At 69.7% G+C, this 54,966-nt stretch carries 54 protein-coding genes and 1 tRNA gene (1 of these 55 only partly in view); 3 read left to right on the forward strand and 52 right to left on the reverse strand.

Annotated elements, in window-relative coordinates:
* The 11 genes from ACIY1X_RS03535 to ACIY1X_RS03585 form a co-directional block, all read right to left on the reverse strand.
* The coding region (locus tag ACIY1X_RS03535; protein WP_399678040.1) for a branched-chain amino acid ABC transporter permease at nt 1-905 on the reverse strand (905 nt) is incomplete at its 3' end.
* A gap of 16 nt (nt 906-921) precedes the next feature.
* The gene (locus ACIY1X_RS03540) at nt 922-1,797 is read right to left on the reverse strand and encodes a branched-chain amino acid ABC transporter permease (protein WP_399678041.1); all 876 of its coding nucleotides are present in this window, start codon (nt 1,795-1,797) and stop codon (nt 922-924) included.
* A gap of 57 nt (nt 1,798-1,854) precedes the next feature.
* The gene (locus ACIY1X_RS03545; protein ID WP_038208636.1) at nt 1,855-3,051 is read right to left on the reverse strand and encodes an ABC transporter substrate-binding protein; all 1,197 of its coding nucleotides are present in this window, start codon (nt 3,049-3,051) and stop codon (nt 1,855-1,857) included.
* 40 nt (nt 3,052-3,091) lie between these two features.
* Nucleotides 3,092-4,288, reverse strand: coding sequence for an ABC transporter substrate-binding protein (locus tag ACIY1X_RS03550; RefSeq protein WP_038208639.1), 1,197 nt, complete (start codon nt 4,286-4,288; stop codon nt 3,092-3,094).
* 76 nt (nt 4,289-4,364) lie between these two features.
* Entirely contained in the window at nt 4,365-5,075 is a 711-nt protein-coding gene (locus tag ACIY1X_RS03555; protein WP_038208642.1) for an ABC transporter ATP-binding protein, read from the reverse strand.
* Between the two features lies 1 nt (nt 5,076).
* A complete protein-coding gene (locus tag ACIY1X_RS03560; protein WP_038208645.1) occupies nt 5,077-5,847 on the reverse strand; it encodes an ABC transporter ATP-binding protein in 771 nt (256 codons plus the stop codon).
* Nucleotides 5,844-6,065 carry a hypothetical protein gene (locus ACIY1X_RS03565; RefSeq protein WP_399678044.1) on the reverse strand — a complete coding sequence of 74 codons (222 nt, stop codon included), beginning with the start codon at nt 6,063-6,065 and terminating at the stop codon, nt 5,844-5,846. The genes ACIY1X_RS03560 and ACIY1X_RS03565 overlap by 4 nt, the downstream gene beginning before the upstream one ends.
* 17 nt (nt 6,066-6,082) lie before the next feature.
* The gene (locus ACIY1X_RS03570) at nt 6,083-7,645 is read right to left on the reverse strand and encodes a DHA2 family efflux MFS transporter permease subunit (protein WP_399678046.1); all 1,563 of its coding nucleotides are present in this window, start codon (nt 7,643-7,645) and stop codon (nt 6,083-6,085) included.
* 13 nt (nt 7,646-7,658) lie between these two features.
* Entirely contained in the window at nt 7,659-8,981 is a 1,323-nt protein-coding gene (locus ACIY1X_RS03575) for an efflux RND transporter periplasmic adaptor subunit (RefSeq protein WP_399678048.1), read from the reverse strand.
* 38 nt (nt 8,982-9,019) lie between these two features.
* Nucleotides 9,020-10,504 carry an efflux transporter outer membrane subunit gene (locus tag ACIY1X_RS03580; RefSeq protein ID WP_399678050.1) on the reverse strand — a complete coding sequence of 495 codons (1,485 nt, stop codon included), beginning with the start codon at nt 10,502-10,504 and terminating at the stop codon, nt 9,020-9,022.
* A complete protein-coding gene (locus ACIY1X_RS03585; RefSeq protein WP_399678052.1) occupies nt 10,485-11,036 on the reverse strand; it encodes a MarR family winged helix-turn-helix transcriptional regulator in 552 nt (183 codons plus the stop codon). Before ACIY1X_RS03585 ends, ACIY1X_RS03580 begins: the two co-directional genes overlap by 20 nt.
* Before the next feature lie 80 nt (nt 11,037-11,116).
* On the opposite strand from ACIY1X_RS03585, the gene ACIY1X_RS03590 reads away from it, so the two are divergent.
* The gene (locus ACIY1X_RS03590) at nt 11,117-12,892 is read left to right on the forward strand and encodes an ABC transporter transmembrane domain-containing protein (RefSeq protein WP_399678053.1); all 1,776 of its coding nucleotides are present in this window, start codon (nt 11,117-11,119) and stop codon (nt 12,890-12,892) included.
* Nucleotides 12,893-12,913: 21 nt separating this feature from the next.
* Here ACIY1X_RS03590 and ACIY1X_RS03595 read toward each other — a convergent pair whose 3' ends face one another.
* The 25 genes from ACIY1X_RS03595 to ACIY1X_RS03715 form a co-directional block, all read right to left on the reverse strand.
* Entirely contained in the window at nt 12,914-13,360 is a 447-nt protein-coding gene (locus ACIY1X_RS03595; protein ID WP_399678055.1) for a DUF1178 family protein, read from the reverse strand.
* Nucleotides 13,357-13,962 carry an NUDIX domain-containing protein gene (locus tag ACIY1X_RS03600; RefSeq protein WP_399678056.1) on the reverse strand — a complete coding sequence of 202 codons (606 nt, stop codon included), beginning with the start codon at nt 13,960-13,962 and terminating at the stop codon, nt 13,357-13,359. The genes ACIY1X_RS03595 and ACIY1X_RS03600 overlap by 4 nt, the downstream gene beginning before the upstream one ends.
* A 4-nt stretch (nt 13,963-13,966) precedes the next feature.
* Nucleotides 13,967-14,281 carry a DUF2818 family protein gene (locus tag ACIY1X_RS03605; protein ID WP_399678118.1) on the reverse strand — a complete coding sequence of 105 codons (315 nt, stop codon included), beginning with the start codon at nt 14,279-14,281 and terminating at the stop codon, nt 13,967-13,969.
* Nucleotides 14,282-14,321: 40 nt separating this feature from the next.
* Complete coding sequence (gene nuoN, locus ACIY1X_RS03610) at nt 14,322-15,809, reverse strand: NADH-quinone oxidoreductase subunit NuoN (protein ID WP_399678058.1); 1,488 nt, start codon at nt 15,807-15,809, stop codon at nt 14,322-14,324.
* A 31-nt stretch (nt 15,810-15,840) separates the two neighbouring features.
* Nucleotides 15,841-17,316, reverse strand: coding sequence for an NADH-quinone oxidoreductase subunit M (locus ACIY1X_RS03615; RefSeq protein ID WP_399678060.1), 1,476 nt, complete (start codon nt 17,314-17,316; stop codon nt 15,841-15,843).
* Between the two features lie 25 nt (nt 17,317-17,341).
* The gene (nuoL, locus tag ACIY1X_RS03620; RefSeq protein WP_399678062.1) at nt 17,342-19,354 is read right to left on the reverse strand and encodes an NADH-quinone oxidoreductase subunit L; all 2,013 of its coding nucleotides are present in this window, start codon (nt 19,352-19,354) and stop codon (nt 17,342-17,344) included.
* 10 nt (nt 19,355-19,364) lie between these two features.
* Nucleotides 19,365-19,673: an NADH-quinone oxidoreductase subunit NuoK gene (gene nuoK / locus ACIY1X_RS03625; RefSeq protein WP_038208680.1), complete on the reverse strand. Its 309-nt coding sequence runs from the start codon at nt 19,671-19,673 to the stop codon at nt 19,365-19,367.
* On the reverse strand, nt 19,670-20,323 hold the full coding sequence (locus ACIY1X_RS03630; protein WP_399678064.1) for an NADH-quinone oxidoreductase subunit J: 654 nt from the start codon (nt 20,321-20,323) through the stop codon (nt 19,670-19,672). The genes nuoK and ACIY1X_RS03630 overlap by 4 nt, the downstream gene beginning before the upstream one ends.
* 32 nt (nt 20,324-20,355) lie before the next feature.
* Nucleotides 20,356-20,868, reverse strand: a complete 513-nt coding sequence (nuoI, locus tag ACIY1X_RS03635) for an NADH-quinone oxidoreductase subunit NuoI (RefSeq protein ID WP_038208686.1) — start codon at nt 20,866-20,868, stop codon at nt 20,356-20,358.
* A 14-nt stretch (nt 20,869-20,882) separates the two neighbouring features.
* On the reverse strand, nt 20,883-21,959 hold the full coding sequence (nuoH, locus tag ACIY1X_RS03640; RefSeq protein WP_399678066.1) for an NADH-quinone oxidoreductase subunit NuoH: 1,077 nt from the start codon (nt 21,957-21,959) through the stop codon (nt 20,883-20,885).
* The gene (gene nuoG, locus ACIY1X_RS03645) at nt 21,956-24,130 is read right to left on the reverse strand and encodes an NADH-quinone oxidoreductase subunit NuoG (RefSeq protein ID WP_399678068.1); all 2,175 of its coding nucleotides are present in this window, start codon (nt 24,128-24,130) and stop codon (nt 21,956-21,958) included. Before nuoG ends, nuoH begins: the two co-directional genes overlap by 4 nt.
* Nucleotides 24,131-24,142: 12 nt before the next feature.
* On the reverse strand, nt 24,143-25,486 hold the full coding sequence (gene nuoF, locus ACIY1X_RS03650; RefSeq protein ID WP_399678070.1) for an NADH-quinone oxidoreductase subunit NuoF: 1,344 nt from the start codon (nt 25,484-25,486) through the stop codon (nt 24,143-24,145).
* Nucleotides 25,486-26,031, reverse strand: a complete 546-nt coding sequence (locus ACIY1X_RS03655; protein ID WP_399678072.1) for an NADH-quinone oxidoreductase subunit NuoE — start codon at nt 26,029-26,031, stop codon at nt 25,486-25,488. Before ACIY1X_RS03655 ends, nuoF begins: the two co-directional genes overlap by 1 nt.
* Nucleotides 26,028-27,281, reverse strand: coding sequence for an NADH-quinone oxidoreductase subunit D (locus tag ACIY1X_RS03660; protein WP_399678074.1), 1,254 nt, complete (start codon nt 27,279-27,281; stop codon nt 26,028-26,030). The genes ACIY1X_RS03655 and ACIY1X_RS03660 overlap by 4 nt, the downstream gene beginning before the upstream one ends.
* Nucleotides 27,282-27,310: 29 nt before the next feature.
* Nucleotides 27,311-27,919: an NADH-quinone oxidoreductase subunit C gene (locus ACIY1X_RS03665; RefSeq protein ID WP_399678075.1), complete on the reverse strand. Its 609-nt coding sequence runs from the start codon at nt 27,917-27,919 to the stop codon at nt 27,311-27,313.
* A 23-nt stretch (nt 27,920-27,942) separates the two neighbouring features.
* Complete coding sequence (locus tag ACIY1X_RS03670) at nt 27,943-28,425, reverse strand: NADH-quinone oxidoreductase subunit B family protein (protein ID WP_038208703.1); 483 nt, start codon at nt 28,423-28,425, stop codon at nt 27,943-27,945.
* 36 nt (nt 28,426-28,461) lie between these two features.
* Nucleotides 28,462-28,821 (reverse strand): NADH-quinone oxidoreductase subunit A, encoded by a 360-nt coding sequence (locus tag ACIY1X_RS03675; RefSeq protein WP_038208706.1) that lies wholly within the window; start codon nt 28,819-28,821, stop codon nt 28,462-28,464.
* A gap of 62 nt (nt 28,822-28,883) precedes the next feature.
* A tRNA-Leu gene (locus tag ACIY1X_RS03680) sits at nt 28,884-28,968 on the reverse strand.
* Between the two features lie 136 nt (nt 28,969-29,104).
* Entirely contained in the window at nt 29,105-29,482 is a 378-nt protein-coding gene (gene secG, locus ACIY1X_RS03685; RefSeq protein ID WP_399678077.1) for a preprotein translocase subunit SecG, read from the reverse strand.
* A gap of 30 nt (nt 29,483-29,512) precedes the next feature.
* Nucleotides 29,513-30,268, reverse strand: a complete 756-nt coding sequence (gene tpiA / locus ACIY1X_RS03690; RefSeq protein WP_399678079.1) for a triose-phosphate isomerase — start codon at nt 30,266-30,268, stop codon at nt 29,513-29,515.
* Nucleotides 30,269-30,285: 17 nt separating this feature from the next.
* Nucleotides 30,286-31,272 (reverse strand): NAD(P)H-quinone oxidoreductase, encoded by a 987-nt coding sequence (locus ACIY1X_RS03695; protein WP_399678080.1) that lies wholly within the window; start codon nt 31,270-31,272, stop codon nt 30,286-30,288.
* Nucleotides 31,273-31,332: 60 nt separating this feature from the next.
* Nucleotides 31,333-33,657 (reverse strand): polyribonucleotide nucleotidyltransferase, encoded by a 2,325-nt coding sequence (gene pnp, locus ACIY1X_RS03700; RefSeq protein WP_399678082.1) that lies wholly within the window; start codon nt 33,655-33,657, stop codon nt 31,333-31,335.
* 197 nt (nt 33,658-33,854) lie between these two features.
* Entirely contained in the window at nt 33,855-34,121 is a 267-nt protein-coding gene (gene rpsO / locus ACIY1X_RS03705; protein WP_038208720.1) for a 30S ribosomal protein S15, read from the reverse strand.
* A gap of 90 nt (nt 34,122-34,211) precedes the next feature.
* A complete protein-coding gene (locus tag ACIY1X_RS03710) occupies nt 34,212-35,378 on the reverse strand; it encodes a pyridoxal phosphate-dependent aminotransferase (RefSeq protein WP_399678083.1) in 1,167 nt (388 codons plus the stop codon).
* Nucleotides 35,379-35,407: 29 nt separating this feature from the next.
* A complete protein-coding gene (locus ACIY1X_RS03715; RefSeq protein ID WP_399678085.1) occupies nt 35,408-36,703 on the reverse strand; it encodes a branched-chain amino acid ABC transporter substrate-binding protein in 1,296 nt (431 codons plus the stop codon).
* A 120-nt stretch (nt 36,704-36,823) separates the two neighbouring features.
* Here ACIY1X_RS03715 and ACIY1X_RS03720 point away from each other — a divergent pair, with 120 nt between their 5' ends.
* Nucleotides 36,824-37,201 carry an Hsp20/alpha crystallin family protein gene (locus ACIY1X_RS03720; protein WP_399678087.1) on the forward strand — a complete coding sequence of 126 codons (378 nt, stop codon included), beginning with the start codon at nt 36,824-36,826 and terminating at the stop codon, nt 37,199-37,201.
* Nucleotides 37,202-37,498: 297 nt separating this feature from the next.
* The gene (locus tag ACIY1X_RS03725) at nt 37,499-38,188 is read left to right on the forward strand and encodes an alpha/beta hydrolase-fold protein (protein ID WP_399678089.1); all 690 of its coding nucleotides are present in this window, start codon (nt 37,499-37,501) and stop codon (nt 38,186-38,188) included.
* Here ACIY1X_RS03725 and tsaD read toward each other — a convergent pair.
* The 16 genes from tsaD to hisD all read right to left on the reverse strand — a co-directional run.
* Nucleotides 38,145-39,185, reverse strand: coding sequence for a tRNA (adenosine(37)-N6)-threonylcarbamoyltransferase complex transferase subunit TsaD (tsaD, locus tag ACIY1X_RS03730; protein WP_399678091.1), 1,041 nt, complete (start codon nt 39,183-39,185; stop codon nt 38,145-38,147). The two genes, ACIY1X_RS03725 and tsaD, sit on opposite strands and share 44 nt — an antisense overlap.
* Nucleotides 39,186-39,232: 47 nt before the next feature.
* Nucleotides 39,233-40,120 carry a glycosyltransferase family 2 protein gene (locus ACIY1X_RS03735; protein ID WP_399678093.1) on the reverse strand — a complete coding sequence of 296 codons (888 nt, stop codon included), beginning with the start codon at nt 40,118-40,120 and terminating at the stop codon, nt 39,233-39,235.
* A 99-nt stretch (nt 40,121-40,219) separates the two neighbouring features.
* Nucleotides 40,220-41,398, reverse strand: a complete 1,179-nt coding sequence (locus ACIY1X_RS03740; protein ID WP_399678095.1) for a glycosyltransferase family 4 protein — start codon at nt 41,396-41,398, stop codon at nt 40,220-40,222.
* Nucleotides 41,399-41,450: 52 nt separating this feature from the next.
* Nucleotides 41,451-42,983 carry an oligosaccharide flippase family protein gene (locus ACIY1X_RS03745; protein ID WP_399678096.1) on the reverse strand — a complete coding sequence of 511 codons (1,533 nt, stop codon included), beginning with the start codon at nt 42,981-42,983 and terminating at the stop codon, nt 41,451-41,453.
* Nucleotides 42,973-44,421 carry a hypothetical protein gene (locus tag ACIY1X_RS03750; RefSeq protein WP_399678097.1) on the reverse strand — a complete coding sequence of 483 codons (1,449 nt, stop codon included), beginning with the start codon at nt 44,419-44,421 and terminating at the stop codon, nt 42,973-42,975. The genes ACIY1X_RS03745 and ACIY1X_RS03750 overlap by 11 nt, the downstream gene beginning before the upstream one ends.
* Nucleotides 44,412-45,626 (reverse strand): glycosyltransferase, encoded by a 1,215-nt coding sequence (locus ACIY1X_RS03755; RefSeq protein ID WP_399678098.1) that lies wholly within the window; start codon nt 45,624-45,626, stop codon nt 44,412-44,414. The genes ACIY1X_RS03750 and ACIY1X_RS03755 overlap by 10 nt, the downstream gene beginning before the upstream one ends.
* Nucleotides 45,616-47,037 (reverse strand): undecaprenyl-phosphate glucose phosphotransferase, encoded by a 1,422-nt coding sequence (locus ACIY1X_RS03760; RefSeq protein ID WP_399678100.1) that lies wholly within the window; start codon nt 47,035-47,037, stop codon nt 45,616-45,618. Before ACIY1X_RS03760 ends, ACIY1X_RS03755 begins: the two co-directional genes overlap by 11 nt.
* 292 nt (nt 47,038-47,329) lie before the next feature.
* Nucleotides 47,330-48,109: an imidazole glycerol phosphate synthase subunit HisF gene (gene hisF, locus ACIY1X_RS03765; protein WP_399678102.1), complete on the reverse strand. Its 780-nt coding sequence runs from the start codon at nt 48,107-48,109 to the stop codon at nt 47,330-47,332.
* A gap of 31 nt (nt 48,110-48,140) precedes the next feature.
* Nucleotides 48,141-48,968, reverse strand: a complete 828-nt coding sequence (locus ACIY1X_RS03770; RefSeq protein WP_038208750.1) for a D-hexose-6-phosphate mutarotase — start codon at nt 48,966-48,968, stop codon at nt 48,141-48,143.
* Nucleotides 48,969-49,062: 94 nt separating this feature from the next.
* Nucleotides 49,063-49,806 carry a 1-(5-phosphoribosyl)-5-[(5-phosphoribosylamino)methylideneamino]imidazole-4-carboxamide isomerase gene (gene hisA, locus ACIY1X_RS03775; protein WP_038208752.1) on the reverse strand — a complete coding sequence of 248 codons (744 nt, stop codon included), beginning with the start codon at nt 49,804-49,806 and terminating at the stop codon, nt 49,063-49,065.
* A gap of 129 nt (nt 49,807-49,935) precedes the next feature.
* Nucleotides 49,936-50,583 carry an imidazole glycerol phosphate synthase subunit HisH gene (gene hisH, locus ACIY1X_RS03780; protein ID WP_399678104.1) on the reverse strand — a complete coding sequence of 216 codons (648 nt, stop codon included), beginning with the start codon at nt 50,581-50,583 and terminating at the stop codon, nt 49,936-49,938.
* 34 nt (nt 50,584-50,617) lie between these two features.
* Nucleotides 50,618-51,259 (reverse strand): imidazoleglycerol-phosphate dehydratase HisB, encoded by a 642-nt coding sequence (gene hisB, locus ACIY1X_RS03785; protein ID WP_399678106.1) that lies wholly within the window; start codon nt 51,257-51,259, stop codon nt 50,618-50,620.
* Nucleotides 51,256-52,368: a histidinol-phosphate transaminase gene (hisC, locus tag ACIY1X_RS03790; protein ID WP_399678108.1), complete on the reverse strand. Its 1,113-nt coding sequence runs from the start codon at nt 52,366-52,368 to the stop codon at nt 51,256-51,258. Before hisC ends, hisB begins: the two co-directional genes overlap by 4 nt.
* Before the next feature lie 12 nt (nt 52,369-52,380).
* Nucleotides 52,381-52,737 (reverse strand): hypothetical protein, encoded by a 357-nt coding sequence (locus tag ACIY1X_RS03795; protein ID WP_038208760.1) that lies wholly within the window; start codon nt 52,735-52,737, stop codon nt 52,381-52,383.
* The gene (locus tag ACIY1X_RS03800) at nt 52,734-53,576 is read right to left on the reverse strand and encodes a hypothetical protein (protein WP_399678110.1); all 843 of its coding nucleotides are present in this window, start codon (nt 53,574-53,576) and stop codon (nt 52,734-52,736) included. The genes ACIY1X_RS03795 and ACIY1X_RS03800 overlap by 4 nt, the downstream gene beginning before the upstream one ends.
* Before the next feature lie 55 nt (nt 53,577-53,631).
* Nucleotides 53,632-54,966, reverse strand: the 3' portion of a protein-coding gene (hisD, locus tag ACIY1X_RS03805) for a histidinol dehydrogenase (protein ID WP_399678112.1). Its footprint extends 57 nt past the window's final position; the window shows 1,335 of its 1,392 coding nt (coding positions 58-1,392); its start codon lies off the right edge, out of view; the stop codon is at nt 53,632-53,634.

The raw sequence follows: 54,966 nt of genomic DNA on the forward strand, positions 1-54,966 counted from the left end.
ACCACGAAGATCAGCCCGGTGACGATGGTGACCGACTCGCCCAGGGTGTTGAACCACTCCACGCGCGTGATGCTGGCCAGCAGGTGGCCCAGCTCGCCGATCTTGTTCTCCAGCGCCACCACCACCGCCGCGCCCACCAGCGGGCCCGACAGCGTGCCCAGACCGCCCAGCAGCGTCATCAGGATCACCGAGCCGGAGGAGGACCAGTGCACGTCCGTCAGCGTGGCGAAGCCCAGCACCAGCGTCTTGAGCGAGCCGGCCAGCCCCGACAGCGCGGCCGAGATGACGAAGGCCAGCAGCTTGAAGCGCCCCACGTCGTAGCCCAGCGAAACCGCGCGCGGCTCGTTCTCCTTGATGCCCTTGAGCACCTGCCCGAAGGGCGAGTGGATGGTGCGCACGATCAGCAGGAAGGCCGCCGCCACGATCACCAGCGCCACGTAGTACATGGTCAGGTCGTCCTTCAGGTCCAGCACGCCGAACAGCTTGCCGCGCGGCACCGCCTGCAGGCCGTCCTCGCCGCCGGTGAAGGGCGCCTGCAGCGCGATGAAGAACACCATCTGCGCCAGCGCCAGCGTGATCATGGCGAAGTAGATGCCCTGGCGCCGGATGGCCAGCACGCCGAACAGCCAGCCCAGCAGCGCGCCGGTGGCGGTGCCCAGGACGAGGCCGATCTCGGGCGTGACGCCCCAGACCTTCATCGCATGCCCGGCCATGTAGGCCGAGCCCCCCAGGAAGGCCGCGTGGCCGAAGGACAGCAGCCCGGTGTAGCCCAGCAGCAGGTTGAAGGCGGCGGCGAACAGGGCGAAGCACATCAGCTTCATCATGAACACCGGGTAGGCGCCGACGAAGGGGGCGGCCAGCAGCGCCGCGAACAGCAGGCCGTAGCCGATGAAGGACTTGTTCATGGTGGCGGTCCCGCTCTCACTTTTCCTTGCCGAACAGGCCCGCGGGCCGGATCAGCAGCACGATCACCATGATCACGAACACCACGGTGGAAGACGCCTCGGGGTAGAACACCTTGGTCAGCCCCTCGATCACGCCCAGGCCCAGGCCGGTGAGGATGGCGCCCATGATGGAGCCCATGCCCCCGATCACGACCACGGCGAACACCACGATGATGAGGTTCTGCCCCATCAGCGGCGAGACCTGGATCACCGGCGCGGCCAGCACGCCGGCGAAGGCCGCCAGCGCCACGCCGAAGCCGTAGGTCAGCGTGATCATCAGCGGCACGTTCACGCCGAAGGCCTCCACCAGGCGCGGGTTCTCGGTGCCGGCGCGCAGGTAGGCGCCGATGCGCGTCTTCTCGATCAGGAACCAGGTGACGAAGCACACCACCAGCGAGGCCACCACCACCCACGCGCGGTACTTGGGCAGGATCATGAAGCCGAGGTTGAAGGCGCCCGAGAGCGCGTCGGGCGTGTCGTAGGCCAGGCCCGAGACGCCGTAGGCGGAGCGGAAGATGCCCTCGATCAGCAGCGTCAGGCCCAGCGTCAGCAGCAGCCCGTACAGGTGGTCCAGCTTGTAGATCCAGCGCAGCAGCAGCCGCTCGATCAGGATGCCGAACGCGCCCACCACCACCGGCGCCACCAGCAGCATCACCCAGTAGTTGACGCCCAGGTAGTTCATCGCCATCCACGTGAGCACGGCGCCCATCATGAACAGGGCACCGTGCGCGAAGTTGATGACGTTCAGCAGCCCGAAGATCACCGCCAGCCCCAGGCTGAGCATCGCGTAGAAGGAGCCGTTGACCAGCCCCAGGAGGAGCTGGCTCAGCAGAGCGGGGAGCGAGACGGACATGGATCGGCTGGGCGGCGGACGTTGGGTTGCTCAGTCAGGGCAGCGGCGAGGCGTCGCTCACTTCCACAGGGCGCACTTGGACTCGGCCTTGGTGGTGAACACCTGGTCGCCGGGCAGCTTGGCCACCACCTTGTAGTAGTCCCAGGGCTGCTTGGACTCGGCGGGCGACTTCACCTGCATCAGGTACATGTCGTGCACCATGCGCCCGTCGGCGCGGATGAAGCCCTTGGCGTAGAAGTCGTCGATCTTCATGCTCTTGAGCTGCGCCATCACCTTGTCGGCGTCGGTGGTCTTGGCCGCCTCCACCGCCTTCAGGTAGGTCATGGTGGCCGAGTAGTCGGCCGCCTGCAGGTCGGTGGGCATGCGCTGGGTCTTGTCGAAGAACTTCTTGCCGAAGGCGCGCGTCTTGTCGTCGAGGTTCCAGTCCCAGCTGGTGGTCAGCAGCAGGCCCTCGGTGTTCTTCAGGCCCAGGCTGTGGATGTCCGACACGAAGACCAGCAGCCCGGCGAGCTTCATGGTCTTGTTGATGCCGAATTCCTTGGCCGCCTTGATCGCGTTGATGGTGTCGCCGCCCGCGTTGGCCAGGCCCAGGATCTGCGCCTTGGAGTTCTGCGCCTGCAGCAGGAAGGAGGAGAAGTCGGACGCGTTCAGCGGGTGCCGGACGCTGCCCACCACGGTGCCGCCCTTGTCCTTGACGACCTTGCTGGTGTCGGCCTCCAGCGCGTGGCCGAAGGCATAGTCGGCCGTCAGGAAGTACCAGCTCTTGCCGCCCTGGTCGACCACCGCGCCGCCCGTGCCCTTGGCCAGCGCCACGGTGTCGTAGGCGTAGTGCACCGTGTAGGGGCTGCACTGCTCGTTGGTCAGCGCCGAGGTGCCGGCGCCGTTGACGATGAAGACGCGCTTCTTCTCCTGCGCCACCTTGGCCATCGCCAGGCCGGTGCTGGAGGTGGTGCCGCCGAAGAGCATCGTCAGGTTCTGCGTGTCGATCCACTCGCGCGCCTTGGAGGCGGCGATGTCCGCCTTGTTCTGGTGGTCGGCGGTGAGCAGCTCGATCGGCATGCCCAGCACCTTGCCGCCGAAGTCGTCGATGGCCATCTGGATGGCCGTGGCGCCCCCCTTGCCCTCGACGTCGGAGTACAGGCTCGACATGTCGGTGATGAAGCCGATGCGGACCTTGTCCTGCGCCTGCGCGGCGCCGGCCGCCAGGGCCAGCCCGCAGGCCAGCGCGATCGGGGTGATCCAGTGCTTTTTCATGGTGTTCTCCGGAACTCTCGGGACAGGGGGTTTCAGGCGCTCACTTCCAGAGCTTGCAGGTGCTCTCTTCCTTGGTCGTGTAGACCTGGTCGCCGGGCACCTTCTTGACGATCTTCAGCAGGTCCCAGGGGCCCTTCGATTCGGACGGTGCCTTCACCTGCGCCAGCAGCATGTCGTGCACCATCCGGCCGTCGGGGCGGATCACGCCCTTGGCATAGAAGTCGTCGATCGGCGTCTTCTTCATGTACGCCATCACCTTGTCGGCGTCGGTGGTCTTGACCGCCTCCACCGCCTTCAGGTACGCCATGGTGGCCGAGTAGTCGGCCGCCTGGATGTCGGTCGGCTTGTTCTTGGTCTTGGCCTCGTAGCGGGCCGCCCATTTGCGCGATGCGTCGTCGCTGTCCCAGTACCAGCTCGTGGTGTGCAGCAGGCCCTGCGTGGCGGCCAGGCCCAGGCTCTTGACGTCGGTGAGGAACACCAGCAGGCCGGCGACCTTCATCGACTTGTCGATGCCGAACTCCTTGGCGGCCTTCATGGAGTTGACGAAGTCGCCGCCCGCATTGGCCAGCCCCAGCACCTGCGCCTTCGAGTTCTGCGCCTGCAGCAGGAAAGAGGAGAAGTCCGATGCGTTCAGCGGCGCCCTGACGCCGCCGACCACCGTGCCGCCCTTGGCCTTGACCACCTTGGCGGTGTCGGCCTCCAGGGCGTGGCCGAAGGCGTAGTCCGCGGTCAGGAAGAACCAGCTCTTGCCGCCGGTGTCGACCACCGCGCCGCCGGTGCTCTTGGCCAGCGCGACGGTGTCGTAGGCGTAGTGGATGGTGTAGGGGCTGCACGCGGCGTTGGTCAGCGCCGAGGTGGCCGCGCCGTTGGTGATGAACACGCGCTTCTTCTCTTCCGCGACCTTGGCCGTGGCCAGCGCGACGCCGGAGTTGGTGCCCGCGAAGATCAGCGTGGCGCCGGCCGTGTCGATCCATTCGCGCGCCTTGGCGGCGGCGATGTCGGGCTTGTTCTGGTGGTCGACCGCCAGGATCTCGACCGGCTGTCCCAGCACCTTGCCGCCCATGTCGTCGATGGCCATCTGGATCGCCGCCTGGCCGCCCTTGCCTTCCAGGTCCGCGTACAGGCCGGAGAGATCGCTGATGTAGCCGATCACCACCTTCTCCTGCGCCACGGCGGCGTGACTCGCCAGACCGGCCACGCCCAGCGCGACCGCCATCAGCTTGAGGTTGGATTTCATGGGTTCTCCTTGGGTTGAAACGGACGTGCGAACGAACAGGGTGAAGGCAGCGCGAGACACGAACCCGGGCGCCTGCTCACACGCCCAGCAGTTCGTTGAGGACGGGCATCTTGGCCTGCAGCTCGGCCGCGCCGAAGCGCTCGACGATGCGGCCGTGCTCCATGACGTAGAAGCGGTCGGCCAGCGGCGCGGCGAAGCGGAAGTTCTGCTCCACCATCACGATCGTGTAGCCCTTGGCCCGCAGCGTGGTGATCATGCGCGCCAGCGCCTGCACGATCACCGGCGCCAGGCCCTCGGAGATCTCGTCCAGCAGCAGCAGGCGCGCGCCGGTGCGCAGGATGCGCGCCACCGCCAGCATCTGCTGCTCGCCGCCCGACAGCCGCGTGCCCTGGCTGGCGCGACGCTCGGCCAGGTTGGGGAACATCGCGTAGATCTCCTGGACCGACATGCCCGGCTCGCTGCCCTTCAGCGGCGGCGGCAGCAGCAGGTTCTCCTCGGCCGACAGGCTGGCGAAGATGCCGCGCTCCTCCGGGCAGTAGCCGATGCCGTAGTGCGCGATCTTGTAGGTGGGCAGGCCGATGGTCTCGTGGCCGTTGACCCGGATGCTGCCCTTGCGCGTGCCCGTCAGCCCCATGATGGCGCGCAGCGTGGTGGTGCGCCCGGCCCCGTTGCGCCCCAGCAGCGTGACCACCTCGCCCGGCTGCACCACCATGTCCACGCCGTGCAGCACGTGCGATTCGCCGTACCAGGCCTGCAGGTCCTTGATTTCCAGTGCCGGACTTGCCATGTCAGTGGGCCCCCTGGAGCTGGCCATCGGTCGTGCCCATGTAGGCTTCCATCACCTGCGGGTTCTTCGACACCTCGCCGTACGGCCCCTCGGCCAGCACGGCGCCGCGCTGCAGCACGGTGATCACGTCGGCGATGGTGGAGACCACGCTCATGTTGTGCTCCACCATCAGGATGGTGCGCCCGGCCGACACGCGCTTGATCAGCTCGGCCACGCGGTGCACGTCCTCGTGGCCCATGCCCTGGGTGGGCTCGTCCAGCAGCATCAGCTCGGGCTCCATCGCCAGCGTGGTGGCGATCTCCAGCGCGCGCTTGCGGCCGTAGGGCAGGTTCACGGTCAGCTCGTCGGCCAGGTCCTGAAGGCCCACCTCGGCCAGCAGCTCGCGGGCACGGGTGTTCAGCGGCAGCAGGCTCTTCTCGCTCTTCCAGAAGTGGAAGCTCGTGCCCAGCGCGCGCTGCAGGCCCAGGCGCACGTTCTCCAGCACCGTCAGGTGCGGGAACACGGCCGAGATCTGGAAGGAGCGGATGATGCCGCGCCGGGCGATCTGCGCCGGGCGCTCGCCGGTGATGTCCACGCCGTTGAAGAGGATGGTGCCGGAGGTCGGCTCCAGGAACTTCGTCAGCAGGTTGAAGCAGGTGGTCTTGCCCGCGCCGTTCGGGCCGATCAGTGCATGGATGGAGCCGCGCCGCACCTTCAGGTCGACCTGGCTGACCGCGGTGAATCCCTTGAATTCCTTCGTGAGTTGGCGCGTCTCGAGAATGATGTCGCTCATTTCGCTCCGGCGCCCGGGTGCTGGCGGGAAAGGTCGGTCATGCGGTCCGCTGGTGTGCGTTGCTGAAGGAAGCGCTTCGGGGTGGTGAAGCGAATCCATTCATTGTTGGCACGTCCCCTGGCATTGCGTACTGGGGCAAATGCGGATGCTGCGGTGCAATGCGCCGGCAGGCGGGAAGCACCAAGAAAAAGGCCCGCATCGCGGGCCTGGAAGAACATGCCGTGCAGCCGTGCCGCTAGTGCGCGCCCGCTGCCGCATCGGCGCCCGCGCCGCCGCGCACCGGCCGCGCCAGCCAGATCACCGGCACCAGCAGCAGGAACAGCAGCGCCGAGCCGTAGAACAGATCGGCGGTGGCGAGCATGAAGGCCTGCTGGTCCACCAGCCGGTTGATCTGCGCCAGCACCTGCTCGGGACTGAAGCCGGCGCCGGCCAGTACGCCCATGGTGTGGCTGGCCGCATGGCTGCCCTGGTTCACCGCCTCGGCCAGCTGCACGTGGTGCAGCGTCGCGCGATCCTCCCACAGCGTGGTGGCGATGGAGGTGCCCATCGCGCCGGCGGTGATGCGCGCGAAGTTCGACAGGCCCGAGGCCGCGGGGATGCGGTCGGGCGTGAGGCCCGAGAGCGTGATCGTCACCAGCGGGATGAAGAAGAAGGCCATCGCGACGCCCTGGATCAGCGTCGGGATCATGATGGTGGTGAAGTCGGTCTGCGTGTTGAAGCGCGAGCGCATCCACAGGATCAGCGCGAACACCACGAAGGACAGCGTGGCGTAGCGCCGCGGATCGACCTTGCCGACGGTGAGGCCGACCATGGGCGAGAGCACGATCGCCAGCAGCCCCACCGGCGCCAGCACCATGCCGGCCTGGGTGGCGGTGTAGCCCATGAACTGCTGCAGCCACAGCGGCAGGATCACCACGTTGCCGAAGAACAGGCCGTAGCCCACCGCCGTGGCCAGCGTGCCCGACCAGAAGTTGCGGCGCCTGAACAGCGACAGGTCCACCACCGGATGCTTCTCGGTCAGCTCCCACACCAGGAAGAAGGCGAAGCCCACCACCGCCACCACGGCCAGCGTGATGATCTGCGCCGAGTGAAACCAGTCCAGCTCCTTGCCCTTGTCGAGCATGAGCTGCAGCGAGCCCACCCACAGCACCAGCAGCGCCAGGCCGATGGTGTCGATGGGCACCTTGCGCGTGGGGCTCTCGCGCTTGCGGTAGATGCCCAGCGTGAGGCCGGCGGCCATCAGCCCGACCGGGATGTTGATGTAGAAGATCCAGGGCCAGGAGATGTTGTCGGTGATCCACCCGCCCAGCAGCGGCCCCATCACCGGCGCGACGAGCGTGGTCATCGACCACATGGCCATCGCCAGCCCGGCCTTGGCGCGCGGGTAGCTCGACAGCAGCAGCGTCTGCGACAGCGGGATCATCGGCCCGGCGACGAAGCCCTGCAGCGCGCGGAAGGCGATCAGCATCGTCATGTTGGGCGCCAGCCCGCACAGCCAGGAGCTGATGACGAACAGGATGATGCTGGCCATGAACAGGCGCACCTGGCCGATGCGCTGCGTCAGGAAGCCGGTGAGCGGCACGGCGATGGCGTTGGCCACGCCGAAGCTGGTGATGACCCAGGTGCCCTGCGTCGGGCTCACGCCCAGGTCGCCGGAGATGGCGGGCAGCGACACGTTCGCGATCGACGAGTCGAGCACGTTCATGAAGGTCGCGGCCGACAGCGCGAGGGTGCCCCACACCCGCGCCGCGCCTTCGAGCGGCGCCGGCGGGACGTAGGGTGTCGATGGACTGGACATGCAGCAGCGCCGTTCAGGCCGCCTTGCCGCCCAGCGCCAGGTGGGCGCCGTTGTGCACCGGCGCCGGGCCGTGCGGCTCGCGCTTCGCGGCCGGCTGCACCTCGCGGCCCAGGTTGGCCTCGATGATGCGGCGCACCTCGGCCTCGGCGCCCTTGTCGAGCGCGCTGTAGACCTGGGTCTGCGCCACCGGCTCGCGGCGCGGCGCCTCGGCCAGCATGCGGCCGCCGCGCTCGCGCACGTCGACCTCGGCGTCCATCGACAGGCCCACGCGCAGCGGATTGGCCTTGACCTGCTCGGCGTCCAGCGAGATGCGCACCGGCACGCGCTGCACCACCTTGATCCAGTTGCCGGTGGCGTTCTGCGCCGGCAGCAGCGCGAAGGCGGCGCCGGTGCCGATGCCCAGGCCCTCGACCTTGCCGTCGTACTCCACCTTCTTGCCGTACAGGTCGGCGGTGAGCTTCACCGGCTGGCCGATGCGGATGTTGCGCAGCTGCACTTCCTTGAAGTTGGCGTCGACCCAGACCTGGCCCAGCGGCACCACCGACATCAGCGGCGTGCCGGGACTCACGCGCTGGCCGAGCTGCACGGTGCGGCGGGCGACGTAGCCGTCCACCGGCGCCGGCATGGCCACGCGCTGGGTGGCGAGGTACGCCTCGCGCAGCCTGGCGGCGGCGGCCTGCACGCTCGGGTGCTCTTCCACGCGGGTGCCGTCGGTCAGCGAACGGTTGCTCGCCAGGCTCTCGCGCGCGGCCACCACGCCGGCCTGCGCCGCGGCCACCGCGCTGCGGGCATTGGCCACGGCGGTCTCGGCGTGGTTCAGCTCTTCCTTCGACACGGCGCCGTTGCCCGAGAGCGCCTTGCGGCGCTGCAGGTCGTCCTGCGCGCGCGCCAGCTCGCTCCGGGCCTTGACCACGTCGGCCTCGCGCAGTTGCACCTGCGCGGCCAGCGAACCGTTGTTGGCGTAGAGCGTGCGCGCCTGGCGCACGGCCTGGCCCAGCGCCGCCTCGGCCTGCTCCAGCGCCACGCGGGCGTCGGCCGGGTCGAGCTGCACCAGCGTCTGGCCGGCCTTCACGAAGTCGGTGTCGTCGGCGCCGATGGCCATCACGGTGCCGGCGATCTGCGGCGTGATCTGGATGACGTTGCCCTGCACGTAGGCGTTGTCGGTGCCCTCGTAGTGGCTGGCCACCAGCCATTCGTAGGCGGCCCAGCCGGCGCCGGCCAGCACGACGATCGCCGCCAGGGTGCCCAGCGCGCGGCGGCGCTTGCCGTTGCCGGCCGCTTCGGGGACCGACGGGCCGGCCTGCGCGGCCGGGGTGGAGGTGTTGTTCTCGCTCATGGTGTGGTTCTCGCGCGCGATGCGGCGTTTCTGCTGAGTCAGTGAGAGGAGGTGGTGGCGGTGGCGGCCGCCTGCCGGTCGCCGGCTTCGCCCTGCCAGCCGCCGCCCAGCGCGCGCGCCAGCGCGACCTGGGTGTCCAGCGCACGCGCGGCCAGGTCGACCGCCTGGCGGCGCTGGGCCAGCACGGCGGTCTCGGCCGCCAGCACGTTCAGGTAGTTGCCCAGGCCGGCGCCGTAGCGCTGCACGGCGATCTCGTAGGCGCCCTCGGCGGCGGTCTGCGCCTGGCGCTGCTGCACCTGCTGGCGGGCGATGGACCGGATGCTGCTGACCTGGTCCGCCACGTCGCGCACCGCGTCGAACACGGCGGCGTTGTAGCTTTCGATGGCGGCATCGCGGTCGGCGGCCTTGGCGCGCAGGTTGGCGCGCAGGCGGCCGCCTTCGAAGATCGGCAGGCTGACGGCCGGGCCCACGCCCCACTGCGCGCTGCCCGACTTGAGCAGGTTGTCCAGCCCCAGCGACTGCAGGCCGACGAAGGCGGTGAGGTTGACGTTCGGGTAGAACTGCTTGCGCGCGTAGTCGACGTCGTGCGTGGCCGCCTCGGCACGCCAGCGCGCGGCCGCGATGTCGGCGCGGCGGCCCAGCAGGTCGGCCGGCAGCACCGGCTGCAGCGGGATCGGCTGCAGCGCCGCCAGCGCCGGCGCCGTCATCGATTCGGCCAGGGCCGGGCGGGCCGCCAGCGCGTCGATGGCGTGCTGCGCGATGGCGATCTGCTCGTCCAGCGCCTCGATCTGCTGGCGCGCCTCGGGCAGGCCGCCCTCGCTCTGGCGCAGCTCCAGCCGCGTGTCCAGGCCGGCCGAGACGCGGTCGCGCACCAGGCGCAGGGTCTCCTCGCGCTGGGCCAGCGTGCGCTCGGCCACGGCGCGCTGCGCCACCAGCCGCGCCCACTGCAGGTAGCTGCGCGCCACGTTGCTGGCCAGCAGCACCTGCGCGGCCTCGGCGTCGGCCTGCGCGGCGCGGGCGTTGCCCACGGCGGCCTCGATGGCGGCACGGTTCTTGCCGAAGAAGTCCAGCTCCCAGCTCGCCCCGAGCTGCAGCAGCCCGGTGTTCTGGATCGAGCCGCCGAGCGGGTCGGGATAGATGTAGTTCTCGGAGTACAGCGAGCGGTTGACCTGCAGGTCGCCCTTGACCTGCGGCAGCTCGGCCGCGCGCGTGGCGCTCACCGCGGCCCGGGCCTTCTCCAGCCGCGCGCGCGCCACCTGCAGGTTGGGGTTGCCCTGCAGCGCCTGCTCGATGAGGCGGTCGAGCTGCGGGTCGCCGAAGGCGCGCCACCACTGCCGGTCGACGGCGGCGACGGGCGCTGCGTCGACGGCCGGCAGGCCGGCCTCGGTGGCACCGACGGATGGCGCCGGCGCGCCGACGCGGCCCATGTCGGCACAGCCGGCGAGCGCGACCAGCGCGGCGGCGGCAACGGCCAGGACGCGGCGCGGCAGCGGCGCGGCGCCCTCAGGAAGAAGCGGGGTCATTGCGGGGGTCCTTGCGGGCGGCACAGGCCGTCGTCGCGTTGTCGAGGATGCGGCGCAGGTAGCTCTTGAGCTGCTGCCACTCCTCCTGGCTGAAGCCGGAGAGGAATTCGTTCTGCACCCGGCACAGCACGTGCGGCACGCGCTGGGCGTGGGCAGCGCCCTCCTCGGTCAGTTCGATGTGCACGACCCGGCGGTCGGCGACGGAGCGCACCCGGCGCACCAGTCCCTTGGCCTCCAGCCGGTCGAGCAGGCGCGTCATGGCGCCGGTGTCGAGTTCGCACACGCGCGCCAGTTCGGCCACGGTGGTCGCGGGGCCGGTGTGCATGTGCAGCTTGTGCAGCGGGATCCACTGCGGGTAGGTCGGCCCGCCGGGCTCCACCAGTTCGGCCTCCACCGACTGGCTGACGGCGGTGATGATGCGCCGCATCATCAGGCCGATGCTCTCGTCGGCGGAATAGTTGTCGGGCCGGTAGAAGCCGCCGTCGCCGGACGCGCCGGCGGGCGGGGCAGACGGGCAGTCGTCGGAATCCATGGAACGGGATGATATTTGCCGTGGCAGTAATTGTCAAGGCTGAGTTTGAGCAGACAACGGATCGGTAGAATCCGGCCCCTATGTCCAGCCCCACGCCCGCCAAGGGATCGCCGCGCTCGCTGTCCGGGCTGGCGCCCTTTCTCCGGCCCTACCGCCTCCAGATCGCGCTGGCGGGCCTGTTCCTGGTGATGGCGGCGGTGACGACGCTGCTGTTCCCCGTGGCGCTGGGCGGCCTGATCGACAACGGCCTGGTGCCGGCCGACCGCGGCCAGCAGATGCTGGCGCTGCGCCACCACTTCTTCGAGCTGTTCGGCGTGGCGGTGGCGCTCGGCCTGTTCTCGGCCGCGCGCTTCTACACGGTGAGCTGGCTGGGCGAGCGCATCACGGCCGACCTGCGCAACGCCGTCTACGGCCACGTGCTGCGCCAGAGCCCGCAGTTCTTCGAGACCACGCAGACCGGCGAGGTGCTGTCGCGCCTGACGGCCGACACCACGCTGGTGCAGACGGTGGTGGGCTCCTCGCTGAGCATGGGGCTGCGCAACGCCGTGATGGGCGTCGGCGCGCTGGTGATGCTGGTGTGGACCAACCCGTACGTGATGGCCCAGGTGCTGCTGATCCTGGTGCTGGTGGTGGTGCCCAGCATGGTGTTCGGCCGCCGGGTGCGCAAGCTCTCGCGCGCCAGCCAGGACCGCGTGGCCGACGCCAGCGCGATCGCCGCCGAGGTGCTCAACGCGATCCCGGTGGTGCAGAGCTACACGGCCGAGTCGCGCGAGTCCGCCCGCTTCTCGGCCTCGACGCAGGACGCCTTCCGCACCGCCGTGCGGCGCACCAAGGCGCGCGCGGTGCTGGTGGCCTTCATCATCATCGCCACCTCGGCCGCGCTGCTGTGGGGCCTGTACGCCGGAACGCAGGCGGTGCTGCGCGGCGACATCACGGCGGGCCACCTGGGGCAGACGGTGGTGTACGTGATCATCCTGGCCAGCGCCTTCGCGGTGCTGGGCGAGGTCTATGGCGACCTGCTGCGCGCCGCCGGCGCCACCGAGCGGCTGATGGAGCTGCTGCACGCGCGCTCGGCCATCGAGTCGCCCGCCGCCCCCGCCGCGTTGCCGGCGCCCGCGGCCGGCAGCGCCGCGGCCTTCGAGGCGGTGCGCTTCCACTACCCCTCGCGCCCGGCCACGCCGGCGCTGGCCGACTTCAGCCTGGCCGTGGCGCCCGGCGAGACGGTGGCGCTGGTGGGCGAGAGCGGCGCCGGCAAGAGCACCGTGTTCCAGTTATTGCTGCGCTACTACGACCCGCAGGCCGGGCGCATCGCGCTGGACGGCACCGACCTGCCCTCGGTGGCGCTGGCCGATCTGCGCAGCCGCATCGCGCTGGTGCCGCAGGAGCCGGTGATCTTCTCGGCCAGCGCGCTGGAGAACATCCGCTACGGCCGCCCCGGCGCCAGCGACGAGGAGGTGCGCGCCGCCGCCCGCGCCGCCCATGCGGACGGCTTCCTCGCGGCGCTGCCCGAGGGCTACGACACCTTCCTGGGCGAGCGCGGCGTGCGCCTGTCGGGCGGGCAGCGCCAGCGCATCGCCATCGCGCGCGCCATGCTCAAGAACGCGCCGCTGCTGCTGCTGGACGAGGCCACCAGCGCGCTGGACGCGGAAAGCGAGCGCATGGTGCAGGCCGCGCTGGAATCCGCCATGCAGGGCCGCACGACGCTGGTGATCGCCCACCGCCTGGCCACGGTGCAGCAGGCCGACCGCATCGTCGTGCTGGAGCACGGGCGCATCGTCGAGCAGGGCACGCACGCCGAGCTGGTGGCGCGCGGCGGGGTGTACGCGAAGCTGGCGGCGCTGCAGTTCACCGCATGAGGCCGCGCCGCAGGCCCGGGCTTACTGCAGGGTGTCCTTGAGCGCCGCCGGGATCGGCAGCGGCATGACGGCGATGCCCTCCTCCAGCAGCGCCTCGGTCTGCTCGCGGGTGGCCTGGCCGCGGATGCCGCGCTCCTCGGCCTCGCCGTAGTGCATGCGGCGCGCTTCCTCGGCGAAGCGCTCGCCCACGTCCTCGGTCCTGGCCAGCACCTCGCGCACGGCGCGCATCCAGCGCCCTTCCGGCGTGTCGGCCGCGGGGCCTGCCACCACGGGCTGCGTCGCGGCGCTGCTCTCGCGGCCGGCGCCCAGGTTCAGGCGCGGCGCGCTCAGGCCCTTGACGATGGCGGTGTCGCCGCACATCGGGCATTCGACGAGGCCGCGGCCCAGTTGCTGTTCGAAATCCTGGTCGGAGCCGAACCAGCCTTCGAAGGCATGGCCGTGGGCGCAGCGCAGGTTCAGGACTTTCATGGCCCCCGATTATCGGCAGCCTCCGGCGGCGGCGCCGGCTGCCAGTCCAGCGGCCATGCGCCCGAGAGGACGTTCTGCAGCCAGAGCGCGCAGCTCAGCGTCTTGGCGTCGGTCACGCGGCCGTCGCGGCACCAGGCGAGCAGTTCTTCGGGCCGCGCCGCGAAGACGTCGAGGAACTCGCCCTGGTCGAGCTGGCGCGCGCCCGCCTCCAGGCCGCGGGCGAAGTAGACGTGGATGATCTCGGTCGAGTAGGCCACCGCCAGGTGCATGGCGCCGGCGAGCGCCCATTCGCGCGCGCGATAGCCCGTTTCCTCGATCAGCTCGCGCTGTCCGCAGATCAGCGGGTCCTCGCCCGGATCGAGCTTGCCGGCCGGGAACTCGATCATCACCTGCTCCACCGGGTAGCGATACTGGCGCTCCAGCACGACGCGGCCGTCGTCCAGCAGCGGAACGACCACCACCGCGCCCGGGTGGATGACGTACTCGCGCGTGGCGCTGCGGCCGTCCGGCAGGCGCACGGTGTCGCGCCGCGCGTTCAGGAAGCGCCCTTCGAACAGCAATTCGGAGCCGGTGCGTTCTTCCTTGAGGTGCAGGTCGGTCATGAGGTCAGCCCTTGCGGTGCTTGAGAAGGTAGCGCCAGGTGAAGCCGGGAAAGGCCAGCACCAGGAACAGCGCCGCCGTCACCGCATAGAACTCCCAGCCCTGCGGCGCGATCTGCCCGAGCCGCTGCTCGAACAGCAGGCCGATGCCGCCGACCGCGAAGTACAGCAGCACCAGCTCGGCCAGGCGCACGGCGAGGTTCTTGCGCTTCGCGCCGCCCGGCAACGGCAGCACTGCGAGCAGGCGCTCGTTGACGAAGGGCAGGTTGGCGGCCAGCAGGGCGACCAGCAGCACCAGCCAGACCGAGGCGCTCTGCGACAGGCCGCCCATCAGCGCGGGGGAAGGCAAGTGCAGGCCGGCATCAGCCGGCCAGGGTGGCCACGATGGCCTGCGCGCACAGTGCCATCAGGCCGCCGGGCAGGATGCCCAGCACCAGGATGAGGGCGCCGTTGAGCGTGAGCACGGCGCGCACGTCGCGCGGGGCGGCGACCGTGGTGGCCGTGAGCGGCTCGTCGAAGTACATGACCTTCACCACGCGCAGGTAGTAGAAGGCGCCGATCAGCGAGGTGATCACCGCGAACACGGCCAGCGCGATGTACAGCGCCTGGCCCGTGGCCACCAGCGCCTGCAGCACGACCAGCTTGGCGTAGAAGCCCACCATCGGCGGGATGCCCGCTAGCGAGAACATCGCGATGGCCATCACGGCGGCGTACAGCGGGCTGCGCTGGTTCAGGCCGGCCAGGTCGGCGATCTCGTCGCTCTCGAAGCCGCCGCGCGCCAGCAGCAGGATGATGCCGAAGCTCACCAGCGTGGTCATCACGTAGGTCACGATGTAGAACATCGACGCGCTGTAGGCGAACTGGGCGTTGTAGCTGTTGCCGTTGACCACGCCCGCCACCATGCCCAGCAGCATGAAGCCCGTGTGCGCGATGGTCGAATAGGCCAGCATGCGCTTGAGGTTGGTCTGCGCGATGGCGGCCAGGTTGCCCACCAGCAGCGAGGCGATGGCCAGCAGCGCCAGCATCTGCTGCCAATCGAAGGCCAGCGGCAGCAGGCCTTCCACCAGCAGGCGGATGAGGATGGCGAAGGCCGCCAGTTCGGGCGCCGAGCCGATCAGCAGCGTGACCGCGGTGGGCGCGCCGTGGTAGACGTCGGGCAGCCACATGTGGAAGGGCACCGCCCCCAGCTTGAAGGCCAGGCCGGCGACGATGAACACCAGCCCGAAGACCAGCACCTGGTGGTTCACCTGGCGGCTGGCGATGGCCTTGAACACCTCGTTGACGTCCAGCGAGCCGGTGGCGCCGTACATCATCGACAGGCCGTACAGCAGGAAGCCGCTGGCCATCGCGCCCAGCACGAAGTACTTCATCGCCGCCTCGCTGGCCACCGCGTGGTCGCGCCGCAGCGCCACCAGGGCGTAGCTGGAGAGCGTGAGCAGCTCCAGGCCCAGGTAGATCAGCAGGAAGTTGCTGCCCGAGATCATCACGAACATGCCCAGCAGCGCCAGCATGCTCAGGGTGAACAGTTCGCCGCCGCGCAACATGTCGCGGTCGCCGGCGTAGGGGCGGCCGTAGACCAGGGCCGCCATCAGCACCACCGAAGAGAAGCACTTGAGCCAGTTGCCCATCGGGTCGCTGACCACCATGCCGCCGAAGCCGTAGATCGTCTGGCCATTGGCCGCCTGCATGCCGGCGAGCACCGCCACCACGGCCAGCGTCAGCAGCGTGAGCACGTAGGTCGCCGTGCGGCGCGCGCTGACCACCGACAGGTCGGCCAGCGCGATGATGCAGGCCATCACGAGCAGCACGATCTCGGGGTAGATCGCGATCCAGCTGAGTTTGTCAATCATCTTGTTCTCTTCGACGCGCGTTCACGGGCTATCAAGGCAGCTTGGACTGCGCGACGTGCTTGAGCAGGTCGGCCACGGAGGCGTCCATCACGTCGGTGAAGGGCTTGGGATCCAGGCCCATCCACAGCACGGCCAGGGCCAGCAGCGTGAGCATGAGGAATTCGCGGCCGTTGATGTCCGTCAGTTCCTCCACGTGCCTGTTGCCCGGCGCGCCGAGGTACACGCGCTTGTACATCCAGAGGGTGTAGGCGGCGCCCAGGATCAGTGCGACGGCGGCCAGCAGGCCGATCCAGAAGTTCGCCTTGACGGCGGCCAGGATCACCATCCACTCGCCCACGAAGCCGGCGGTGGCCGGCAAGCCGCAGTTGGCCATGGCGAACAGCAGCGCGAAGGCCGCGAACTTGGGCATGGTGTTGACCACACCGCCGTAGTCGGCGATCTGGCGCGAGTGCACGCGGTCGTACAGCACGCCGATGCACAGAAACATGGCGCCCGAGACGAAGCCGTGCGCGATCATCTGCACGATGCCGCCGGCCACACCCAGGTCGTTGAAGATGAAGAAGCCCAGCGTGACGAAGCCCATGTGCGCCACCGACGAGTAGGCCACCAGCTTCTTCATGTCCTTCTGCACGATCGCCACCAGGCCGACGTAGATCACCGCGATCAGCGACAGCGCGATCATCAGCCAGGCCCACTCGCGCGAGGCGTCGGGCACGATGGGCAGCGAGAAGCGCAGGAAGCCGTAGGCGCCGAGCTTCAGCATGATGGCCGCCAGCACCGCGGAGCCGCCGGTGGGCGCCTCCACGTGCACGTCCGGCAGCCAGGTGTGGACCGGCCACATCGGCACCTTCACCGCGAAGGCGGCGAAGAAGGCGAAGAACAGCAGCGTCTGCGCCGTGCCCGCCAGCGGCAGCCTGTGCCAGGCGGCGATGTCGAAGCTGCCGCCCGCGGCGTTGTACAGGTAGATGAACGCCACCAGCATCAGCAGCGAGCCGAGCAGCGTGTACAGGAAGAACTTGAAGGCCGCATAGATCTTGTTGGGGCCGCCCCAGATGCCGATGATCAGGTACATCGGGATCAGCGTGGCCTCGAAGAACACGTAGAACAGCATGCCGTCGAGCGCGCAGAACACGCCGATCATCAGCCCCGAGAGGATCAGGAACGCGCCCATGTACTGGTTCACGCGCTCGGTGATCACCTCCCAGGCCGAGATCACGACGATCACGGTGATGAAGGCCGTCAGCAGCACGAACCACATCGACAGCCCGTCCACACCCAGGTGGTAGTGGATGTTGAAACGCTCGATCCAGGGGCTCTTCTCGACGAACTGCATGGCCGAGGTGCCGTTGTCGAAGCGCGTCCAGACCGGCAGCGTCACCAGGAAGCTGGCGATGGAGCCCACGAGGGCGATCCAGCGCACGCCCCGTGCCCACGCGTCGCGGCCGAAGGCCAGCAGCACCACGCCCACGGCGATCGGCAGCCAGATGGCAAGGCTCAGCAAACCCATTTTTCTTGTTCTCCAGCGGCGCCGTTCAACGCTTGAACCAGACGAAGTACGTCATCAGGATGAAGATGCCCAGCAGCATCGCGAGGGCGTAGTGGTAGATGTAGCCGGACTGGAACCAGCGGATCACGCCGGCCAGCCGCCCCACCACCTTCCACGAGCCGTTGACCACGGCGCCGTCGATCAGCGCCTGGTCGCCGCCCTTCCACAGGCCCGTGCCCAGCGCGCGCGCGCCGCGGGCCAGCACGTTCTCGTTGAACCAGTCCATGTAGTACTTGTTCTCGAGCAGGCGGTACACCGGGCCGAAGGCGCGCTTGATCGCAGCCGGCAGCGCCGGGTTGACCATGTACATGTACCAGGACAGCACCACGCCGGCCAGCGCCAGGTACAGCGGCAGCGTGTGGATGGAATGCAGTGCCATCGCCACGGGGCCGTGGACCATCTCGCGCAGTTCCTCCATGGCGGGGTGGCGCGCCAGGTCGACGACGATGGAGTCCTTGAAGAAGTCGCCGAACAGCATCGGCATCAGCGTGAAGAAGCCGATGATCACCGACGGGATCATGAGCAGCACCAGCGGCAGCGTCACGACCCAGGGCGACTCGTGCGGCTTGTGCTCGCCATGGCCGTGGTGGTCGTCGTGGTGCGCCTCCGGGTTCTGGTCGTAGCGCTCCTGGCCGTGGAAGACCAGGAAGTACAGCCGGAACGAGTAGAAGGCCGTCACGAACACGCCCGCCAGCACCGCGAAGGAGGCGAAGCCGGCGGCCGGCAGGTGGCTGGCGTGCACCGCCTCGATGATCGCGTCTTTCGAGTAGAAGCCCGAGAAGAAGGGTGTGCCGATCAGCGCCAGCGAGGCCAGCAGGAAGGTGATCCAGGTGATGGGCATGTACTTGCGCACGTTGCCCATCCAGCGGATGTCCTGGTTGTGGTGCATGCCGATGATCACCGAGCCCGCGCCCAGGAACAGCAGCGCCTTGAAGAAGGCGTGCGTCATCAGGTGGAACACCGCCACCGAGTAGGCCGAGGCGCCCAGCGCGACCGTCATGTAGCCCAGCTGCGAGAGCGTCGAATAGGCCACCACGCGCTTGATGTCGTTCTGGATGATGCCCAGGAAGCCCATGAACAGGGCCGTGATCGCGCCGATGATCAGGATGAAGTTCAGCGCCGTGTCCGACAGCTCGAACAGCGGCGACATGCGGCTGACCATGAAGATGCCGGCCGTCACCATCGTCGCCGCGTGGATCAGCGCGGAGATCGGCGTCGGACCTTCCATCGAGTCGGGCAGCCACACGTGCAGCGGGAATTGCGCGCTCTTGCCCATGGCGCCGATGAACAGGCAGATGCAGATGACGGTGATCAGCAGCCAGTCGGTTCCCGGGAAGCCGATGGCGCCGAGTTCGTCCGCCTTGGCGAAGACCTCGCCGTAGTTCAGCGTGCCGGCGTAGGCGGCGATCAGGCCGATGCCGAGGATGAAGCCGAAGTCGCCGACCCGGTTGACCAGGAAGGCCTTCATGTTGGCGAAGATCGCCGTCGGCCTGTTGTACCAGAAGCCGATCAGCAGGTAGGACACCAGGCCCACCGCCTCCCAGCCGAAGAACAGCTGCAGCAGGTTGTTGCTCATGACCAGCATGAGCATCGAGAAGGTGAACAGGGAGATGTACGCGAAGAAGCGGTTGTAGCCCTCGTCCTCCTCCATGTAGCCGATGGTGTAGATGTGCACCATCAGCGACACGAAGGTCACGACGCACATCATCATGGCGGTGAGGCCGTCGATCAGGAAGCCGACTTCCATCTTCAGGCCGCCGACGACCATCCATTCGTAGATCGTCTCGTTGAAGCGTGCGCCGTCGAGGGCGACGCTCCTGAGCGTCATCGCCGAGATCACGAAGGCGATGAACACGCCCAGGATGGTCAGCGAGTGCGAGGCCCTGCGGCCCAGCAGGTTGCCGCCGAGCTTGGTGCCGAAGATGCCGGCCAGCACCGCGCCCGCCAGGGGGGCGAGCGGCACGGCCAGCAGGGTGGTTGCGGACAGGGTGGTACTCATGATCGGGCGCTCACCCCTTCAGTTCGTCGAGCTGCTCGACGTCGATGCTGGACTTGTTGCGGAATAGCAGCACGAGCAGCGCCAGGCCGATGGCCGACTCGGCCGCGGCCACGGTGAGGATGAAGAACACGAAGATCTGGCCGTGCATGTCGCCCAGGTAGTGCGAGAAGGCGACGAAGTTCATGTTGACCGCCAGCAGCATCAGCTCGATGCACATCAGCAGCACGATCAGGTTCTTGCGGTTGAGGAAGATGCCGATCACCGCCAGCGCGAACAGGATCGCGCCGAGCGACAGGTAGTGGCCGAGGGTGAGGGTCATGCTTGCTTCTCCGCTTCGGCCGGCTGCTCCGGCGCGGGCGGCGGCGCCGCACGGGTAACGTCCACCTTGACCACCGCCAGGCGCTCCTCGGCGCGCACGCGCACCTGGTCCTTGACGTCGATGAACTTGCTGTCCTTGCGGCGGCGCAGGGTCAGGGCGATGGCGGCGATCATCGCCACCACCAGGATCACGGCCGCCACCTGCACCGGGTAGACGTATTCGCTGTAGAGCAGCAGGCCCAGCGCCTTGCTGTTCGAGCCGCCTGCCGCCGCGGCCTGCAGTGCCGGATCGGGCACGATGCCCTGGCCGCGGAAGCCGCCCATCAGCACCCAGGCCATCTCCAGCGCGATCACCGTGCCGACCAGCGCCGCCATCGGGAAGTGCCTCCAGAAGCCCTGGCGCAGGCTGTCGACGTTGAGGTCCAGCATCATCACCACGAACAGGAACAGCACCATCACCGCGCCCAGGTACACCAGCACCAGCACGATGGCGAGGAACTCGGCCTTGAGCAGCAGCCACACGGCCGCCGCCTGCGAGAAGGCCAGCATGAGATAGAGCACGGCGTGCACGGGATTGCGTGCCGTGACGACCCGGAAGGCCGCGAACAGCAGCACCGCCGAGAAGAGGTAGAAGAAGCCGGTCTGGGCCATGGGATGTTCTTGTCGTGTGCGGGGCCGGCGGATCAGCGATAGGGGGCGTCGGCCGCCTTGCTGGCCGCGATCTCTTTCTCGTAGCGGTCGCCCACCGCGAGCAGCATGTCCTTGGTGAAGTACAGGTCGCCGCGCTTTTCGCCGTGGTATTCGAGGATGTGCGTCTCGACGATCGAGTCGACCGGGCAGCTCTCCTCGCAGAAGCCGCAGAAGATGCACTTGGTCAGGTCGATGTCGTAGCGCGTGGTGCGGCGCGAGCCGTCGTCGCGCACGGCCGACTCGATGGTGATGGCCACGGCCGGGCACACCGCCTCGCACAGCTTGCAGGCGATGCAGCGCTCCTCGCCGTTCTCGTAGCGGCGCAGCGCATGCAGGCCGCGAAAGCGCGGCGACAGCGGCGTCTTCTCTTCCGGGAACTGCACGGTGACCTTGCGGCGCAACGCATAGCGGCCGGTGAGCGCCATGCCCTTGAAGAGCTCCACCAGCATGAAGCTCTTGAAGAAGTCCTTGATCGAAAAGCCGGCGGGGGCAGCCACTGCTGTCATGACGGTTTTCTCCCTTATTTCCAGATGTTCCAGGGCGTCTGCATCCAGCCCCCGACCACCAGCAGCCACACCAGGGTGACCGGGATGAAGATCTTCCAGCCCAGACGCATGATCTGGTCGTAGCGGAAGCGCGGGAAGGTGCCGCGGATCCAGATGAAGAGCGACACCACGAAGCAGGTCTTCAGGCCCAGCCAGATCCAGCCGGGGATGAAGTCCAGGAAGCCCACCGGCGGCAGCCAGCCGCCCAGGAACATTAGCGCGGCCAGGATGGACACCAGCCACATGCTGGCGTACTCGGCCAGGAAGAAGATGGCGAAGCCCATGCCCGAGTACTCGACCATGTGGCCGGCCACGATCTCGGCCTCGCCTTCCACCACGTCGAAGGGGTGGCGGTTGGTCTCGGCCACGCCGGAGATCAGGTAGACCAGAAAGATGGGCAAGAGCGGCAGCCAGTTCCACGAGAGGAAGTCCAGCCCCATGTTCGCGCCCATGCCCCTGCCCTGCGCGGCGACCACCTCGCCCAGTTGCAGGCTGCCCGAGACCATGATCACGACCACGAAGCAGAAGCCCATGGCGATCTCGTAGCTGACCATCTGCGCCGAGGCGCGCAGCGCGCCCAGGAAGGCGTACTTCGAGTTGGAGGCCCAGCCGGCGATGATCACGCCGTACACCTCGATCGAGGTGATCGCCATGATCAGCAGCAGGCCGGCGTTGACGTTGGCGATGACCGCCTCCGGCCCGAAGGGAATGGCGACCCAGGCGGCCAGCGCCGGCATGATGGCCATGATGGGCCCGAGCCGGAACAGCCCCTTGTTGGCGGCGGTGGGGTTGATCAGCTCCTTGGTCAGCAGCTTCAGCGCATCGGCGATGGGCTGCAGCAGGCCGAAGGGGCCGACCCGGTTGGGGCCGTGGCGCACCTGGATCCAGCCGAGGAACTTGCGCTCCCACAGCGTCAGGTAGGCCACCGCGCCCAGCAGGGGCAGCAGCACCGCCACGATCTTGATGATCGACCAGACCACCGGCCAGCCGGCGCCGGTCCACCAGGCGGCGTCGCTCAGCCCGAGGCCGGCGTTGTACAGCGCGTCGATCATGCCGGCACCTCCTCGGCCACGGCATCGCGCGCCTGGCGGGCGTCGGCCGTCAGTTGCAGCGACGGCGCCCGGCGCACCAGGCCGTCGAGTTGGTAGATCGAGGCCACCGCGGGCGCCGCCGTGCCGGCAGCAACCGCCGGCGGGGGAGCCGACAGGTCCACGCCTTCCACCGCGTTGCTCAGGCGCTCGGCCGGCAGGTGGGTGGCGTCGGCGGGCAGCGCGCCGCGCACCCGGGCCAGCACGTCCTGTGCCGTCTCGTCGTCGAAGCCGCCCAGGCCCAGCATGTTGCCGAGCACGCGCAGCACCTTCCAGGCGGGGCGCGCCTCGCCGCGCGGGCGCACGACGGCATGGAAGCTCTGGATGCGGCCCTCGGCGTTGACGAAGGTGCCGGGCGTCTCGCTGAACGGCGCGATGGGCAGCAGCACGTCGCTGAACTCCAGGTTCGCCTTGAAGGCGTTGAGCGAGACGACCATCTGGGCCTTGCCCAGCGCATCGGCGGCAGCGCGGCCGGCGGCGGAATCGAACACCGGCTCGGTGCCCAGCAGCAGCACGGCCTGCAGGCCGCCGGCGAGCATCTGGCCGGCGTTCAGGCCGCCCTCGCGCGGCTCGGCGCCGACCCACTGCGCGCCCACGGTGTTGGCGGCCTCGGTGAGGTAGCCGACGCTGGCGCCGGTCTGCTCGCCGATCCACTGCGCCCAGGCCAGCAGTTGCGGTGCGCGGGCATGGTGTGCGGAGGCGTTGCCCAGCAGCACGGCCTTGCGTTCGCCGCCCAGCAGCGACTTCGCCATGGCGCGGGCGCCGTCGGTGGCTTCACGGGCCTGCGGCGCCGCGATGCCTTTCTCCGCGGCGATGGCCGAAGCCAGCACGGCCAATTCGTCTTCCCAGGCCTCGAAGCCGGCCGTGCGCACGTGCGCCAACGGCATGGCCCAGGCTTCGGGCGAGTGCAGCTCGCGGCCGGACACGACGGCGCTCACCTGCGCGCCCTTGCGCACCGACTGGCGGATGCGCTGCGCGAACAGGGGGTGGTCCTTGCGCAGGTTGGAGCCGATCACCAGCACGCGCTGCAGGTCCGACAGCGAGGCGATGGAGGTGCCCAGCCAGCGCACGCCCGGGGCGGCGCCGAACTCGGCGCGGCGCAGCCGGTGGTCGATGTTCTCGCTGCCCAGGCCGCGCACCAGAGCGCCGGCCAGGGCCAGTTCCTCCAGCGTGCTGTGCGGGCTGACCAGCGCCCCGATGGACGAGGCGCCGTGCTCGGCCTGGATCTGCTTGAAGCCGCTGGCCACGTACTCCAGCGCGGTCTGCCAGTCCACGGCCTGCCACTGGCCACCCTGCTTGATCATCGGCTGCGTCAGGCGCTCGTCGCCGTTCAGCGCCTCGTACGAGAAGCGGTCGCGGTCGGCGATCCAGCACTCGTTGACGTCCTCGTTCTCCAGCGGAACGACGCGCATCACCTGGTTGCTCTTGACCTGGACGATCAGGTTGGCGCCGGTGGAATCGTGCGGGCTGACCGACTTGCGGCGCGACAGCTCCCAGGTGCGGGCGCTGTAGCGGAAGGGCTTGCTCGTGAGCGCGCCGACCGGGCAGATGTCGATCATGTTGCCCGACAGCTCGGAGTCGACGGTGTCGCCCACCACGGTGGTGATCTCGGAGTGCTCGCCCCGGTTGACCATGCCCAGCTCCATGATGCCGGCCACTTCCTGGCCGAAGCGCACGCAGCGGGTGCAGTGGATGCAGCGGCTCATCTCCTCCATGGAGATCAGCGGCCCGACGTCCTTGTGGAAGACGACGCGCTTCTCCTCCTCGTAGCGCGAGGCGGAGGCGCCGTAGCCGACGGCCAGGTCCTGCAACTGGCACTCGCCGCCCTGGTCGCAGATGGGGCAGTCCAGCGGGTGGTTGATCAGCAGGAACTCCATCACCGACTTCTGCGCCTTGACGGCCTTGTCGGAATGGGTGCGCACGATCATGCCCTGCGTGACGGGCGTGGCGCAGGCCGGCATCGGCTTGGGCGCCTTCTCCACGTCCACCAGGCACATGCGGCAGTTGGCGGCGATGGAGAGCTTCTTGTGATAGCAGAAGTGCGGGATGTAGGTGCCCGCCTTGTCGGCCGCATGCATGACCATGCTGCCTTCGGTGACTTCGACCTTCTTGCCGTCGATCTCGATTTCAACCATGTCTCGTCCCGATCAGGCCTTGGCCGCCGCGCCGGTGGCGCTTTGCGCCGGGATCAGCGCCTCGAACTCGTGGCGGAAGTGCTTGATCATGGCGCGCACCGGCATGGCCGCCGCGTCGCCCAGCGCGCAGATGGTGCGCCCCATGATGTTGTTGGCCACCGAATCCAGCAGCTCCATGTCGCTGGGCCGGCCCTGGCCCGCGTGGATGCGGTCCACCAGGCGCCACAGCCAGCCCGTGCCCTCGCGGCAGGGGGTGCACTGGCCGCAGGACTCGTGCATGTAGAAGTACGACAGCCGCTTGAGCGACTCGACCATGCTGCGCGAGTCGTCCATCACGATGACGGCGCCCGAGCCCAGCATCGAGCCGGCCTTGGCGATGGCGTCGTAGTCCATCGTGCACTCCATCATGATGGCCGCCGGCAGCACCGGCGCGGACGAGCCGCCCGGGATCACCGCCTTGAGCTGGCGCCCCTTGCGCACGCCGCCCGCCAGCTCCAGCAGCTTGGAGAAAGGCGTGCCCAGCGGGATCTCGTAGTTGCCCGGCTGCTCCACGTCGCCGCTGACCGAGAAGATCTTGGTGCCGCCGTTGTTCGGCTTGCCGCACTCCAGGTAGGCCTGGCCGCCGTTGCGGATGATCCAGGGCACCGCCGCGAAGGTCTCGGTGTTGTTGATGGTGGTGGGCTTGCCGTACAGGCCGAAGCTGGCCGGGAACGGCGGCTTGAAGCGCGGCTGGCCCTTCTTGCCTTCCAGCGACTCGAGCAGCGCGGTTTCCTCGCCGCAGATGTAGGCGCCGAAACCGTGGTGCGCGTGCAGCTGGAAGCTGTGGCTGCTGCCCAGGATGTTGTCGCCCAGGTAGCCGGCTGCCCTCGCCTCCTCCAGGGCCGCCTCGAAGCGCTCGTACACCTCGAAGATCTCGCCGTGGATGTAGTTGTAGCCGACGCTGATGCCCATGGCGTACGCCGCGATCGCCATGCCTTCGATGACGATGTGCGGGTTGTACATGAGGATGTCGCGGTCCTTGCAGGTGCCCGGCTCGCCCTCGTCGGAGTTGCACACCAGGTACTTCTGGCCCGGGAACTGGCGCGGCATGAAGCTCCACTTCAGCCCGGTGGGGAAGCCTGCGCCGCCGCGGCCGCGCAGGCCGGAGGCCTTGACCTCGGCGATCACCTGGTCGGGCGTCAGCCCTTCGGAGAGGATCTTGCGCAGCGCCTGGTAGCCGCCGCGCGCCTCGTAGTCCTTGATCGACCAGTTGGTGCCGTCCAGCCCGGCATAGATCTGCGGCGTGACGTGGCGGCCGTGGAAGCAGGTCTGCACGCCGGTGGCGGCGAACTGCGAGAGGACTTGCTCGGGAGTCATCAGCGCTTCTCCCCTTCCGCGCCGGCGGCGCGCAGGCCGTCCACCAGCTGGTCCAGCTTCTCGTCGCTCATGAAGCTGCACATGGTGCGGTCGTTGACCAGCATCACCGGCGAATCGGCGCAGGCGCCCAGGCACTCGCTCTGCTGCAGCGTGAACAGCCCGTCGGGCGTGGTCTCGCCCATCTTGATGCCGAGCTTCTTCTCGAGGTGCACCAGGGCGCGCACGCCGTCGCGCAACTGGCACGGCAGGTTGGTGCAGACGTTGAGCTTGTAGCGGCCCACCGGCTGCTGGTTGTACATGTTGTAGAAGGTGGTCACCTCGCGCACGGCGATGTGCGGCATGCCCAGGTAGGCCGCCACGGCGGCCTCGTTCTCGTCGCTGATCCAGCCATGGACCTGCTGCACGATGGCCAGGCAGGCCATCACGGCCGACTGGCGGCCGGCGTCGTTGTCGGGGTACTTGGCGGTCTCGCGCGCGAAGCGGTCGAGCACCTCCTGCGGCAGCACGGCTGGCGCCACCGGCGGGTTGTTGAGGGAGTCGCTCATCGGTCGATCTCTCCGAAAACGATGTCCAGCGTGCCGATGATGGCGACGGTGTCGGCCAGCATGTGGCCGCGCGCCATCTCGTCGAGCGCGGCCAGGTGCACGAAGCCCGGCGGACGGATCTTCAGGCGGTAGGGCTTGTTGGCGCCGTCGCTCACCAGGTAGATGCCGAACTCGCCCTTCGGGTGCTCGACGGCGGCATACGCCTCGCCCTCGGGCACGCGGAAGCCCTCGGTGAAGAGCTTGAAGTGGTGGATCAGCTCTTCCATGTTGGCCTTCATGGCCTCGCGCTTCGGGGCCGCCACCTTGTGGTTGTCGGTGATCACCGGGCCGGGGTTGGCCTTGAGCCACTTCACGCACTGCTGGATGATGCGGTTGGACTGCGCCATCTCCTCCATGCGCACCAGGTAGCGGTCGTAGCAGTCGCCCGTCTTGCCCACCGGGATGTCGAATTCGACCTGGTCGTAGACGTCGTAGGGCTGCTTCTTGCGCAGGTCCCAGGCGATGCCGGAGCCGCGCAGCATGGGACCGGTGAGGCCCAGGTTGAGCGCGCGCTCGGGCGTCATCACGCCGATGCCCACGGTGCGCTGCTTCCAGATGCGGTTGTCGGTCAGCAGCGTGTGGTACTCGCCCAGGTAGACCTCGAAGCGCTTGGTGAAGTCCTCCAGGAAGTCCAGCAGCGAGCCCTGGCGGTTCTCGTTCATGCGAGCGAGCGCCTTGGCGTTCTTGATCTTGCTGTGCTTGTACTGCGGCATGCTGTCCGGCAGGTCGCGGTAGACGCCGCCCGGACGGAAGTAGGCCGCGTGCATGCGCGCGCCCGAGACGGCCTCGTAGGCGTCGAACAGGTCCTCGCGCTCGCGGAAGGCGTAGATCAGGATGGTCGAGCTGCCGCAGTCGTTGCCGTGCGAGCCGAGCCACATCAGGTGGTTCAGCAGCCGCGTGATCTCCGCGAACATGACGCGGATGTACTGCGCGCGGATCGGCACTTCCAGGCCCAGCAGCTTCTCGATGGCCAGGCAGTACGCATGCTCGTTGCACATCATCGACACGTAGTCGAGGCGGTCCATGTACGGCAGCGACTGGATGAAGGTCTTGTGCTCGGCCAGCTTCTCGGTGGCGCGGTGCAGCAGGCCGATGTGCGGGTCGGCGCGCTGCACGACCTCGCCGTCGAGTTCGAGCACCAGGCGCAGCACGCCGTGCGCGGCCGGGTGCTGGGGCCCGAAGTTGAGCGTGTAGTTCTTGATTTCAGCCATGTTCGGTCACGAAGGTCGCGCGGCGCGCCTCAGTGCAGGCCTCCGTAGTTGTCCTCGCGGATCACGCGCGGCGTGACCTCGCGCGGCTCGATGGTCACCGGCTGGTAGATCACCCGCTGCAGCGTCTCGTCGTAGCGCATCTCGACGTGGCCCGAGAGCGGGAAGTCCTTGCGGAACGGATGGCCGATGAAGCCGTAGTCGGTCAGGATGCGGCGCAGGTCGGGGTGCCCCTCGAACACGATGCCGTACAGGTCGAAGGCCTCGCGCTCGAACCAGTTGGCCGCGGCCCACAGGTCGTTGACCGAAGGCAGCACCGGCAGGTCGTCGTCGGGGCAGAACACGCGCACGCGCAGGCGCTGGTTGAGGCTCACCGACAGCAGGTGCGAGACGGCCGCGAAGCGCGGGCCTTCCCACACCTCGTCGCGCCAGCTGTGGTAGTCCATGCCGCACAGGTCGATCAGCTGCTCGAACCTGCAGGTGGGCTCGTCGCGCAGGATGCGCATGGCCTCGAGGTAGTGGGCATGGTGCAGCACCACGGTCACCTCGCCCAGCGCGATGTCGATGGACTTGATCTTGTCGCCCAGGGCCGCCACGACGGCATCCTGGATGGCTTGCGGTTCGACGACAAACGATGTCATGGATGTTCTTCCGACGCGTCCGCTCAGGCCCGCGCGATGCTGTGGGTGCGGCGCACCTTCTGCTGCAGCTGGATGATCCCGTAGATCAGCGCCTCGGCCGTGGGCGGGCAGCCGGGCACGTACACGTCCACCGGCACGATGCGGTCGCAGCCGCGCACGACGGAGTAGCTGTAGTGGTAGTAGCCGCCGCCGTTGGCGCAGGAGCCCATCGAGAGCACCCAGCGCGGCTCGGCCATCTGGTCGTAGACCTTGCGCAGCGCCGGCGCCATCTTGTTGCACAGCGTGCCGGCCACGATCATCAGATCGGACTGGCGCGGGCTGGCGCGGAACACCTCGGCGCCGAAGCGGCCGATGTCGTAGCGCGCCGCGGCGGCGTGCATCATCTCGACCGCGCAGCAGGCGAGGCCGAAGGTCATGGGCCACAGCGAGCCCGTCTTCGCCCAGTTCACCACCGCGTCGTAGGACGTGGTGATGAAGCCTTCCTTGAACACACCTTCAATGGCCATGGCCACACCTTCCTGTCGGTTTGAGCCCGAGCAACGTCATTCCCAGTCCAGGGCGCCCTTCTTCCACTCGTAGGCGAAGCCGACCACCAGGATGGCCAGGAACACCACGGCGGCCCAGAAACCCAGCGGCCCCACGTCCTTGAAGGCCACGGCCCACGGGAAGAGGAAGGCGATTTCCAGGTCGAAGAGGATGAAGAGGATGGCCACCAGGTAGTAGCGGACATCGAACTGCATGCGGGCGTTCTCGAAGGCCTCGAAACCGCACTCGTAGGGGGAGTTCTTGGCCGCGTCGGGCCGGTTGGGACCCAGGATGAAGCCCAGGACCTGGGGCAGGATCCCTATCGCGATACCGACCAGGATGAACAGCAGGACGGGCAGGTAGGAATCGAGGTTCATCGGGAGCTTTGACCGCTTGCAGCCGCGGCAGGGCGCCAGGCGGGCCTCCCTCGGCTGCAGATTGGTGCCGTCGGCGAGACTCGAACTCGCACAGCTTTCGCCACTACCCCCTCAAGATAGCGTGTCTACCAATTCCACCACGACGGCTAATTACGCGCTGCCTGGATGGCATGAGGAACTTCTCGTGAAGAAGTTGTTGGCTTTCCAGGCAGCCTTGTAGTTTACCCTGAAATCCGATGTGAATCAGGGTGTGGAGTGCGCCAGCATGCACGCCGGCGACGCTTCACTTGCTCGGGATCTGCGCCGGGTTCGACGCCGGGGCCTCGGGCGCCGGCGTGGCGGGCGTGCCCGAGGGGATCTGCGAGGCCGGCGCAGGCGCCGTGACCGGCGCGCGCTCCAGCAGGCTGTCGCCGCCGGTCGGGCGGCCGTGGCTGAGGTAGGCCAGCAGCAGCGTGCACACGAAGAACACGACGGCCAGCGCCGCGGTGGTGCGCGAGAGGAAGTTCGCGCTGCCGCTGGCGCCGAACAGGCTGCCGGCGCTGCCGCTGCCGAAGGCGGCGCCCATGTCCGCGCCCTTGCCGTGCTGGATGAGGATGAGGCCGACCATCGCGATCGCGGACAGCATCTGGACGGCCACCAGAATGTTCAGCATGACGTTCATTCGTTCAACTCCTAGAGCGGGGGCGCGCCTTCAGGCCGCCGCCGCGATGATCTGCAGGAAATCCGGCGCCTTCAGCGAGGCGCCGCCGATCAGGCCGCCGTCCACGTCGGGCTGGGCGAGCAGGCTGGCGGCATTGGCCGCGTTCATGCTGCCGCCGTACAGGATGCGGATGCGCGCCGCGCCGTCGCCCGCCGCGTGGTGCAGCTGCGCGCGCAGCACGGCGTGCACCGCCTGGGCTTCCTCGGGGGTGGCGGTCTTGCCGGTGCCGATGGCCCACACCGGTTCGTAGGCGACCACGATCTCAGTGATGCAGTGGCCGTTGGCGTGGATGACGGCTGCGAGCTGGCGGCGCACCACCTCCTCGGTGTGGCCGGCCTCGCGCTCGGCCAGCGTCTCGCCCACGCACACGATGGGCGTGATGCCGGCGCCCAGCGCCGCGCCGGCCTTGGCCGCGACGGCGTCGTCGGACTCGCCGTGGTACTGGCGCCGCTCGGAATGGCCGACGATCGCGTAGCGCACGCCGAAATCCTTCAGCATCGCCGCCGACTGCTCGCCGGTGTAGGCGCCCTGCGCATGCGCCGAAACGTCCTGCGCGCCGAGCGCGATCGGCGAGCCGGCCACCAGCGACTGCACCTGTGCCAGGTAGGGCGACGGCACGCACACGGCCACGTCGCAGCCGGGCTGGCCCACGCCGGCGCACAGCGCCTGCACCAGCGCCTCGTTCGCCGCGAGGCTGCCGTTCATCTTCCAGTTGCCGGCAATGAGTTTCTTCTTGGGAGAGGTCATCTCGGGTCTGTCCGTCGTCACCAGGTCAGCACGATCTTGCCGATGTGCTGGTTGGATTCCATGAGCCGGTGCGCGTCGGCCGCCTGCGCGGCCGGCAGCGTCGAATGGATCACCGGCCGCACCGTGCCGGCCGCCAGCAGCGGCCACACGTGCTCGCGCAGCGAGCGGGCGATGCCGCCCTTGAAGGCGATGGGGCGCGGACGCAGCGTCGAGCCGGTGATCGTCAGGCGCCGGCGCAGCACCAGGCCCGCGTTGAACTCGGCGCGCGTGCCGCCCTGCACCGCGATGATGACCAGCCGGCCGTCCTCGGCCAGGCACTCGACCTCGCGCTTGGCGTAGTCGCCGGCCACCATGTCCAGGATCACGTCCACGCCGCGCCCGTCGGTGAGGCGCCTGGCCTCTTCAGCGAAGTCGGCCGTGCGGTAGTTGACCGCGTGGTCGGCGCCCAGCTTCAGGCAGGCGGCGCACTTCTCGTCGCTGCCGGCGGTGGCGATCACGGTCGCGCCGAAGGCCTTGCCCAGCTGGATGGCGGTGACGCCGATGCCGCTGGTGCCGCCCTGCACGAGCAGGACCTCGCCGCGCTGCAGGCGGCCGCGGTCGAAGACGTTGCTCCAGACGGTGAAGAAGGTCTCGGGCAGCGAGGCCGCCTCGACGTCGCTCAGGCCCTGCGGCACCGGCAGGCATTGCGCCACCGGCGCCACGCACAGCTCGGCGTAGCCGCCGCCGGCCACCAGCGCGCAGACGCGGTCGCCCACGCGCAGGCCGGCCTCGGCCATCGCGGCGGCATCGCCCGCGACGATCTCGCCCGCCACCTCCAGGCCCGGCAGGTCGGAGGCGCCGGGCGGCACCGGGTAGTTGCCGGTGCGCTGTAGCACGTCGGGCCGGTTGACGCCGCTGGCGCCCACGCGGATGAGCAGTTCGCCCGCGCCGGGCGCCGGATCGGGACGCTCGGCCAGGCGAAGCACCTCCGGCGCACCATAGGAAGCGATTTCAATGGCTTTCATGGTCTTTTCCGCCTGATGGATGGCCGCCTGCGTCCCGCCGGGACGCAGGGCCGGCCGGGTTCAAGCCTGCTGCTCGCCGCCGGCCTCGCCAGCCTGCTGCTGTTGCTGCTGCGCCTCGGCATCCGCCGGCTGCGGCTCCACCGCGCGCGGCTGGCGCTCCTCGCGCGGCGGGCGATCGCCACGGTCGCCGCGGTCGCCGCGCTCGCCCCGTTCGCGGCGCTCGCCGCGGCCTTCGCGGTCCTCGCGCGGCGGGCGGTCGCCGTACTCGGGCATGCCGGCCGGGCGCTCGGCCAGCGCCTTCATCGACAGCTTCACGCGACCCTTGTCGTCGGTCTCGAGCACCTTGACCTTCACGATCTGGCCTTCCGACAGGTAGTCGGCGACCTTCTCGACGCGCTCGTGGGCGATCTGGCTGATGTGCAGCAGGCCGTCTTTGCCGGGCAGCAGGTTGATCAGCGCGCCGAAGTCCAGGATCTTGGTGACCGGGCCTTCGTAGACCTTGCCCACCTCCACCTCGGCGGTGATCTCCTCGATGCGGCGCTTGGCTTCGTCGGCCTTGGCGCTGTCGTTCGAGGCGATGGTGATGGTGCCGTCTTCCTCGATGTTGATCTGCGTGCCGGTCTCCTCGGTCAGCGCGCGGATGGTGGCGCCGCCCTTGCCGATCACGTCGCGGATCTTCTCGGGGTTGATCTTCATGGTGAAGAGCTTGGGCGCGAAGCTGGAGATCTCGGTCTTCGCCTCGCCCATCGCCTCCTGCATCTTGCCCAGGATGTGCATGCGCGCCTCCTTGGCCTGCGCCAGGGCGACCTGCATGATCTCCTTGGTGATGCCCTGGATCTTGATGTCCATCTGCAGGGCGGTGATGCCGTTGGTGGTGCCGGCCACCTTGAAGTCCATGTCGCCCAGGTGGTCCTCGTCACCCAGGATGTCGGTCAGCACGGCGAACTTGTTGCCGTCCTTGATCAGGCCCATGGCGATGCCGGCCACGTGCGCCTTCATCGGCACGCCGGCGTCCATCAGTGACAGGCAGCCGCCGCACACCGAAGCCATCGACGAGGAGCCGTTGGACTCGGTGATCTCGCTGACCACGCGGATGGTGTAGGGGAACTCGTCCTTGCTCGGCAGGCAGGCCACCAGGGCGCGCTTGGCCAGGCGGCCGTGGCCGACCTCGCGGCGCTTGGTGGAGCCCATGCGGCCCACTTCGCCGGTGGCGAAGGGAGGCATGTTGTAGTGGAACAGGAAGCGGTCCTCGAACTCGCCCGCCAGCGCGTCGATGCGCTGCGCGTCGCGCTCGGTGCCCAGGGTGGTGACGACCAGCGCCTGCGTCTCGCCGCGGGTGAACAGCGCCGAGCCGTGGGTGCGCGGCAGCACCGAGGTGCGGATCTCGATCGGGCGCACGGTGCGGGTGTCGCGGCCGTCGATGCGCGGCTCGCCCTCGAGGATCTGGCTGCGCACGATGCGGGCCTCGGCCTCGAACAGCAGGTCGCCCAGCTTGGCCTGGTCGAACTCGACGCCCTGGGCCGTCAGTTCCTGCGCCACGGCGGTGCCGGCCTCGCGCAGGGCCTGGGTGCGGGCCTGCTTGCTGCGGATCTGGTAGGCGGCGCGCAGCTTGGGCTCGGCGGCGGCGTTCACCTTGGCGATGAAGTCCTCGTCCTTGGCCGCCGGGGCCCAGGTGCCGTTCTCGAGCCACAGCGGCTTGCCGGCGTCGCGGGTCAGTTCATGGATGGCCTCGATGGCGATCCGGCCCTGCTCGTGGCCGAAGACCACGGCGCCGAGCATCACTTCCTCGGGCAGCTGCAGCGCCTCGGACTCGACCATCAGCACGGCGGCCTCGGTGCCGGCGACGACCAGGTCCAGCTGCGAGTCGGCGCGGGCGGAGCGGGCCGGGTTCAGCACGTACTCGCCGTTGATGTAGCCCACGCGGGCGGCGCCGATGGGGCCGTTGAACGGGATGCCCGAGACCGACAGCGCGGCGCTGACGGCGATCATGGCGGCGATGTCGGCGTCGACCTCCGGGTTCAGCGAGACGGTGTGGATGACCACGTGCACCTCGTTGAGGAAGCCCTCGGGGAACAGCGGGCGGATCGGGCGGTCGATCAGGCGCGCGGTCAGCGTCTCCAGCTCGCTCGGCTTGGCCTCGCGCTTGAAGAAGCTGCCGGGGATCTTGCCGGCGGCGTAGGTCTTCTCGATGTAGTCGACCGTCAGCGGGAAGAAGTCCTGGCCGGGCTTGGCGGTCTTGGACGCGACCACGGTGGCCAGCACCACGGTGCCCTCGATGTCCACCAGCACGGCGCCGGTGGCCTGGCGGGCGATCTCGCCGGTTTCCATGACGACGGTCCTGCCGCCCCACTGGAAGGTCTTGGTGACTTTGTTGAAGAGGCTCATGTTTTTGCTCCTTGATGAATAGCAGGCCGCGCAGGGCCCGCGGGCGTTGGAGCGCAATCCGGAACACGATGCCATTCCAGCGGAGCCCGTCACGGGCGCCCTTGGAATGACACAGCTTCGATCCGTCTCGCGGGCTCCGAAGTGAAAAACGCCTGAGCTAGCGGGCTAACTCAGGCGTTCTTGCAATGGAATTCGGCTTACTTGCGCAGGCCCAGCTTGGCGATCAGCGCCGTGTAGCGGTCGGCGTCCTTGGCCTTCAGGTAGTCCAGCAGCTTGCGGCGGCGGCTCACCATGCGCAGCAGGCCGCGGCGGCCGTGGTGGTCCTTGGCGTGCGTCTTGAAGTGCGGGGTGAGTTCGTTGATGCGGGCAGTCAGGATGGCGACCTGCACTTCCGGGCTGCCGGTGTCGTTGGCCGCGCGGGCGTTGTCCTTGACGATTTCCGCCTTCTTGTCGGATGCAATCATGTGAAATTTCCCGTTCCAAAGATGTTTGACTTGCGGCGCGCGCTGGAACTGAACGCGCCGTGCGTGTCTGCGAAAAGCAGAACCCGGGGATTATATGCCGGGTTGCCCGTCCAGCCAGTGGCGCAGCCGCCGCACGCCTTCCGCCAGCCGCCCGGGCTCCTTCGAGGCGAAGCACCAGCGCAGCCAGCCCTGCGCCTCCGGCGCGAAGGCGTTGCCGGGCGCCAGGCCCAGGCCGGCCTCGGTCACCAGGCGCTTGGCGACGTCGAGCGAATCAGGGAAACCGTCCAGCTGGAAGAAGGCGTACATGCCGCCGCGCGGCGGCTGCACGCGCACGCCGGGCACCTCGGCTAGCAGGGGCAGCAGGGTGTCGCGGCAGGCCTTCAGGTGGGCGACGACCCGGGGCGTGATCTCGGACGCGTGCGCCAGGGCTGCCAGCCCGGCGCGCTGGGTGAACACGCTGGTGCAGGAGGTGTTGAACTCGATCAGCTTGCCCATCGCATCGACGCAGTGCGGCGGCAGCACCAGCCAGCCCAGCCGCCAGCCGGTCATCAGGAAGCTCTTGGAGAAGCTGTGCGCGACCACCAGCCGGTCCTGCGGTGTGGCGATGTCGAGGAAGCTCGGCGCGCAGGCCTTGGGCGTCGGCTCGAAGTACAGGCGCTCGTACACCTCGTCGGCCAGGATCCAGGTGCCGGTGGCGCGGCAGTGGTCGAGGATGGCCTGCTGTTCCTCGCGCGCGAGCGTCCAGCCGGTCGGGTTGTTGGGCGCGTTGAGGATCAGCAGGCGCGTGCGCTGCGTCACCGCGGCGCGCAGCGCGTCCATGTCGAGCGACCAGGCGCCCTGCTCCGCCCGCAGCGGCACGGTGCGCACCGCGGCGCCCAGGATGGCCGGCTGCGCCGTGAGGTTGGGCCACACCGGCGTGACGGCCACCACCTCGTCGCCCGCATCCACCAGCAGTTGCACGGCCAGCATCAGCGCGCTGACGCCGCCGGAGGTGACCGCGATGCGCTCGGCGCCGATCTGCGGGTGCAGCCCCGAAAGGTAGTCCGCGATGGCCTCGCGCAGCTCGGGCAGGCCCAGGTTGTGGGCATAGAAGGTCTCGCCGCGCTCGATCGACTCGACCGCGGCGCGGCGGATCGGCTCGGGCGTGACCTCGTCGCTCTCGCCGAACCAGAAGGCCAGCACGTCATCGCGGCCGAAGCCGGCGTTGGCGACTTCGCGGATCCGGGAGGCTTCGAGCTGTTCGACGGCGTGGCGCATGGGTGGAAGAGGAAGGATGTGGTGAATCGTCAGCCCGGCCGCACCATGCGGCAGGTGGTGGGCATCTGCGCCTGTTCCGCCGCGATCTCCTTGACGACGCGGAAGCCGTAGCCCGAGCCCTCGACGTCGAAGGCCACGCCGGGCGCGCCCTGGCGCTCCATCATGCCGACCACCAGCGGCTGCTGGAACTGGTGGTCGTCCGCGCGCATCCAGCCGCTGCGGCCGGCCAGGCTCACGCGCGCATGCTCCATCGCGGCGGCCACCGGCCGCGCCTCGGCCGCGCCGGCGCGCTCCAGCGACTGGGCCAGCGCCTCGATCATCAACTGCATGCGCATGTGCACGTAGTCTTCCGCCGGGCTGGGGAAGCGCTGGCGGAAGGCGCGATAGAAGGCCGCCGACTCGGGTGTCTGCACGTTGGGCAGCCAGTCGGCCACCGCGATCACCTTGCCGACGCCGGCGTCGCCCAGCGCGGCGGGCGCGCCCAGCGCGTTGCCGTAGAAGGTGTAGAACTTGCCGTCGAAGCCGACTTCGCGCGCGGCCTTGACCAGCAGCGTCAGGTCGTTGCCCCAGTTGCCGGTGACCACCGCCTGCGCGCCGCTGGCCTTGATCTTCACCGCGTAGGGCGCGAAGTCCTTCACCCGGCCGAGCGGGTGCAGTTCCTCGCCGACGATCTGCACGTCGAGCCGCAGGCGGGCGATCTCCTTGCGGCTTTCGCGCAGCACGGCCTGGCCGAAGCTGTAGTCCTGCCCGATCAGGTAGGCGCGCTGCACGCCGCGGTCGTCCTTGAGCACGTCCATCAGCGCCGCCACGCGCATGTCGGCATGCGCGTCGAAGCGGAAGTGCCAGAAGCTGCAGCGCTCGTTGGTGAGCACCGGGTCCACCGCCGAGTAGTTGAGGAACAGCACCTGGCGGCGCGCATCGCGCTCGTTGTGCTTGTCCACGCCGTCGAGCAGCGCCGCCGCGGTGGCCGAGGAGTTGCCCTGCAGCACCGCTAGCGCGCCGTCGTCGATGGCCGAGCGCAGCGCCGACAGCGCCTCCTCGTTCTGGCCCTTGCTGTCGTAGCGGGTGAGCAGCAGCGGCCGGGCGCCGCCGGCCAGCCGCACGCCGCCGCGCTGGTTGACGCGCTCCACCGCCCACAACAGGTTGCGGTGGACGGCCTCGCCGGTGTTGGCGAAGGGGCCGCTCAGGCTCTCGACCAGGGCGATGCGGATGGGCTGACCGCTCGATCGGGACTGCGCGCGCGAGCCCAGGGCGAGCGTCGACGCGCCTAGCGCCGCGGCGCCGTTTTTCAAGAGGGAACGGCGCGAAATAAAGCGGAGATTCATTGCCTTGAAAGGCTGCGCCGCGCGCCCAGATGGGTGCCATGCGGCGCTCGCTGGATGAAGGGCCGCGCAGTGTAAGGGACGCACCGATCCTGTCCCGCCCCTCACAAGGAGATCCGCACCATGTTCTTCGCCCCCGCTCTTCGCAGCCGTTCCTTCGTGTCCGCTCCGCGCACTTTCGACCGCGGCTTCGAGCGCTTCGTCAACGATGCCTTCGCCGGCTATCACCGTTCCCTGGACGTCCAGCAGGACGACACCCACTGGACGCTGCGGCTCGACCTGCCCGGCATCGGCCGCGAGGACCTGAACGTGTCGGTGGAAGGCGCCGTGGTGCGCATCGAGACGCGCGCCGAGGCCGCACGCCAGTTCAAGGCCGCCTACGAGCTGCCGCAGGACATCGATGCCTCGGCCACCGAAGCCCGCCTGGAAAACGGCGTGCTGACCCTGCGCCTGGGCAAGCTGGCGCCGGCCAGCAAGGCCGTGACGGTTTCCGTCCAGTAAATCTCGCGCCGGCATGTGGCCGGCCTCTCCCTCCTCGTCCCGCCCGGGCTGCAAGGCCTTGGCGGGACTACTTTTTTCTTCAGATTCCGTAACACGCTGTTTCCTGCACTTCTGTTTCCTGAACACAAAATCCGTGTGAAATATTTACGCCTTTGGATGCGGTTAACGCTCCAGAGAAGCACGTACGGTGTTCGGAAGCGGTGTTTCCGGGCGCCCCGAGCAAAAGCAATCGTCCTAGTCGGGAAACACATGGAAACACACCTGAAAACCACCCGGAGCGACGGAACGCGCTCCGATGTGCTGCTGGTCTTTCTGCCGGGCGCCTTCCTCGCGCCGGACGAGTTCGAGCGCGAGGGCTTCATCAGCGCCATGACGGAGCGCGATGTCGCGGCCGACGTGATGCTGGTGGACGCCAACGTCTCCTACTACTACGACCAGACCTTCACCACGCACCTGCAGCAGGACGTGCTCGACCCGGCGCGCGCGCTGGGCTACCGCTCGATCTGGCTGGTGGGCATTTCCATCGGCGGCTTCGGCGCGCTGATCCACCAGTTGGCGCAGCCGGGCTCGGTGCAGGGCATCGTGGCGCTGGCGCCCTACCTGGGCCGGCGTCCGCTGGCGGCCGAGATCCGCAAGGCCGGCGGCCTGCGCGCCTGGAAGGCGCCCGACGGCCCGCTGCCCGACGAGGAGGTGGACCGCCGCCTGTGGCCGTGGCTGCAGCAGTACGCCGACGAGATGCCGACCAAGGAGCTGCCGCCGCTGTACCTGGGCTTCGGCCTGGCGGACCGCTTCGCCGCCAACCATGCGCTGCTGGCCGAGGTGCTGCCCGAGGACCGCGTCTTCACCACCGAGGGCGGCCACGACTGGCCGCAGTGGTCGCGCCTGTGGCGGCGCATGCTGGACGTGCTGCCGCTGCCCTCGCGGTCGCCGTCCGCGCCGGCGTTCAGGACACCGGCAGCAGCGCGTCCAAGGGCCATCGCGGCCTGACGTCGAAGGCATAGCGCGTGGTCGGCGCTTCCAGCCCGGCCTCCAGGCGCATCGCGGCAGCCATGGCGATCATGGCGCCGTTGTCGGTGCACAGGGCCAGCTCCGGATAGTGCACGCGCACGCCGCGGCGCTGGCAGGCAGCGTCGAGCTGCGTGCGCAGCAGCCGGTTGGCGCCGACGCCGCCGGCGACCACCAGGCGCTTCATGCCGGTCTGGTCCAGCGCGGCGAGCGACTTGCGCAGCAGCACCTCGACGATGGCGGCCTGCGTGGCGGCGGCGAGGTCGGCCTTGCGCGATGCCAGCGCATCGCCCAGCTTCTTCGCCTGCGTCAGCACGGCGGTCTTCAGGCCGGCGAAGGAGAAGTCCAGGTCGCCGCTGTGCAGCAGCGGGCGCGGCAGGCGGAAGGCCTCCGGGTCGCCGCTCTCGGCCAGCTTCGACAGCCACGGCCCGCCGGGGTACGGCAGCCCCATGAGCTTGGCGCTCTTGTCGAAGGCCTCGCCGGCCGCGTCGTCGATGGTCTCGCCGAGGATCTCGTAGCGCCCCACGCCCTCGACGCGCATCAACTGCGTATGGCCGCCCGAGACCAGCAGCGCGACGAAGGGGAATTCCGGCGGATCGGCGCCGAGGAAGGGCGAGAGCAGGTGCCCTTCGAGGTGGTGCACGCCCAGCACCGGCCGCCCCAGCGCCGCGCCCAGCGCGCAGGCCACGCCGGCGCCCACCAGCAGCGCGCCGGCCAGGCCGGGGCCGCGCGTGTAGGCCACCACGTCGATGGCGTCGCGTTCGACGCCCGCCTCGGCCAGCACCGCTTGCGTGAGCGGAAGCACGCGCCGGATGTGGTCGCGGCTGGCCAACTCCGGCACCACGCCGCCGTAGGCCTGGTGCATGTCGATCTGGCTGTGCAGCGCGTGCGCCAGCAGACGCGGCACGCCCGCGCCGCGCGCCTCGACCAGCGCCACGCCGGTCTCGTCGCAGGAGGATTCGATGCCCAGGACTCGCATGGGCCGCGAGTCTACGGGGCGCGGCGCGGACGCGCCGGCGGCGGGGTTCAGGGCAGGTGCAGCACCCGTTCGGGCACGGCGCTCCCCTTCAACGTGTCCAGCAGCGCCATGGCGTTGCCGGCGAGCCGGCCCCTGCGGTCCACCCAGGGCTCGGGCACCGGGCTGCGCAGGGCGTTGGCGAGCAGGTTCCTGCCGACGTGGGCCAGGGCCTTGCCCCAGGCCATGGTGCCCTTGCGCGCCAGGTACAGCGGATTGGCGACCTGCGAATAGCCCAGGCGCCGGCCCGAGGTGCGGCCCGCGCGCTTGGTGCCCAGGTGCACGCCCCGCAGGCGCGTGGCGCAGACGACGTCGCCATGCAGCGCGAGCTGGCGCGAGAAGTCCACGTCCTCCAGCCAGGCATAGAGCGGCAGGCGCTCGTCGAAGCGGATGCGGTGCGCACGCACCGGCGCCATGCGCACGGCCATGTTGCATCCATAGCCGTTGTAGGTGGGCACGATCCGGCCCGGCTCCGTGCCCGGCGGCGATTGCGCGAGGAGCCTGGCGGCTGCGTCGAACTCGATGCCCGGCCCCAGGATGCCGTCGGCCAGCACCTTGCCCGTCGCCACGGCGATCTCCGGATGGAACAGGAACAGGCGCTCGGCCTCGCCCAGGTAATCGTCGGCGGGAAGGAAGTCGTCATCGAAGAAGACCACCACGTCCGCGTCGGTGGCATCGAGCAGCGCATTGCGCTGCGCCGACGAGCCGACCGGCCCGGACACGATCCGGGCAGGGGCCGGGAAGTCCTGCAGGCAAGCGGCGTCGAAGTCGCCGGAGCGCGCGGGGCAGATCAGAAGTTCGTCGGGCTGGCGCAACTGGCGCCGGAGATGGCCCACGGTGTCGGCGCTGATCTTGGGGCGACCCGCGGTCGCGATGGCAACGGCAATCTTCAGGCACATGGGGAACAGGAAGCGATGGCGGAAGCGGTCGTCCCCACCAGGGGCACGCCGCTCCAGGGTCAGGAAAGCGGGGGCGAGGATGGGCCGGCGCGATGCCGGCTAGGGCCCGGCACTCGGCTTGCCGAGCGCGCGGCTGGCGCCGAGCACCGACGGGCCCCGCCCGGCCGCAGACCACGAAGGCTGCGCCGCGGCGATCTCGAGCAGACGGCGCGCCGCCCGCTCCCAGGTGAAGAGCGCGGCGCGGCGCGCGCCGCGCTCCCGCAGCGATCCGGCCAGGGCCGGGTCGTCGCGCAGCCGCAGGATCTGCGCCTCCCACGCCCGGGCATCGTGCGGGTCGGCCCACAGCGCCGCCTTGGCGCACACCTCGGGCAATGCGCCGCAGGGCGCGGCGACGACGGGGCAGCCGAGCGCCATCGCCTCCAGCGGCGGCAGGCCGAAGCCCTCGGTCAGCGAGGGGAAGGCCAGCGCGGCGGCCCTGCGCAGCACGCCGGCGAGCTGCTCGTCGCTGATGCGGCCCAGGAACCGCACGTTCGGCGGTACCTCGTGCCCCTGGCGCTCGAAGTCCTCGCGCGTCGCCGCCCCGAACAGCGCCAGGGTCATGTCGCCCAGCCGGCCGGACCGGAAGGCCTTCAGCAGCAGGCCGATGTTCTTGTGCGCCTGGGTGTTCGCCAGCGCGACGACGAAGCGGCCGTCGGCCAGGCCGAAGGCGCGCGCCGCGTCCTCGTCGGGCACCAGCCGCAGGACGTGATCGCAGCCGTTGTGGACCACCAGGCTGCGCGCCGCATCGGCCACGCCGTACTGGTCGAGTTGGGCGCGCGAATATTGCGAGACGGTGAGGATCCCCCGGTTGCGCCGGCCCAGCCGCGGCTGCACCAGCCGGTACCACGCACGGAAGCCGCGCGAATACGACGCCGGCGAACTGTGGACCTGCGCGTCATGGATCATCGTGAACGCATCGCGATGCAGCACCGGCCCGAGGTTGCAGAAGTTCAGCAGCGTCGCGCCCCGCGCCTGCCACGGCAGCACCAGTTGCTCCCAGGGGATGCCCTTGAGTGCGGCGCTCCTCCGGCCGACGCTGTGCATGCGGATGTGGGAGAAGGCGATGTCCGGGAGCCAGTCTCCCGGCACCAGCAGGCGGCACGGATGGGCGCGCGCCAGCGCGGCGTCGCGGGCCAGCACGGCGTCCAGGGCCAGGACCAGCTCGTAGGCGACGCGGTGGACGCCCGAGCGGCTGGCCGATCGCTGGAGAAACTTGCCGTTGATCACTAACTCGGTCATGGGGCAGAAAAGCAGGCGGTGGTGTTGTGGTGAAAAGGTTGGCGGCGGCGCCTCAGCGCCCCGGTCCGCTGGCCGCGGGCGATTCGCCCGGCGCGGCGCGGTGGCGCCGGTACCGCGCGAGCCAGGCGGCGGCGGTCTCGAAGGCGTGCTGCTCGAACCCGGCGGGCCGCCCCGTCCATCGCCAGACGATCCACACGCACAGGCCGTAGACCAGCAGATAAAGCAGGAAGATCGGCAGGCCGAGGGCGACCAGGCCGAACACGTTGGCAGCGCCCGAGACGGCGGGCTGCGTGGCCCACAGGAGCGCGCCGGCCGGCAGCACTGCGATGAAGGGGATGCGCAGCATGCCCAGTTGCGCGCGCACGCTGGCGCCGGACAGGTGGCGGACGATGAGGAACGACACCGCGGTGGTCGCCAGCGAACTCACGGCACTGGCGGCGATGACCCCGGGAATGCCGTGGTGCGCAGCGCCCCACCACACCAGCGGCACCCGGATCAGCAGGTCGATCACGGTGCGCCGCGCCAGCCAGTGGGTGCGGTCCAGCATCTGCGTCAGCGCGCCCATGAGCAGCGCCGGCATGCCGAGCAGCGACGCGGCGCTGATCCACTGCAGCCATTGCGCCGCGGAGAGCCAGTTGGGCCCCAGCGCCACCCGGATCAGCGCCTCGGGCCACAGCACCGGCACGGTCATCGCGGGCACCATGACCACCAGCATGGCACGCGAGAGCTGCACATAGCGCGCGCCGGCGGCGGGGCCGGCGGAGGCGAGCGCGGTCATGGCCGGACGCAGCAGCGGCACCGCCAGCGCCTGGATGGGTATCTCCGAGATCTGCTTGGCGATCGAGTACTGGCCGAACGCCGCGATGGGCGTCAGGCGCGACAGCAGCAGCCGGTCGATCTGCCAATTCAGCGCCGAACAGAACTGGGCCACGAAGTTCCAGCCGAGGAAGTTCGAGAAGCGATGCCATTCGGACAGGCTCAGGCGGGGCCGGAACGGCGCGACCACGTACGACGCCAGCGTGCCGAGCACGGGCGAGCAGATCGTGGCGGCGGCGATGGCCCAGTAGCTGCCCGTCGCGGCCGCCAGCGCGACGGAGACGACGAAGGCCAGCACCTTGCCGGACAGTTCCACCACCGCGTCGGGCTGGAAGTTGAACGCGCGCGCGTACTCCACCATGCGCGGGCTGCTCATCCCCCGCGCGGCCGGCGCCAACGCCAGCACGGACAGCAGCACCGCCAGCCGCGGCTCGTTGTTGAACCACGCGAGCGGCCAGGCCAGCGCCAGCAGCAGCACGCCGATGGCGAAGCCGCGCAGCAGGCCCAGCGTGAACGCCGTGTCCAGCATCGCGCGCGTGACGCTCGGCCCGCGCAGCAGCGCCACCGAGGTCGGCAGGTCCAGCAGCGCCTCGACCACGAAGACGACGGCCATCGCCATCGCGACCAGGCCGAAGTCCGCCGGCCCGAGGAAGCGGGCCAGGCAGAACAGCATGGCCAGGTCGATCAGCTTGGCCGACAGCCGCGCGCCCACCGTCCATGCGCCCGCCGCCGCGACGCGGCGGGCCAGGTCCTTCTGGTCAGGCGCCATGTGCGTTGCGCGCAGCGGAGAACGGCGACGATGCAGCGCTGACCTGGGCCCGGAAGGAGGATGCAGCACTGGTGGCCGCCATCGCGAAGCCGTAGAGGAACGCGTTGAAGAGGCCGAAATCCGGCGACGTCCCGATCACCAGGCTGGACACGAAGGGTGCCGCATAGGCCCAGCGGATGCCCACCAGCAGCGCCTGGCCCTGCACGTCGAACGGCGCGGCCCGCCGCAATCCGAGGCACTGGACCACGAAGGCGAGGTAGCACAGCGTGGCGAGCACCCCCGCGTTGCTGGCCAGGGCCACGAGCAGGTTGGAGGCGCGCGTTCCCCCGAGGCCCACGCCCAGGCCGTAGGTGGCCGCCACCGCGTCCCACGCCACCTGCGTCCACATGTTGCGCTCCTCGAAGGAGCTGCTGGCCGCCTTCTGCAGGACCCAGGTGTCGATGCGCTCCGTTACGGGCGCGAGCAGTTGCGGGAACGCCACCACCAGCAGCAGCAGGGTGGTCAGCACGCCCAGGCCGATCATGAATTCGCGCAGCAGCCCGCGGTGCAGGTAGGGGTTGCGGCGTGCGCCGACCGCGCGCCATCCCCACTCCGCGACCGCTGCGCAGGCGAACACGCCGAAGCCCAGGTAGGCCGCCGACGACGTCGACAGCCACAGCAGCAGCACCAGCATCACCAGCAGCACGGGCACGATGCGGTCGCGCAGCAGGCCGGCCGGCATGGCGCGGCGCAGAAAGTACAGCGCCACCAGGAAGCTCAGCGTCAGGTAGCCGAAGGTGGACGCCTCCGGCATCAGGCCCACGACGCGCTTGCCGTCCACCACCTCGATGCTGGTGAGCAGCGCGTAGGTGGCGGTGCGGAACGGCTCCAGCAGGCCCTCCAGCGGCAGGAACAGCGTCCCGAAGTCCAGCAGGCCGGTGAACACGGCCATGGCCGCGCCGAGGCACAGCGCCGCCAGCACGTGGCGGCGCATGGCGGTGGTGCGCAGCATCCTCGTGAAGACGAACACCATCGCCACCGAGATGCTGAGGTAGAGCAGCTGCGACAGGTTCTGCAGCGACGGCGCCAGCGGGCCGGCACCGATGTCGTCCTGGCGCAGCGGCACCACGACCACCTCGCCGGCGAACAGGCGGGGCATGAACAGCGTGGTGATGCAGGCGAAAGCCCAGAACAGGAAGAGCCACGCCAGGCGGCTGGGGCGTGTCGCCATCCCGAGGGCGTAGGCGAGTTCGTCCTTGCCGATGAAGTGCCGGACGATCAGCAGCACGGCCACGATCGGGGCCGGCGTGAGCGTGAGGCCGGCCAGCAAGGCGGGGGGCACCACGGCGAAGGAGCCGAAGGACATCGCCCCGAAGAACAGGTACACGAGCCGGTGGCTGCGCCCCACGAAGGCCCAGGCGGCCAGGCACCAGAAGACGGCGATCGGGATCAGGTCCATGCCGACGCCTCCCTGGCCGGTGCAGGATCAGGCCGGGTGCTCAGCCGGCCGATCAGCTCGGCCATCCGCGCCCGGAAGACGGCCGTGTCGAACGAACGGGCGTGCGTCCGGAGCGCCTGGGCGTCGAAGGACGGCTCGGCCGCCTCGAAGCGCCGGATGGCATCGACCACCGCCTCGGCCGTCTGCTCGTGGAAGAGCAGGCCCGTGCGGCCATCCACCACCGTCTCGAGGGCGCCGCCGCGCGCATAGGCGATGACCGGCCGGCCGCTGGCCATGACCTCCAGCGGGACGATGCCGAAGTCCTCCACGCCGGGGAACAGCAGCGCCCTGCAGCCGGCGAAGCTGCGCACCATCTCCTCGTCCGACACCGGCCCGAGGAATTCCACCGTGGGCCCGGCCAGCCGCTTCAGCGCCGCGTTGGCGCCGGAGCCGATGACCCGCAGCCGCCGGCCCAGGCGCGTGCAGGCCTCCACCGCGATCTCGATCTTCTTGTAGGGCGTGATCTGCCCGGCGCACAGGTAGTACCCGCCCGGCGCCGCCGACGCCGGCGCCGCGAAGCGCGACAGGTCCACGGGCGGGTGGACGACCAGCGCGTCGCGCCGGTAGTACTTCTCGATGCGGCGCGCCACGTAGGCCGAGTTGGCGATGAAGTGGTCGACGCGGTGCGCGGTGCTCACGTCCCATTGCCGCAGCAGCGGCGCCGCCAGCGACATCATGGCGCGCGTCACGGCGCCCGAGGCGGCGCGGTACTGGGGATACAGGTCCCAGATGTAGCGCATGGGCGAGTGGCAGTAGCAGATGTGCGTGGCGTCCGGCCCCGGCACGATGCCCTTGGCCGGGCCGGCCTCGCTGGAGATGATCAGGTCGTAGCCCGTCAGGTCGAACGACTCCAACGCGAAGGGCATCAGCGGCAGCATCTTCTGGTAGTGCCGCACGCCGCCGATCTTCTGCAGGAAGGAGGTGTGGATCCGGTGGCGCCGCAGCCGGGGCGAGATGGCCGCCGGGTCGCACACCAGCGTGAAGATGTCGGCGTCGGGGTACAGGTCGCTCAGGACCTCCAGCACCTTCTCGCCGCCGCGCATGCCGACCAGCCAGTAGTGGACCAGCGCCACCCGCATCCGACGGTTCGCCGCGGCGGCCGTCTGCACGGCGCCGCCGCCGCGGTCGTCGTCGGCATACCGGAGCAGGGCGGCGCTAGTACGCATTCTTGTGGACGAACCCTTTGAACAGGGTCAGGAAGATGATCCAGAGATCGAAGCCCAGCGACCAGTGCTGGATGTAGAAGATGTCGCACTCGATGCGCTTGGCCAGGTCGGTCGAGCCGCGCCAGCCGTTGATCTGGGCCCATCCGGTGATGCCGGCCTTGACCATGTGCTTCTTCATGTAGGCCGGAATCTCGTTCTTGAACTTCTCGACGAACACCGGCCGCTCGGGGCGCGGCCCGACGATGGACATGTCGCCCATCAGCACGTTGATGAACTGCGGCAGCTCGTCCAGGCTGGTTCTGCGCAGGAAGGCGCCCACCCGCGTGGCGCGCTGCTCGCCCGCCTTGGCCCACACGGCGCCGCTGCGCTGCTCCGCATCGACAGGCATGGAGCGGAACTTGAGCATCTGGAAGCGCTGGTTGTTCCAGCTCACGCGCTCCTGCCGGTAGAACACCGGGCCGGGCGAGCTGAGCTTGACGGCGGCGGCGATCAGCAGCATCAGCGGCGAGATGAGCAGCAGGATCAGGAAGGCCAGCAGCCGGTCCTCGACCGCCTTGACGATGCGCGAGACACCCTGCAGCGGCGTCTGCTGCAGCGTGATCACCGGCAGGCCCGCCACCTCCTCGACCGAGTGGTTCAGCAGGTGGATGCCGAAGAGATCGGGCACCAGCCGGATGTCGGCCGTGCAGTGCCGCAACTGGCTGACGGCCGCCGCGATCTGCGCCTGCTCCTGCAGCGGCATCGCCAGCCAGACCTGCGCGATCTGGTGCGACTCCACGTACTCGCCCAGGCGCTCCAGCGACCCGAGCAGGGGCGCGCCGGTCAACTGGCTGCGGTCCGCGTCGGTCGCGAACCAGCCGCACACCTCGATGCCGGCCCACTTGTTGCGCCGGAGCACGTCGACCAGCCGCTGCGCGTCCGGGTTGGCGCCGACCACGACGGCCGAACGCGCGTCCATGCCCTGCGCCCGCACCCAGTTGGCCGCCCCGCGGACCACCGCGCGGAAGACCACCGCGCCGCCCAGGCCCAGCACGAACCACCCGAACCACCACAGGCGCGACAGGTCGTGCCCCACCTTGAACGCCAGCACGTACACCGCCAGCAGGCAGAAGATGATCATCCACATGGCGGCCAGCTGCATCGCCTCGCTGGCGACGCTGTGGCCGCGCCAGCTGCGGTACACCGAGCCGCCGTTGAGCACGATCATGGCCAGCAGCACGCCGTGGCTGATCACCTGCGCATAGTCGGCCTCCACCGACACGTGGCCGAAGCGCAGCGCGAACGCCAGGATGCCCGCCGCGCCGAAGATCACGACGTCGCCCACGCGCAACGCCAGCCCCAGCATGGCATTCATGCTGCCGGCGGCCAGAATGGGTGCTTTGGTCCCGTCGTTGACGGACGCGAACAGCATGGACGTTCCCCTGAGCCGTTACACCTGGATAAGTTATCCAGTAATAAGAAGGTTCAAATACTACACAGCCATCGGGCGTCCGGGCGATAGCACGGATGGCCGCCGCGCCCAATCCGATTGGCCACGGGAGACTGTGTGAAGCCGACGATCGCTCCTCGGCCAGGGGACAACTGTACTACTTACAGGTTAGTTGTACTACTTCCAGTTTAATTTTCTGGACGAAATCAGGAAGTCGAAACAAAAGTGTCCACCGCCGCACGCAGTGCGGACACCGGTAAGCAACTGCTACTTGTTACAGCCGGACGGGGATGCCGCGCTCGGCCATGCGGGCTTTGGCCTCGCCCACGGTGTGCTCGCCGTAGTGGAAGATGCTGGCGGCCAGCACCGCGTCGGCGCCGCCCTGCTGGACGCCGTCGGCCAGATGGTCGAGGCTGCCGACGCCGCCGGAGGCGATCACCGGCACGCTCACCGCGTCGGCCACGGCGCGGGTGAGTGCGAGGTCGAAGCCGCTCTTCGTGCCGTCGCGGTCCATGCTGGTGAGCAGGATCTCGCCGGCGCCGCGGCGCGCCATCTCCACCGCCCACTGCACGGCGTCCAGGCCGGTGTTGCGGCGCCCGCCGTGGCTGTAGACGTCCCAGCCCGGGCCGCGCGCGGCCTCTTCCTCGGGGGTGCGGCGCTTGGCGTCGATGGCGACGACGATGCATTGCGCGCCGTACTTGTCCGAGGCGTCCTGGATGACCTGGGGGTTGGCGATGGCGGCGGAATTGAAGCTGGTCTTGTCGGCCCCGGCGTTGAGCAGGCGGCGCACGTCGTCCACCGTGCGCACCCCGCCGCCCACCGTGAGCGGAATGAACACCTGCGAGGCCACCGCCTCGATCAGGTGCAGGATCAGGTCGCGCTCGTCGCTGGTGGCAGTGATGTCCAGGAAGGTCAGCTCGTCGGCGCCCTGCGCGTTGTAGCGCGCCGCGATCTCGACCGGGTCGCCGGCGTCGCGCAGTTCCACGAAGTTGACGCCCTTGACGACGCGGCCGCCGGTGACGTCGAGGCAGGGGATGATGCGTTTGGCCAGCATGGCGGTCGGATGGAACAGAGGGAAGAAGTAGTCAAGAGAGCGCGGCGAGTTCCTGCCACGCCGTCCAGCGGGCGCCGGGCGCCAGCACGACGGGCGCGTCGATGCAGGCCGCCTCCACGCACAGCATGTGGCGCCAGCCGTCGTCGGGCAGGTCGGCCAGGCGGGCGCCGAGCTCGGGGCCGGGATTCCACACCACCGTCTCGGTGCAGGTCGCGCTCTGCGTGATCGCCAGGCGCGTGCCGCCGCCGGCCAGGTGCAGCGGCCGGGCCGGGGCCGCATAGACGCTGTCGAATTCCTCGCCGAAGCGCAGGGCCGGAGCCGGCTCGGAGAAGCGCCGGTCGCGCACCGCATCCCAGCGGGCGGCGCCCTGCAGGCCTTCGAGGCTGGCCGCGGCCGCGTCGTCCACCCGCAGGTAGGTGTGCAGCGCCGCGGTGAAGGACCAGGGCGTGTCGCCGGTGTTGTGCGCTTCCAGCGTCAGGCGCAGCCGGCCGGGCGCGAGCCCGACCTGCAGCCGCAGCGCGAAGCGCTCGGGCCAGAAGGCCTGCGTCGCCGGCCCGTCATGCAGCGTCAACGCCAGCACGTCGCCTTCTTTCGCCTGCCACGGCAGGTTGCGCGCGAAGCCGTGCTTGGGCAGCGGCCCGCGCTGGTTGAACTGCGGAAAACATACCGGCACGCCGCCGCGAATGGCGCCGTGCCCGTCGAACAGCGCCCGCGGGCTCAGGTACAGGCGCTCGATGCCGTCGGCCGTGCGCCAGGACAGCACGTGGCCTCCATGCAGGGCGACCATCACGCAGTCGCCTTCGGGCAGGGTCTGGCGCAGCGCCGGCTGGCCGTTGAACTCGACGCGTTCGATGCTCATTGGATAACCTTCGCACTTCGTGCTGCGGTGCGAGCCCCCTTCGGAGCGGCCGGGCGGGGGCTCATGCGGCTCGGCAAGCGCGGGGCAGGCGGCCTCAGGCGCCGGCCAGTTCGTCCGCGCGCGCCTGCGCGGCGGCGAAGTCGAGGTCGCCCGAGTAGATGGCACGCCCGCAGATCACGCCCTCGACGCCCTCGCCCTCCACCGCGCACAGCTTCTCGATGTCGGCGATGTTGGACAGCCCGCCCGAGGCGATGACGGGGATGGTGAGGGACTGCGCGAGCTTGACGGTGGCGTCGATGTTGATGCCCGAGAGCATGCCGTCGCGGCCGATGTCGGTGTAGATGATGGACTCGACGCCGTAGTCCTCGAACTTCTTGCCCAGGTCGACCACCTCGTGGCCGGTGAGCTTGCTCCAGCCGTCGGTGGCGACCTTGCCGTCCTTGGCGTCGAGGCCGACGATGATGTGGCCGCCGAAGGCGCTGCAGGCGTCCTTGAGGAAGCCGGGGTTCTTCACCGCCGCGGTGCCGATGATCACGTAGCGCAGGCCGTCGTCGATGTAGCGCTCGATGGTGTCCAGGTCGCGGATGCCGCCGCCGAGCTGCACGGGGATCTCGTCGCCCACGGCGCGCAGGATGGACTTGATGGCCGCATGGTTCTGCGGCTTGCCGGCGAAGGCGCCGTTCAGGTCCACCAGGTGCAGCCGGCGCGCGCCGGCCTCGACCCATTGCAGGGCCATGGCGGCCGGGTCTTCGCTGAACACGGTCGATTGGTCCATGTCGCCCTGCTTGAGGCGAACGCAGTGGCCATCCTTGAGGTCGATCGCGGGAATGAGAAGCATGGTGTCGCGAGGTGCGGCAGGTGGAAGAAACGGCGCGGAGAAAGAAAGAAGGCAGGCGGGCCTGTCAGCCAGGCATCTGGCGCGCGGCGGGAAGGCCCGACGCGCCGGGCACTCGGAGAAGGGTCGGCTTCAGGGATTCCAGTGGAGGAAGTTGCGGTACAGCTGCAACCCGTGGTCCGCACTCTTCTCGGGGTGGAACTGGGTCGCAAAAATGTTATCGCGGGCCACGGCAGCGGTAAAGCGCGTGCCGTACTCGGCCTCTCCCACGCTGTGGGCGCAGTCGCGGGGCCGGGCATAGAAGCTGTGGACGAAATAGAAGTGCGTGCCGTCGGGCACGCCGGCCCACAGCGCGTGCGGGCGGGCCTGCATCACCTGGTTCCAGCCCATCTGGGGCACCTTGTAGAGGCTGCCGTCGGGCTGGCGCTGGCCCTCGAGCCGGAAGCGCAGGACCTCGCCGGGGATCAGGCCCAGCCCCTCGGAAGGGCCCTCCTCGCTGCGCGAGAGCAGCATCTGCATGCCCACGCACACGCCGAACAGCGGCTTGGAGGCGGCCGCCTCCAGCACCGATTCGAGCAGGCCCGACTCGCGCAGCTCGCGCATGCAGTCGGGCATCGCGCCCTGCCCCGGCAGCACCACGCGCGTGGCGCGGCGCACCACGTCGGGGTCGGCGGTGACGAGCACCTCGACCCCGGCCTGGTCGGCCGCATGGCGCACGGCCTGCGAGACGGACCAGAGGTTGCCCATGCCGTAGTCGACGACGGCGACGGAATTCGTCATGGCGGACTGAAAGGGTGGGATCTGTCGGGAAGGGCTACAGCGTGCCCTTGGTCGAGGGGATGACGCCGGCCGAGCGCGGGTCCCGCTCCAGCGCGGCGCGCACGGCGCGGGCGAAGGCCTTGAACACCGTCTCGCACTGGTGGTGCGCGTTCACGCCCTTGAGGTTGTCGATGTGCAGCGTGACCAGCGCGTGGTTGGCGAAGCCCTGGAAGAACTCGAAGGTCAGCTGGGTGTCGAAGCCGCCGATCATGCCGCTGGTGAAGGGCACGTCCATGTGCAGGCCGGGGCGGCCGGAGAAATCGATCACCACGCGCGACAGCGCCTCGTCCAGCGGCACGTAGGCATGGCCGTAGCGGCGGATGCCCTTCTTGTCGCCCACCGCCTTCGCCACCGCCTGGCCGAGCGTGATGCCGACGTCCTCCACCGTGTGGTGGCCGTCGATGTGCAGGTCGCCCTGGCACTCGACGTCCAGGTCGATCAGGCCGTGGCGGGCGATCTGGTCCAGCATGTGGTCGAAGAAGCCGATGCCGGTGGCGAGCGTCGCGCGGCCGGTGCCGTCGAGATCGACGCGCACGCGGATCTTCGTCTCGGCGGTGTCGCGGGTGACTTCCGCCACGCGCGCGGGCGCGTTGCCGCTGGCGGCGACGATGGCGTCGGGGGCCGTGGGGGTATTCATAAGGAGGCTTCCAGCGCGGCGAGCATGCGCGCGTTCTCGTCGGCCGTGCCGACGGTCAGGCGCAGGCAGTTCGCCAGCAACGGGTGCATTCTAGAAACGTTCTTCACCAGCACCCCGTGTGCCTTCATGCCGGCGAAGGTCTTGTCGGCGTCGGCGACGCGCAGCAGCACCATGTTGGCGTCGCTGGGCCAGACCCTCACGCCCGGCAGCCGGCCGAGCACCCCGACCAGCACCGCGCGGTCGCGCCGGATGGCCTCGGCCTGCTGCGCGAACACGTCGGCGTGCTCCAGCGCGAAGAGCGCGCATTCGCAGTTCAGCACGCTGATGTTGTAGGGCGGGCGGACCTTGTCGAGTTCGGCCACCAGCGCCTGCGGGCCGATCAGGTAGCCCAGCCGCACGCCGGCCAGGCCGAACTTGCTGAGCGTGCGCATCAGCAGCACGTGGCCGTGCCGCGCCGGTTCGCGGCGGATGGCGTCGAGCCAGCTGCGGCCGGCGAAGGGCTGGTAGGCCTCGTCGACCACCACCAGGCCGCCGTGCGCGCCCTGGGCGTCGATCAGGCGCTGCACCACGGCCGCGTCCCACAGGTTGGCGGTGGGGTTGTTCGGGTAGGCCAGGTAGAGGATGGCCGGGCGCTCGCGCTCGATGGCGGCGAGCATGGCGGCCTCGTCCAGCGCGAAGTCGGCGGTCAGCGGCACGCCGGTGAACTTCAGGCCCTGCAGCTGCGCGCTGATGGCGTACATGACGAAGCCCGGCAGCGGCGCCAGGATGCCGGCACCCGGCAGGTCGCAGGCCATGGCGATCAGCGAGATCAGCTCGTCGGAGCCGTTGCCCAGCATGAGCGCGTGGCCCTCGGGTACGCCGGCGTGGGCGGCCAGCGCGCGCTTCAGGTCCTCGCCGCGCTCGCCGGGGTAGCGGTTGAGCGCCAGCGCGCCCAGGCGCTCGCCCAGCGCCTGCTGCAGCTCGGGCGGCAGGCGGTAGGGGTTCTCCATCGCGTCCAGCTTGAGCAGCCCGCGCGCGTCCTGCACGGCATAGGCGTGCATGTCGCGCACGTCGGGGCGCAGGCGCGCCAGGGCGCGGGCGGTGAGGTCGGTCGAGGAAGAGGACGGCATGTCGGTTCGGGTTCAGGGGGCGCAGCGGTAGGCGTTCTGCAGCGCGGCGGACATCACCAGCTGCACGGGCATGTCGGCCTCGTACTGGTCGGCGTGGCGGGCGAGTTCGCCCTGGTAGAGGGAGCGGGCCATGGCGGGCTCGAGCCGGCGGCCATTGACGCAGAAGAGCGGCCTGCCGCCCGCCCGCTGCGCTGCATCGGATGCCTCGCGCAGCCCTTCGAGCACGCCGACGAGGTAGTAGCTCGCATAGGCGCTGCCGTCCTTCTCGCTAGCCTCCAGGGTGCGCATCTCACGGATGCTCATGGCCTGCGCGGCCGCGGCGGCGCCGAGCGCGAGCACGATGCAGGGCACGCGGCGCAGCCATGTCATCGGGACGGCCCGTAGCGCGGCGGCGGCGCGAAGGAGGACGGCTCGTCCGCCGGGAAGGCGCGCGACCTGCCCGCGCCGATGCGCGGCGGGGGCCGCTGCCCCGGCACCTCCAGCTCGAACAGCGCGGTGCCGATGACGCCGATGTTGCGCGCATCGCCGGCCGGCGTGTTGGCCGCGTACGCGCGGCCCGGCGCGGCGAAGCGGAAGGCAGCGACCTCGTCCCGGCTCTTGCGGAAACCCTCGATGCGCAGCAGCCCCTGCGGCTGGAGCACGTAGCCGGCGCGGCCCAGGCTGCCGGGCTGGCCGCTGAGCACGTCCAGCCCGTCGACGGTGGCGACGACTTCGTAGCTGCGGTCGCTCAGGTTGCGCAGCACCAGCACGTAGCGCGCCCCCTCCACGCCCGCGACCTGCAGCGTGCCGCCGCCGCGCGCCTGCTGCAGCGGCAGCGGGCGGTCGTTCTCGTCGCGGATCGACCATTCGACGTCGCCCTGCGCCAGCGGCACGTTGAGCTGGCGCTGCGGATCGCGCCCCACCGCGGCCCGCACGCCGGATGCGCCGGCATAGCCGACGGTGAGCACGTCGTCCGGGCGTTCCGGATTCAGCCGGCGCGCTTCCACGCTGCGCACGCGCGACTCGCGGCCTTCGCCCCATTGCGTGCCGAGCCGCGCCGCGGCGGGCGCCGGCGCGGGAGCGGCCTCGGCTGCGCGGGCCGACGCGGCGGCCGGCGGCGCCTCGCGGGGCTGCGTGCTGCATCCGGCCGCGAGCACGGCCAGCGCCACGGCCAGCCACCCCGCGAGGCGGCCCGGGCCGGACCGAAGCAGTTGCTCAAGCGATGTCATGGTCTTTCTCCCTTTTCGTCGTGATCGGGCCGCGGCCGACGCTTGGCGCGCACACCTAGGAGGCGGGCCGCTCCTCGCCGCTGCGTGCCAGGCGCATCTCGGCCGCCCGCGCATGCGCCTGGAGCCCTTCGCCGTAGGCCAGTTCGGCGGCGATCGGGCCCAGCGCCTGCGCGCCCTGCTCGCTCACCTCGATCAGGCTGCTGCGCTTCTGGAAGTCGTACACGCCCAGCGGCGAGGAGAAGCGCGCGGTGCCGCTGGTGGGCAGCACGTGGTTGGGGCCGGCGCAGTAGTCGCCCAGCGATTCGCTGGTGAAGGCGCCCAGGAAGATGGCGCCGGCGTGGCGCAGCAGCGGCTCCCACCTGTGCGGCTCGCGGCTGCTCACCTCCAGGTGCTCGGGGGCGATGCGGTTGCTGATGGCGCAGGCCTCCTCCATGTCGCGGGTGTGGATCAGCGCGCCGCGGCCCGTCAGGCTCGCGGCGATGATCTGCGCGCGCGGCATGTCCGGCAGCAGCCGGTCGATCTCGCGCTGCACGGCGTCGATGTAGGCGGCGTCGGGGCTGAGCAGGATGCTCTGCGCCAGCTCGTCGTGCTCGGCCTGGCTGAACAGGTCCATCGCCACCCAGTCGGGCGGCGTGCTGCCGTCGGCCAGCACCAGGATCTCGCTCGGGCCGGCGATCATGTCGATGCCCACGGTGCCGAAAACGCGCCGCTTGGCCGCGGCCACGTAGGCGTTGCCGGGGCCGGTGATCTTGTCCACCGCCGGCACGGTGGCGGTGCCGTAGGCCAGCGCCGCCACGGCCTGCGCGCCGCCGATGGTGAAGGCGCGGGTGACGCCGGCGACGTGGGCCGCGGCCAGCACCAGCACGTTGCGCTCGCCCTGCGCGGCGGGCTCGGCGCCGCTGCCGCCGGTGGCCACGCTGCCCTTGGCCGGCGTCGGCACGACCATGACGATCTCCTGCACGCCGGCCACGTGGGCGGGGATGGCGTTCATCAGCAGGCTCGACGGATAGGCCGCCTTGCCGCCCGGCACGTAGATGCCGACGCGGTCCAGCGGCGTGACCTTCTGGCCGAGCAGCGTGCCGTCGGCGTCGCGGTACGTCCAGCTCTCGCCGCTGGCTTTCTTCTGCGCCTCATGGTAGCTGCGCACGCGATCGGCCGCGCTGCGCAGGGCATCGCGCTGGGCGGCGGGCAGCGACTCGAAGGCCGCCCGGAAGTCGGCCTGCGTCAGCTCCAGTTGCGCCATCGACCCGGCGGCCAGCCCGTCGAAGCGGCGGGTGTACTCCAGCACCGCCGCGTCGCCGCGCTGGCGCACGTCGGCCAGGATGTCGGCCACGCGCTGCTCGATGGCCGCGTCCGTGTCGGCCGACCAGTGCAGCCGCGCCTTGAAGTC

This window comes from Xenophilus sp., assembly GCF_044462705.1.
Classification (GTDB): Bacteria; Pseudomonadota; Gammaproteobacteria; order Burkholderiales; family Burkholderiaceae_C; genus Xenophilus; species Xenophilus azovorans.

Bases quoted from the DNA above. Each gene is read 5' to 3' on its own strand.
- ACIY1X_RS03695 (WP_399678080.1), bottom strand. From the start codon at position 31,272: ATGAAAGCCATTGAAATCGCTTCCTATGGTGCGCCGGAGGTGCTTCGC.
- ACIY1X_RS03540 (WP_399678041.1), bottom strand. From the start codon at position 1,797: ATGTCCGTCTCGCTCCCCGCTCTGCTGAGCCAGCTCCTCCTGGGGCTG.
- nuoL (WP_399678062.1), bottom strand. From the start codon at position 19,354: ATGAGTACCACCCTGTCCGCAACCACCCTGCTGGCCGTGCCGCTCGCC.
- hisC (WP_399678108.1), bottom strand. From the start codon at position 52,368: ATGCCGTCCTCTTCCTCGACCGACCTCACCGCCCGCGCCCTGGCGCGC.
- ACIY1X_RS03770 (WP_038208750.1), bottom strand. From the start codon at position 48,968: ATGAGCATCGAACGCGTCGAGTTCAACGGCCAGCCGGCGCTGCGCCAG.
- ACIY1X_RS03735 (WP_399678093.1), bottom strand. From the start codon at position 40,120: ATGTGCCTGAAGATTGCCGTTGCCATCGCGACCGCGGGTCGCCCCAAG.
- ACIY1X_RS03585 (WP_399678052.1), bottom strand. From the start codon at position 11,036: ATGGATTCCGACGACTGCCCGTCTGCCCCGCCCGCCGGCGCGTCCGGC.
- ACIY1X_RS03575 (WP_399678048.1), bottom strand. From the start codon at position 8,981: ATGAGCGAGAACAACACCTCCACCCCGGCCGCGCAGGCCGGCCCGTCG.
- ACIY1X_RS03740 (WP_399678095.1), bottom strand. From the start codon at position 41,398: ATGACCGAGTTAGTGATCAACGGCAAGTTTCTCCAGCGATCGGCCAGC.
- ACIY1X_RS03795 (WP_038208760.1), bottom strand. From the start codon at position 52,737: ATGACATGGCTGCGCCGCGTGCCCTGCATCGTGCTCGCGCTCGGCGCC.
- ACIY1X_RS03550 (WP_038208639.1), bottom strand. From the start codon at position 4,288: ATGAAATCCAACCTCAAGCTGATGGCGGTCGCGCTGGGCGTGGCCGGT.
- rpsO (WP_038208720.1), bottom strand. From the start codon at position 34,121: ATGATTGCATCCGACAAGAAGGCGGAAATCGTCAAGGACAACGCCCGC.
- hisH (WP_399678104.1), bottom strand. From the start codon at position 50,583: ATGACGAATTCCGTCGCCGTCGTCGACTACGGCATGGGCAACCTCTGG.
- ACIY1X_RS03555 (WP_038208642.1), bottom strand. From the start codon at position 5,075: ATGGCAAGTCCGGCACTGGAAATCAAGGACCTGCAGGCCTGGTACGGC.
- ACIY1X_RS03800 (WP_399678110.1), bottom strand. From the start codon at position 53,576: ATGACATCGCTTGAGCAACTGCTTCGGTCCGGCCCGGGCCGCCTCGCG.
- ACIY1X_RS03710 (WP_399678083.1), bottom strand. From the start codon at position 35,378: ATGCGCCACGCCGTCGAACAGCTCGAAGCCTCCCGGATCCGCGAAGTC.
- ACIY1X_RS03720 (WP_399678087.1), top strand. From the start codon at position 36,824: ATGTTCTTCGCCCCCGCTCTTCGCAGCCGTTCCTTCGTGTCCGCTCCG.
- ACIY1X_RS03570 (WP_399678046.1), bottom strand. From the start codon at position 7,645: ATGTCCAGTCCATCGACACCCTACGTCCCGCCGGCGCCGCTCGAAGGC.
- ACIY1X_RS03750 (WP_399678097.1), bottom strand. From the start codon at position 44,421: ATGGACCTGATCCCGATCGCCGTCTTCTGGTGCCTGGCCGCCTGGGCC.
- ACIY1X_RS03560 (WP_038208645.1), bottom strand. From the start codon at position 5,847: ATGAGCGACATCATTCTCGAGACGCGCCAACTCACGAAGGAATTCAAG.
- tsaD (WP_399678091.1), bottom strand. From the start codon at position 39,185: ATGCGAGTCCTGGGCATCGAATCCTCCTGCGACGAGACCGGCGTGGCG.
- ACIY1X_RS03590 (WP_399678053.1), top strand. From the start codon at position 11,117: ATGTCCAGCCCCACGCCCGCCAAGGGATCGCCGCGCTCGCTGTCCGGG.
- ACIY1X_RS03745 (WP_399678096.1), bottom strand. From the start codon at position 42,983: ATGGCGCCTGACCAGAAGGACCTGGCCCGCCGCGTCGCGGCGGCGGGC.
- pnp (WP_399678082.1), bottom strand. From the start codon at position 33,657: ATGAGCCTCTTCAACAAAGTCACCAAGACCTTCCAGTGGGGCGGCAGG.
- ACIY1X_RS03615 (WP_399678060.1), bottom strand. From the start codon at position 17,316: ATGGGTTTGCTGAGCCTTGCCATCTGGCTGCCGATCGCCGTGGGCGTG.
- ACIY1X_RS03760 (WP_399678100.1), bottom strand. From the start codon at position 47,037: ATGCTGTTCGCGTCCGTCAACGACGGGACCAAAGCACCCATTCTGGCC.
- secG (WP_399678077.1), bottom strand. From the start codon at position 29,482: ATGAACGTCATGCTGAACATTCTGGTGGCCGTCCAGATGCTGTCCGCG.
- ACIY1X_RS03755 (WP_399678098.1), bottom strand. From the start codon at position 45,626: ATGCGTACTAGCGCCGCCCTGCTCCGGTATGCCGACGACGACCGCGGC.
- ACIY1X_RS03670 (WP_038208703.1), bottom strand. From the start codon at position 28,425: ATGGCCATTGAAGGTGTGTTCAAGGAAGGCTTCATCACCACGTCCTAC.
- nuoG (WP_399678068.1), bottom strand. From the start codon at position 24,130: ATGGTTGAAATCGAGATCGACGGCAAGAAGGTCGAAGTCACCGAAGGC.
- nuoK (WP_038208680.1), bottom strand. From the start codon at position 19,673: ATGACCCTCACCCTCGGCCACTACCTGTCGCTCGGCGCGATCCTGTTC.
- ACIY1X_RS03545 (WP_038208636.1), bottom strand. From the start codon at position 3,051: ATGAAAAAGCACTGGATCACCCCGATCGCGCTGGCCTGCGGGCTGGCC.
- hisA (WP_038208752.1), bottom strand. From the start codon at position 49,806: ATGCTTCTCATTCCCGCGATCGACCTCAAGGATGGCCACTGCGTTCGC.
- ACIY1X_RS03715 (WP_399678085.1), bottom strand. From the start codon at position 36,703: ATGAATCTCCGCTTTATTTCGCGCCGTTCCCTCTTGAAAAACGGCGCC.
- ACIY1X_RS03595 (WP_399678055.1), bottom strand. From the start codon at position 13,360: ATGAAAGTCCTGAACCTGCGCTGCGCCCACGGCCATGCCTTCGAAGGC.
- nuoF (WP_399678070.1), bottom strand. From the start codon at position 25,486: ATGACTCCCGAGCAAGTCCTCTCGCAGTTCGCCGCCACCGGCGTGCAG.
- hisB (WP_399678106.1), bottom strand. From the start codon at position 51,259: ATGAATACCCCCACGGCCCCCGACGCCATCGTCGCCGCCAGCGGCAAC.
- ACIY1X_RS03580 (WP_399678050.1), bottom strand. From the start codon at position 10,504: ATGACCCCGCTTCTTCCTGAGGGCGCCGCGCCGCTGCCGCGCCGCGTC.
- ACIY1X_RS03600 (WP_399678056.1), bottom strand. From the start codon at position 13,962: ATGACCGACCTGCACCTCAAGGAAGAACGCACCGGCTCCGAATTGCTG.
- ACIY1X_RS03655 (WP_399678072.1), bottom strand. From the start codon at position 26,031: ATGAGCGACTCCCTCAACAACCCGCCGGTGGCGCCAGCCGTGCTGCCG.
- ACIY1X_RS03675 (WP_038208706.1), bottom strand. From the start codon at position 28,821: ATGAACCTCGATTCCTACCTGCCCGTCCTGCTGTTCATCCTGGTCGGT.
- ACIY1X_RS03565 (WP_399678044.1), bottom strand. From the start codon at position 6,065: ATGTTCTTCCAGGCCCGCGATGCGGGCCTTTTTCTTGGTGCTTCCCGC.
- tpiA (WP_399678079.1), bottom strand. From the start codon at position 30,268: ATGACCTCTCCCAAGAAGAAACTCATTGCCGGCAACTGGAAGATGAAC.
- ACIY1X_RS03630 (WP_399678064.1), bottom strand. From the start codon at position 20,323: ATGGCCCAGACCGGCTTCTTCTACCTCTTCTCGGCGGTGCTGCTGTTC.
- hisF (WP_399678102.1), bottom strand. From the start codon at position 48,109: ATGCTGGCCAAACGCATCATCCCCTGCCTCGACGTCACCGGCGGCCGC.
- ACIY1X_RS03665 (WP_399678075.1), bottom strand. From the start codon at position 27,919: ATGACATCGTTTGTCGTCGAACCGCAAGCCATCCAGGATGCCGTCGTG.
- nuoH (WP_399678066.1), bottom strand. From the start codon at position 21,959: ATGATCGACGCGCTGTACAACGCCGGCCTCGGGCTGAGCGACGCCGCC.
- nuoN (WP_399678058.1), bottom strand. From the start codon at position 15,809: ATGATTGACAAACTCAGCTGGATCGCGATCTACCCCGAGATCGTGCTG.
- nuoI (WP_038208686.1), bottom strand. From the start codon at position 20,868: ATGACAGCAGTGGCTGCCCCCGCCGGCTTTTCGATCAAGGACTTCTTC.
- ACIY1X_RS03660 (WP_399678074.1), bottom strand. From the start codon at position 27,281: ATGGCTGAAATCAAGAACTACACGCTCAACTTCGGGCCCCAGCACCCG.